52 protein-coding genes (1 of these 52 running past the window's edge) are annotated in these 57,671 nt (G+C 55.0%); 19 read left to right on the top strand and 33 right to left on the bottom strand.

The features are described from left to right. Both C5750_RS07215 and C5750_RS07210 read right to left on the bottom strand, forming a co-directional pair. On the bottom strand, positions 1-1,194 hold the 5' portion of the coding sequence (locus C5750_RS07215; RefSeq protein WP_105733210.1) for an ABC transporter substrate-binding protein. Its footprint begins 393 nt before the window's first position; only the first 1,194 of its 1,587 coding nucleotides appear in the window; its start codon is at positions 1,192-1,194; its stop codon lies beyond the left edge, outside the window. Then, complete coding sequence (locus C5750_RS07210) at positions 1,194-1,922, bottom strand: FadR/GntR family transcriptional regulator (RefSeq protein WP_105733209.1); 729 nt, start codon at positions 1,920-1,922, stop codon at positions 1,194-1,196. Before C5750_RS07210 ends, C5750_RS07215 begins: the two co-directional genes overlap by 1 nt. Positions 1,923-2,063: 141 nt before the next feature. Between C5750_RS07210 and C5750_RS07205 the strand changes: the two genes are divergently transcribed. Continuing rightward, a complete protein-coding gene (locus C5750_RS07205; RefSeq protein WP_105733208.1) occupies positions 2,064-3,146 on the top strand; it encodes a putative N-acetylmannosamine-6-phosphate 2-epimerase in 1,083 nt (360 codons plus the stop codon). Positions 3,147-3,192: 46 nt separating this feature from the next. Beyond that, entirely contained in the window at positions 3,193-4,359 is a 1,167-nt protein-coding gene (locus C5750_RS07200) for an N-acetylneuraminate epimerase (protein WP_105733207.1), read from the top strand. Between the two features lie 87 nt (positions 4,360-4,446). Here the strand turns inward: C5750_RS07200 and C5750_RS07195 are convergent, their stop codons facing one another. Then, positions 4,447-7,446, bottom strand: coding sequence for a type III effector HrpK domain-containing protein (locus C5750_RS07195; protein ID WP_105733206.1), 3,000 nt, complete (start codon positions 7,444-7,446; stop codon positions 4,447-4,449). A 493-nt stretch (positions 7,447-7,939) separates the two neighbouring features. On the opposite strand from C5750_RS07195, the gene C5750_RS07190 reads away from it, so the two are divergent. After that, positions 7,940-8,797, top strand: coding sequence for a nitroreductase family protein (locus tag C5750_RS07190; RefSeq protein WP_245421025.1), 858 nt, complete (start codon positions 7,940-7,942; stop codon positions 8,795-8,797). Between the two features lie 91 nt (positions 8,798-8,888). Here C5750_RS07190 and C5750_RS07185 read toward each other — a convergent pair whose 3' ends face one another. Then, complete coding sequence (locus C5750_RS07185) at positions 8,889-9,899, bottom strand: YeiH family protein (protein WP_105733205.1); 1,011 nt, start codon at positions 9,897-9,899, stop codon at positions 8,889-8,891. 99 nt (positions 9,900-9,998) lie between these two features. Between C5750_RS07185 and C5750_RS07180 the strand changes: the two genes are divergently transcribed. From C5750_RS07180 to C5750_RS26340, 4 genes are all read left to right on the top strand, one after another. Then, the gene (locus tag C5750_RS07180; protein WP_105733829.1) at positions 9,999-10,883 is read left to right on the top strand and encodes a LysR family transcriptional regulator; all 885 of its coding nucleotides are present in this window, start codon (positions 9,999-10,001) and stop codon (positions 10,881-10,883) included. A gap of 662 nt (positions 10,884-11,545) precedes the next feature. Beyond that, positions 11,546-13,723 carry a TonB-dependent receptor gene (locus tag C5750_RS07170; RefSeq protein WP_105733204.1) on the top strand — a complete coding sequence of 726 codons (2,178 nt, stop codon included), beginning with the start codon at positions 11,546-11,548 and terminating at the stop codon, positions 13,721-13,723. Between the two features lie 64 nt (positions 13,724-13,787). After that, on the top strand, positions 13,788-14,606 hold the full coding sequence (locus tag C5750_RS07165; RefSeq protein ID WP_105733203.1) for a DJ-1/PfpI family protein: 819 nt from the start codon (positions 13,788-13,790) through the stop codon (positions 14,604-14,606). A 210-nt stretch (positions 14,607-14,816) separates the two neighbouring features. Next, complete coding sequence (locus C5750_RS26340) at positions 14,817-15,227, top strand: hypothetical protein (RefSeq protein ID WP_110003316.1); 411 nt, start codon at positions 14,817-14,819, stop codon at positions 15,225-15,227. Here C5750_RS26340 and C5750_RS07155 read toward each other — a convergent pair. The 3 genes from C5750_RS07155 to C5750_RS07145 form a co-directional block, all read right to left on the bottom strand. Next, positions 15,148-16,137 carry a GlxA family transcriptional regulator gene (locus C5750_RS07155; RefSeq protein ID WP_199538032.1) on the bottom strand — a complete coding sequence of 330 codons (990 nt, stop codon included), beginning with the start codon at positions 16,135-16,137 and terminating at the stop codon, positions 15,148-15,150. The two genes, C5750_RS26340 and C5750_RS07155, sit on opposite strands and share 80 nt — an antisense overlap. A 62-nt stretch (positions 16,138-16,199) precedes the next feature. Continuing rightward, entirely contained in the window at positions 16,200-16,946 is a 747-nt protein-coding gene (locus C5750_RS07150; protein WP_105733201.1) for a glucose 1-dehydrogenase, read from the bottom strand. A gap of 284 nt (positions 16,947-17,230) precedes the next feature. Further along, complete coding sequence (locus C5750_RS07145) at positions 17,231-17,800, bottom strand: RidA family protein (RefSeq protein WP_199538027.1); 570 nt, start codon at positions 17,798-17,800, stop codon at positions 17,231-17,233. A 310-nt stretch (positions 17,801-18,110) separates the two neighbouring features. Here C5750_RS07145 and C5750_RS07140 point away from each other — a divergent pair, with 310 nt between their 5' ends. The 5 genes from C5750_RS07140 to C5750_RS07120 all read left to right on the top strand — a co-directional run bounded on the left by C5750_RS07140 (position 18,111) and on the right by C5750_RS07120 (position 23,982). Further along, complete coding sequence (locus tag C5750_RS07140; RefSeq protein WP_199538028.1) at positions 18,111-18,932, top strand: DJ-1/PfpI family protein; 822 nt, start codon at positions 18,111-18,113, stop codon at positions 18,930-18,932. Positions 18,933-19,053: 121 nt separating this feature from the next. Then, positions 19,054-20,100, top strand: coding sequence for an alpha/beta hydrolase (locus C5750_RS07135; RefSeq protein WP_105733200.1), 1,047 nt, complete (start codon positions 19,054-19,056; stop codon positions 20,098-20,100). Positions 20,101-20,731: 631 nt separating this feature from the next. Further along, a complete protein-coding gene (locus C5750_RS07130; RefSeq protein WP_105733199.1) occupies positions 20,732-21,472 on the top strand; it encodes a response regulator in 741 nt (246 codons plus the stop codon). Next, on the top strand, positions 21,472-22,875 hold the full coding sequence (locus C5750_RS07125) for an ATP-binding protein (RefSeq protein ID WP_105733198.1): 1,404 nt from the start codon (positions 21,472-21,474) through the stop codon (positions 22,873-22,875). Before C5750_RS07130 ends, C5750_RS07125 begins: the two co-directional genes overlap by 1 nt. 297 nt (positions 22,876-23,172) lie before the next feature. Beyond that, the gene (locus tag C5750_RS07120; protein WP_245421068.1) at positions 23,173-23,982 is read left to right on the top strand and encodes a DUF3313 domain-containing protein; all 810 of its coding nucleotides are present in this window, start codon (positions 23,173-23,175) and stop codon (positions 23,980-23,982) included. Positions 23,983-24,022: 40 nt separating this feature from the next. Here the strand turns inward: C5750_RS07120 and C5750_RS07115 are convergent, their stop codons facing one another. After that, the gene (locus tag C5750_RS07115) at positions 24,023-25,279 is read right to left on the bottom strand and encodes an FAD-dependent oxidoreductase (RefSeq protein ID WP_105733196.1); all 1,257 of its coding nucleotides are present in this window, start codon (positions 25,277-25,279) and stop codon (positions 24,023-24,025) included. A gap of 65 nt (positions 25,280-25,344) precedes the next feature. On the opposite strand from C5750_RS07115, the gene C5750_RS07110 reads away from it, so the two are divergent. Further along, positions 25,345-25,911, top strand: a complete 567-nt coding sequence (locus C5750_RS07110; RefSeq protein ID WP_105733195.1) for a TetR/AcrR family transcriptional regulator C-terminal domain-containing protein — start codon at positions 25,345-25,347, stop codon at positions 25,909-25,911. 177 nt (positions 25,912-26,088) lie between these two features. Here the strand turns inward: C5750_RS07110 and C5750_RS07105 are convergent, their stop codons facing one another. The 19 genes from C5750_RS07105 to C5750_RS07010 form a co-directional block, all read right to left on the bottom strand. Next, entirely contained in the window at positions 26,089-27,090 is a 1,002-nt protein-coding gene (locus C5750_RS07105; RefSeq protein WP_105733194.1) for an ABC transporter ATP-binding protein, read from the bottom strand. A gap of 28 nt (positions 27,091-27,118) precedes the next feature. After that, positions 27,119-27,937, bottom strand: coding sequence for a carbohydrate ABC transporter permease (locus C5750_RS07100; RefSeq protein ID WP_105733193.1), 819 nt, complete (start codon positions 27,935-27,937; stop codon positions 27,119-27,121). After that, positions 27,934-28,833, bottom strand: a complete 900-nt coding sequence (locus tag C5750_RS07095) for a carbohydrate ABC transporter permease (protein WP_245421024.1) — start codon at positions 28,831-28,833, stop codon at positions 27,934-27,936. The genes C5750_RS07100 and C5750_RS07095 overlap by 4 nt, the downstream gene beginning before the upstream one ends. Before the next feature lie 40 nt (positions 28,834-28,873). Next, positions 28,874-30,205: an extracellular solute-binding protein gene (locus tag C5750_RS07090; RefSeq protein WP_105733192.1), complete on the bottom strand. Its 1,332-nt coding sequence runs from the start codon at positions 30,203-30,205 to the stop codon at positions 28,874-28,876. A 39-nt stretch (positions 30,206-30,244) separates the two neighbouring features. Further along, positions 30,245-31,777, bottom strand: a complete 1,533-nt coding sequence (locus tag C5750_RS07085; RefSeq protein WP_105733191.1) for a putative N-acetylmannosamine-6-phosphate 2-epimerase — start codon at positions 31,775-31,777, stop codon at positions 30,245-30,247. After that, positions 31,774-31,992 (bottom strand): beta/alpha barrel domain-containing protein, encoded by a 219-nt coding sequence (locus C5750_RS07080; protein ID WP_105733190.1) that lies wholly within the window; start codon positions 31,990-31,992, stop codon positions 31,774-31,776. Before C5750_RS07080 ends, C5750_RS07085 begins: the two co-directional genes overlap by 4 nt. A 138-nt stretch (positions 31,993-32,130) precedes the next feature. Then, a complete protein-coding gene (locus C5750_RS07075) occupies positions 32,131-32,952 on the bottom strand; it encodes a MurR/RpiR family transcriptional regulator (protein WP_105733189.1) in 822 nt (273 codons plus the stop codon). A gap of 983 nt (positions 32,953-33,935) precedes the next feature. Next, a complete protein-coding gene (locus C5750_RS07065) occupies positions 33,936-34,757 on the bottom strand; it encodes a carbohydrate ABC transporter permease (RefSeq protein ID WP_105733187.1) in 822 nt (273 codons plus the stop codon). Then, positions 34,754-35,635, bottom strand: a complete 882-nt coding sequence (locus C5750_RS07060) for a carbohydrate ABC transporter permease (protein ID WP_105733186.1) — start codon at positions 35,633-35,635, stop codon at positions 34,754-34,756. Before C5750_RS07060 ends, C5750_RS07065 begins: the two co-directional genes overlap by 4 nt. Next, complete coding sequence (locus C5750_RS07055) at positions 35,636-36,883, bottom strand: ABC transporter substrate-binding protein (protein WP_105733185.1); 1,248 nt, start codon at positions 36,881-36,883, stop codon at positions 35,636-35,638. Positions 36,884-36,974: 91 nt separating this feature from the next. After that, positions 36,975-38,030, bottom strand: coding sequence for an ABC transporter ATP-binding protein (locus C5750_RS07050; RefSeq protein WP_105733184.1), 1,056 nt, complete (start codon positions 38,028-38,030; stop codon positions 36,975-36,977). A gap of 10 nt (positions 38,031-38,040) precedes the next feature. Beyond that, the gene (gene melA / locus C5750_RS07045; RefSeq protein ID WP_105733183.1) at positions 38,041-39,360 is read right to left on the bottom strand and encodes an alpha-glucosidase/alpha-galactosidase; all 1,320 of its coding nucleotides are present in this window, start codon (positions 39,358-39,360) and stop codon (positions 38,041-38,043) included. 13 nt (positions 39,361-39,373) lie between these two features. Further along, positions 39,374-40,318 (bottom strand): SIS domain-containing protein, encoded by a 945-nt coding sequence (locus C5750_RS07040; RefSeq protein ID WP_105733182.1) that lies wholly within the window; start codon positions 40,316-40,318, stop codon positions 39,374-39,376. 13 nt (positions 40,319-40,331) lie between these two features. After that, positions 40,332-41,183, bottom strand: a complete 852-nt coding sequence (locus tag C5750_RS07035) for a carbohydrate ABC transporter permease (protein WP_105733181.1) — start codon at positions 41,181-41,183, stop codon at positions 40,332-40,334. Further along, positions 41,183-42,085: a carbohydrate ABC transporter permease gene (locus tag C5750_RS07030; RefSeq protein ID WP_105733180.1), complete on the bottom strand. Its 903-nt coding sequence runs from the start codon at positions 42,083-42,085 to the stop codon at positions 41,183-41,185. The genes C5750_RS07035 and C5750_RS07030 overlap by 1 nt, the downstream gene beginning before the upstream one ends. Continuing rightward, complete coding sequence (locus C5750_RS07025) at positions 42,085-43,335, bottom strand: ABC transporter substrate-binding protein (protein ID WP_105733179.1); 1,251 nt, start codon at positions 43,333-43,335, stop codon at positions 42,085-42,087. The genes C5750_RS07030 and C5750_RS07025 overlap by 1 nt, the downstream gene beginning before the upstream one ends. Then, positions 43,332-44,279, bottom strand: coding sequence for an N-acetylglucosamine kinase (locus tag C5750_RS07020; RefSeq protein ID WP_105733178.1), 948 nt, complete (start codon positions 44,277-44,279; stop codon positions 43,332-43,334). The genes C5750_RS07025 and C5750_RS07020 overlap by 4 nt, the downstream gene beginning before the upstream one ends. Then, complete coding sequence (locus tag C5750_RS07015) at positions 44,276-45,082, bottom strand: DeoR/GlpR family DNA-binding transcription regulator (protein ID WP_105733177.1); 807 nt, start codon at positions 45,080-45,082, stop codon at positions 44,276-44,278. The genes C5750_RS07020 and C5750_RS07015 overlap by 4 nt, the downstream gene beginning before the upstream one ends. A gap of 305 nt (positions 45,083-45,387) precedes the next feature. Further along, positions 45,388-46,446 (bottom strand): porin, encoded by a 1,059-nt coding sequence (locus C5750_RS07010; RefSeq protein WP_105733176.1) that lies wholly within the window; start codon positions 46,444-46,446, stop codon positions 45,388-45,390. A 458-nt stretch (positions 46,447-46,904) separates the two neighbouring features. On the opposite strand from C5750_RS07010, the gene C5750_RS07005 reads away from it, so the two are divergent. The 3 genes from C5750_RS07005 (at position 46,905) to C5750_RS06995 (ending at position 50,185) form a co-directional block, all read left to right on the top strand. Beyond that, positions 46,905-48,164, top strand: a complete 1,260-nt coding sequence (locus tag C5750_RS07005; RefSeq protein WP_105733175.1) for a D-tagatose-bisphosphate aldolase, class II, non-catalytic subunit — start codon at positions 46,905-46,907, stop codon at positions 48,162-48,164. Positions 48,165-48,366: 202 nt separating this feature from the next. Further along, entirely contained in the window at positions 48,367-49,209 is an 843-nt protein-coding gene (locus C5750_RS07000) for an endo alpha-1,4 polygalactosaminidase (RefSeq protein WP_105733174.1), read from the top strand. Between the two features lie 67 nt (positions 49,210-49,276). Then, positions 49,277-50,185 carry an NmrA/HSCARG family protein gene (locus C5750_RS06995; RefSeq protein WP_105733173.1) on the top strand — a complete coding sequence of 303 codons (909 nt, stop codon included), beginning with the start codon at positions 49,277-49,279 and terminating at the stop codon, positions 50,183-50,185. Positions 50,186-50,495: 310 nt separating this feature from the next. Here C5750_RS06995 and arr read toward each other — a convergent pair whose 3' ends face one another. From arr to C5750_RS06980, 3 genes are all read right to left on the bottom strand, one after another. Then, positions 50,496-50,918: an NAD(+)--rifampin ADP-ribosyltransferase gene (arr, locus tag C5750_RS06990; RefSeq protein ID WP_105733172.1), complete on the bottom strand. Its 423-nt coding sequence runs from the start codon at positions 50,916-50,918 to the stop codon at positions 50,496-50,498. A gap of 217 nt (positions 50,919-51,135) precedes the next feature. Continuing rightward, positions 51,136-51,675 (bottom strand): Crp/Fnr family transcriptional regulator, encoded by a 540-nt coding sequence (locus C5750_RS06985; protein WP_199538029.1) that lies wholly within the window; start codon positions 51,673-51,675, stop codon positions 51,136-51,138. 223 nt (positions 51,676-51,898) lie between these two features. Further along, positions 51,899-52,768: a LysR family transcriptional regulator gene (locus C5750_RS06980; RefSeq protein ID WP_105733171.1), complete on the bottom strand. Its 870-nt coding sequence runs from the start codon at positions 52,766-52,768 to the stop codon at positions 51,899-51,901. Between the two features lie 89 nt (positions 52,769-52,857). Between C5750_RS06980 and C5750_RS06975 the strand changes: the two genes are divergently transcribed. Continuing rightward, positions 52,858-53,838 carry a nitrilase family protein gene (locus C5750_RS06975; protein WP_105733824.1) on the top strand — a complete coding sequence of 327 codons (981 nt, stop codon included), beginning with the start codon at positions 52,858-52,860 and terminating at the stop codon, positions 53,836-53,838. 123 nt (positions 53,839-53,961) lie between these two features. Here the strand turns inward: C5750_RS06975 and C5750_RS06970 are convergent, their stop codons facing one another. From C5750_RS06970 to C5750_RS06960, 3 genes are all read right to left on the bottom strand, one after another. Further along, complete coding sequence (locus C5750_RS06970; protein ID WP_105733170.1) at positions 53,962-54,279, bottom strand: cupredoxin domain-containing protein; 318 nt, start codon at positions 54,277-54,279, stop codon at positions 53,962-53,964. A 9-nt stretch (positions 54,280-54,288) separates the two neighbouring features. After that, the gene (locus C5750_RS06965) at positions 54,289-54,813 is read right to left on the bottom strand and encodes a DUF4142 domain-containing protein (protein WP_105733169.1); all 525 of its coding nucleotides are present in this window, start codon (positions 54,811-54,813) and stop codon (positions 54,289-54,291) included. Between the two features lie 87 nt (positions 54,814-54,900). After that, a complete protein-coding gene (locus C5750_RS06960; protein WP_162800184.1) occupies positions 54,901-55,593 on the bottom strand; it encodes an RNA polymerase sigma factor in 693 nt (230 codons plus the stop codon). Positions 55,594-56,585: 992 nt separating this feature from the next. Here C5750_RS06960 and C5750_RS06950 point away from each other — a divergent pair. Then, a complete protein-coding gene (locus tag C5750_RS06950; protein WP_105733167.1) occupies positions 56,586-57,281 on the top strand; it encodes a response regulator in 696 nt (231 codons plus the stop codon). 28 nt (positions 57,282-57,309) lie between these two features. Beyond that, positions 57,310-57,671: HAMP domain-containing protein (locus C5750_RS06945; RefSeq protein WP_146118183.1), on the top strand; the 362-nt coding region annotated here is incomplete at its 3' end.

The raw sequence follows: 57,671 nt of genomic DNA, 5'->3' as shown, positions 1-57,671 counted from the left end.
CGGCGTATCGACGGCACGTGGGATCACATTGATCCCAACTTGCGCCAACATCGCCTGCATGGCTGCCAGTACGTTGGTTGCCAGAGGCGTTGTATAATATGTCAAAAGCGTAATCGGCTTGCCACCGTTGATCTGCGCCCATCCGGCCTCGTCCAGGAGCTTTTTAGCTTTTTCCGGATCATAGGCGTAGGTTTCTACGCCCTTTGGCACCAGCTGATCGGCAACGTAGGCGCAATTGGCAGACTTCGCCGCGCCGCCATAAAGACTTTTGATGATCGCATCGCGGTTAATCGCATACATCACCGCCTTGCGGACGCGCAGGTCTTTCCAGATCGGCGATTCATGATTGAAACCCAGGTAATTCACGACAAATGAATCGCCCTCGATGACCTTGAAAGTCTCGTCGCCTTTAAAGGTCGAAACGTCATTTGAATCCACATAAGTGAACTGGATTTCGCCGGCACGCAGCGCAGCGATCGCCGCTGCCGGATTGGCAAAATAGCGATTGATGACGCGCTCAAGTGCAGGCTTGCCGCCTCGATATTCGGGGTTCGCCGCAAGCTCCACATATTGATCGGTAACGTATTTGGTGAACTTGAAGGGTCCGGTACCAATAGGAGCGGTCGACCACCAGCTGTTCTTGGAAAGCTGATCGACGGGAATAGATGCGAGAGCATGTTCGGGCAACATCAGCATCTTGGTCATGGTATCGAATGTGCTGGCGCTCGGAGCCGTCAGCTTGATGACAAGGGTATGCTCGTCGGGCGTTTCGACAGACGCAACGCCCTTCAACCGGGCGGCCAACACTGACCCTGACTTGGCATCCCTGGCGAGTTCCATTGTGAACTTCGCATCTTTCGATGTGAACGGTTTTCCATCGTGCCATTTGGCGTCAACCAGCTTGAACGTGTAGGTCAACTGGTCAGGGCTGACGTCAAATGAACTCGCAAGAACGCCGACGACTTTCTGCAACTTTTCATCGTAGGTCACGAGCGGTTCAAAATAGACGCTAAGCCACGTGAATCCTGCCGTTGCCGCCAAGGGATTGAAATTACCTTGAAACCCTCCCGGACCGACATCGAAGCCACCTGACAAGGTCGCTGCATTTGCACGCGCCGGCCATACCGATAAACCTGCACCACCGATCAACGCGGCAGATATTGCCACCGCCGAAGCAACCATTCTCAATTTCATTACACCCTCCCACCGGCTGAACTGATTTTGTTGTACTCGATGACACGGGCAATCCCCTCGTAATGCCTGTCGAGGTGGCCGCGCGCATCACCGAGATTTCCCGCCTCAACCGCATCAACGATGGCCTTATGGTCGCGCCAGGTCTGCATGGGGTCGGTGTTCTCGAGATTGACAAAATTGGAGGCTTTGTAAAAAGCCATCCAGAACACCTCTATGAGCCGCACCAGCGTTTCGTTTTTCTGGCAGCGAAACAACAGAGTGTGAAACAGCTTGTCCTCTTCGACAAAGGCCTCATTGCGCTCGGCGTGAATACGCATCCTCTCCAGCACTTCGCGAAGCTCCCGAATATCTTCCGGTCCGATCGCCTTCAGCGTCTTGTCGATCAATCCGACCTCAAGCGTTCGGCGAATGACGATGACTTCTTCTATCTGCTTGAGCGCACCGCCCAGACCGTAGGCAAGATTCTCGAGGAGAGGTTCAAAGGAAAAGGCCTTGACGAAAACACCGACGCCACGCCTTGATTCCAAAACACCCACGGACTCCAGCGCCTTGATGCCTTCACGCACTGAATTGCGGCTAACCCCCAATTGATGGGCCAGATCACCTTCGGGCGGTAGCGGCGCACCGGCCTGCAAGCCGTTCTCGTCAATATAGGCGCGCAGACTTTCCTGCACCGACACATGTAAGAGCGGAGCCCTGCTCAATGGCTTGATCGATTTGAGGCCCATTCGTCACTCCCGCACTCGCCGCCAATTTCAAAATTCAACCATCTATCAAATATCTACTTGTAGGATATCTGTCAATGGGATATTTGCTATCGGCGTTTGCAGGCCCTGACCATGGCACGTAGCGCATGAGGAAAGCTGGATATGAACCTGATAAAAACTCTCTGCGGCGGCCTCGTTGTATCCTGTCAGCCCATGCCGGGCGGGCCGTTCGACAGGATAGATGCGATATTATCGTTCGCTCGGGCGGCGCAGGCATCAGGTGCGGTTGCACTGCGTATCGAAGGCATCAGCAACGTTGCCGCTGTAACCAAAGCCTGCCAGCTGCCGGTCATTGGCATTACCAAACGGGATCTCGACACCAGCGCCGTAAGGATCACACCGTTCCTTGAGGACGTGGAAGAATTGATACGGTCCGGTGCATCCATGGTGGCAGTCGATGCGACTGACCGGCCACGGCCTGTTGCATCCAAGGATTTGATCGCTGCCATCAAAGGTCTGGGCGCAATTGCCATGGCGGACATATCGACCGAAGCTGAAGCACGAGCAGCTCTTGATGCAGGCGCTGATATCATAGGCACGACCATGTCGGGCTATACGGAGCCGGGACCGGGCCCCACCGCGCCTGATCTTGATCTCGTGCGCGACTGTGCTGCCTTGCGTGTTCCCCTGCAAGTCATCAACGACGCGCAGGCAGCGGCCTGGGGTGAGTATCGATTTGGTGCCGGGAGGGGCCGCGACATAGTGTTCGTGACCGTCTCCAGCGGCATTGGCGGCGGTGTGGTGGCGGGCGGGCGCCTGTTGCGTGGTGCCCGGGGGCTTGCCGGAAGCCTTGGTCAGACCTTGCGCGGCAACGGTGACAGCCTGTTGCGTCTGGAGGCACTTGCTTCTGGCTTTGGCATAGCCGAGGCCGCACGCATGGCTGGACATCCAGGTGACGCAAAATCAGTGATCGCAGCGGCAAACGATCACGTGCCCTGGGCGAACGATATTCTTGCCGGTGCCACCTCGGAGCTTGCGACCGCCCTGGTTGGTGTGCAGGCCATGGTTGATCCCGATTGCATTGTCATTGGCGGAGGCGTTGGGCTCGCTCATGGTTTCATCGCGCGGCTGGAACAGGCTTTCGAAACCCTTCCCGAGACCTTGGTCCCCACACTCGTACCCGCCAAACTTGGCGTTGACGCAGGGGTCATCGGAGCCGCCGACCTGCTCAATGAAGGCCATTGAAACCGATTTCATTTTCCCAAATCCGAGTTTCACAAGGAGAATATGCATGCTCAGAAAGCTCTTCGCGACAGCAACCGCTGCAAGCGCAGCAGTGCTCGTCCAGCCTGCGATGCCAGCTATGGCCGGCCAAGTCTGGCCAAATCTTCCTGTCGGCATAAAGAACGGCATAGCCGCCCGCGTGGGCGACACGGTCTATGTGGGGCTGGGTTCGGCAGGAACCGATCTCTATTCGCTCAATTTAAACAATCCGGCGTCGGGCTGGATCAAACGCGCGCCATTTGTCGGAACGGCCACGAATGGCGCGGCTGCAGCGGCATCTGGCGATACAATCTATGTCTTCAGCGGCAACGGTAAAGCCGATCCGGCGGCCGTCGCTCCAATTATATTCGACACCGTCTACGCCTACGATACCAGATCCGATGCGTGGCGAAAAATGAACACAAAAACGCCTGTAGGCCTCTCCGGCGGCAAAGCGATTGCTTTGAGCGATGGACAAATTGCTATTGTTGGCGGGTACAACAAGCACTTGTTTGATAACTACGTCTCCGGCATCGCCGGAATTGACAAAGAGAAAAACCCGGAGGTTTTCAAGAACTTTGTCAATTCGTACATGAGCATGAAGCCGGAGGATTACAGGTGGAATGCCAAGGTGCTTTCCTTTGATCCCAATACAGGTCAATGGGGCTCGTTTGGCGACAATCCGTACCTGCCCAATTGTGACTCTGCGATTGTCAGCCAGGGGGACAATGCATTCACGCTGGTAGGCGGCGAGATCAAACCCGGATTGCGCACTCCGGATGTCAAATCAGTGACGATCCGGAATCAGACAGCAACGTGGCAGAAACTTCCTCCCCTCCCCAAGCCCACGGCCGACGCGCGCCAGGAGGGTGTGGCAGGCGCATTTGCAGGTTCCTCGGGCGGCGCAATTCTGGTGGCGGGAGGGGCTAATTTCAAAGGTGCGCAATCCAACGCCGATGCTGGAAAATGGTTCACTCATGATGGCATTGCAAAAAGCTGGCGTGAGGAAGTCTACGCGTTCGATGGCAGGGATTGGAAAGAAGTTGGAAACTTGCCGCGTGGTCTTGCGTATGGCGCTTCATTCTCCGTGCCAAACGGAATACTCATCGTTGGCGGCGAAGACAAGGATGGCGCGGCGCGGAAGGAAGTATTTCTTCTCAACTGGAACGGCAGAGCGTTGTCAGTCGAAGACTAAGAAATAACGGCAAGCCCCCGTTTACCGCGGGTCATGCGATGTGCCGCAGATCCCGAAAGACCCGCGGCACATCGGCCAGTCATGTCTTTACGACGCGACGCTGGTGTCCTTCGGCCAGGCGCTGTCGGGCAGATCGCCGATATTGCCGTTCGGTACGCCGTCGATTTCGTATTTCGTCAGATAACTGCCGAGCAGATTGCCAAAATCGTTGGCCTTCTGCTGGGCTTTGCCTTCCTGGATAAGCGACGGGAGCATCGCCAGAATACCAGCGCCGGCGGAGAGAATGCCAAGGACACCACCGGTGAACCCAAGAGCGGAAAGCGCCGTTTTCGCCAAATTGGGGAAGAAGAGCCCAGCCCCCGCCTCGATGGCAGAGGCACCGCCGGCCATGATGCCCAACGCGCCGGAGGTCAGGTTCATCCCGGCGGAAACCTTGTCCCCGGAGCGCAGCGCTTTCACGCCCTCGAAGAGCGAATAGGCACTGCCGATAACATTGGCAATAGCCCCGACACCTTTGGCGGATTGCTCCAATGATTTCGCGTTTTTCCCCATCCTGTCATTCAGTTCAACTTGCATCTTGGCCGGATCAGACACAAGGAAGCGGAGCTTATCATTAAGCTTACCGAGTGACTCCTTCACATTGCTGTTCAATCCCTTCAGATAATCCTGATAGCCCTTGGCGCCGCCTTCCGCCAGCAGCGTCACCGCCTGAACGGAACCGATAGTGATATCGACCTTCTGCTTGTCACTCAACGGGCCGCCACTTCCGGCGCCTCTGGCAATCGTGATACCAGCCATCAAGAGCCCGCTGACGCCATGCAGAATGCCCTTGTCCGTCGCATTCGCCCCTGTCGAGCCCTTAATATCCATAACCTCCTTCAACGTCTTTGTGCCCTGACGCAGGGAATCCCAGTCTCCCCTCAGGCTTGCAACGATCTGCTCCGGCTTTATGAGAACCCCATCCTTGTTGAGGAAGAAATCCGGATTGGTCTTGCTGACCTCCTCGATCAGCTTTTGGACTTTTGCCACATCGAGATCACCGCTTCCTTCGAGACCAAAGACCTTTTGGATATCCTTGAACGAACCGCCGTCGGCGATGTGCTCATTTGCAAGATTCGTGAAATTTTCATTCAGCTTCTTATCCAGCTTCTCCGTGAATTCCGGCGGCAGCACCGAGCCATAGAGTGCCGTCTCCATGGAGAACGTGCTGACCGCATCCTGGAAGGAGTGATCCTTGAGCATGGCCTTCAGGCGATCACCAGAAACGAGCTGGTTTTCGTAGTAGGACTTGAACTCGCCGATATGCTTGGATTTTGAAACGGCGTCCTGGATATCCTTCGCCGCGGCCTTCGGGTCCATCTTCAGCGCACTTTGATACAGCTTCGCATTCGTCACGAATTCAGCGAGGGCCGACCGCTGATCAGTCTTGCCATCCTTGCTCGCACTGTCCCAGATTTTGTCGAGCGCCTTGCCAGACTTGATGTCGTCCTCATAGGTCTTCTGCAGTGCGTCTTTCAGGCCCTTATTGCCCTCAAGCAACTTGTCCATCTGCTTGGCGCTGTTTTCGTTGAGATATTTGACCACTTCCGGGTCGCCCTGAAGGATGTCGATCTGCTTGTCGATGTCCTTCAGGATTTCCTTCGGGTCGGGATTGGTTCTGGCAATGTTGGAAATGGCAACTTTGGAGTAGTCGTCCCCCCACATGCCCGATTGCCCGCCCTTGACTACCAGTTGCTGGGCAAGCAGCAATTCCTGCAACGCAGCCGCCTTGTCCTCGGTGGAATGCTTTTCCGGATGTTCGAAAATATCCTTGTTCAGTTTGCTGGTATCAACGCCGCTGACGACATTCTTATTGACGATGCTCGACAGGAAGGACATGGCCGACGACGAGTCCTTCGGAGCCTCGTTTTTGATCCAGCCCGTTATGTCGTCTTTGCTGAGCTTGCCATCCGGCTTGGAGGTCAACGGGTTCGCTCCGGTTTCAAGCTTTGAAAACGCTCCGGGCTGCGACCAGAAGTTCAACGCCTCCTTGAGATCATTGCCGATCTGCGGATTCTGATCCTTGAAGTTCTGCAAATCCTTGATCGTCAGTCCGTCGCCGGCGCCGGTCTTGCCCTTGATCAGGTCGTAGTTCTGGTTGATCAGCGAGGCATATTTGGCAAAAATCTTCGAGGTCTCGTCGGCGCTCTTGTTCTTGCCGATGAAATCCTTGTAGCTGCTGTCTTCCGTCTTGTTGATCTTCGGCAGCGATGAAAAGCCGTATTTGCCGAAGTCCTGCAGGCGGCCCGCCTCGGTGCCGTGCTTGGCTTCTCCGCCTTTGGTGAAACCGTCGATGCTGGTGTTGGAAACATCTGTCCGAGACAGAACTTCGCCCTTCTCGTTATACATCACGACACGGTCGATCACTTGACTGGCGCGATAGGCGGCATTGGCGTCGTTTTCGAAATCGCCGACCTGTTCCTTCAACATGTCCTTGATGTTGCTCTGGTTGCCGAGGTTTTTCAGGACAGGATTGTCGTTGATGATATCCTTGGCCGAACGCTTGTCGCTCTCCGGCAACTCCCATTTGATATCCAGATCCTCGGCCTGCTTTCGCGCGTCCGGGTTGCCGTTGGCGGTCGATGCGTGAGGCAACTTACCTTTGAGGACTGAGAAGCCTTGTTCACCGAAATCTTTCAAGCGGCCGGCCTCGGTATTATGCCGCGCTTCGCCGCCGCGGGTGAAACCGTCAACGCGTCCATTGCCGATGTCACCGCCGGCAATCCGTTTGCCGTCGCCATCCAGCTTTTCGATATGTTCGAGGATCTGCGCCGCACGGAAAGCGGCGTCGGCATCGGTTTTGATGTCACCGCCCACCCGGTCTTGCAGCAAGTCCCTCACGTGCTCCTGATTTCCGAGATCGCGCAAGATGGGCGTATCCTTGAGGATGTCATCAGCTGAGCGCTTGTCGTCCTTTGGGCGCTCCCAGAGAATGCCCGCGTCCTGGGCCTGTTTCTTTGCCTCGTCCCACGTCTTGACGGCGTCGGGATTGGTGGATGTGGGATTGTAAGCACCATTCGTGCTGGTAGCTGCGCCGACTTTAGCCATTGGAAATACCTTTCTATCTCAACGACATTTTCCACCCGTTACCGCGAAAGTCGGACGACTTTAAACGGCACACTGTGAAGGGGCTGTGACAGTACGGATGGAATCCATCGCCCTGTACGGATTGCAGCGGGTATCCAGTCCTGCCAACCGCCCCTAGGTTGTAACGGCGTGCCCTAAACGGCCACCAAATATCCCAACGCAAATTTGACGCCGCACTATCGCGGGCGGAGACGGGCGAAAGCACCGCAGGATTCTGATCATCATTTGCAGCTTAGCAAAGCAATTCTGTGCGTCCGCGCCGCATGCAATTTCTGCATTATATGTCCCGGTCTTTGAGCTTGACCCGTGTCTTCCAGCCGGTGCTTATGTGGTCACATGTATTTGCTCTTCGAGCGTGACAAATTACCGGCCTTCAGCGTTTGGATGGGAGAAATTCGCAATCGACTGCGCAAACATTAATGGCAAGGTGGCGACTGAGAGAAGGCACTATGTGATGGAAAGTTTTAAGATCGCGATGGGCATGGATGCTGGAGACGCCGCTTCGCTCGAGAAATTGCTTTCCGAGCGATATGGCAGAAAGGATGCACTTAACGTCATCGAAGATGCCGCTATTGGCAATCTATTGTCCCACCGCTCGGTTCGCGCTTATTTGGACAAGCCTCTTCCAGAATTTACGCTGGAAACAATGATAGCTGCTGCGCAATCTGCGTCCACCTCGTCCAATCTTCAGACATGGAGCGCCGTTGCCGTTACGGATGTGACGAGGAAGGCGGCTCTCTCGGCCCTCGCCGGCAATCAGCGAGCCATTATCGAGGCACCGGTGCAAATCATATGGCTGGTTGACTTGGCACGATTGCGCGCCGTTTGCGCGAAACAGGATATTCAATCCGACGGTCTCGATTATTTCGAACTGTTCCTGATGGGTTGTATTGATGCGGCATTGGCCGCACAAAACGCGGCGGTGGCAGCCGAGGCAATGGGGCTCGGCGTCGTTTTCATCGGCGGCATGCGTAATAGTCCTCTGGGGGTTGCCCGCCTGCTGGAGTTGCCAAGCGGCGTTTTTGCCGTTTTCGGCATGTGCGTTGGCTACCCCGATGAAACTCGACCAGCAGCCATCAAGCCGAGACTTTCACAGGATACAGTTCTATTTCGCGAAACCTATTCCTTGGAAAAGGCTATAAGCCGCATCGACGATTATGACGCGGTCATGGCGGAATTTTATAACAGCCAGCAGATGAAGCGCCCCCCTTGGTCCGAGCATTCGGGCAAACGGGTAAGTGGATCGAGCCATTTGTCGGGACGCGACAAGCTGAAATCCGTCGTGAAAGAGATGGGCTTTTTGCTGAAGTGAGCAGGCCGCTGCTTTCCGAAGTGACGTCCGGTTTTTGGATTATCGAAGTGTTAAAACGTCCTTTGTGCGTCCCAATCAGACGTGACGCGCTCTAATGAATGCTGAGCACGAACAAGACCGCCGCGCTGATTGCCGCGAGCACGAGAAGCGACAAAATCCCCGCCACCAGAACTCGGCCTCCTGCATGAACGACCGTGCGGATGTTGACAGTCAACCCCAGGCCCGCCATCGAGATAATGGTGAGGACTGTCGATGCTTCATTGACAGGCTTAAGCGCCACATGAGGAATGAGGTCAAGGGAGCGGCACGCCATCATGCCGAGAAAGCCGACGATGAACCATGGCACCATTCGACCGAGGGACGGTCTGCCGCGCGTTCGATCCCCCATCGTGAAACCGAGCAGAACGATCACTGGCCCGAGCATAAGAACCCGGATCAGCTTGACGAGCGTGCCGATCTGCGTTGCCAGAATGCCTCCAGAAACTGTTGCCGCGAGAACTTGTGGAACAGCATAGACCGTCATGCCGGCAACGATCCCATACTGCCTGTCGCTCATTTCGAAATATATCTGAGACAGCGGCAAAAGCAGTACGACGAAGATACCAAGGGCTGCGGTGAAGGCGATTGATGCCGCCACATCATCTGAATGCGCATCTATAACGGGGGCCGCCGCAACGATGGCAGAATTTCCGCAGATCGAATTGCCACATGCGACGAGCATGGCCAACTTGGCGGGCAGACCCAGAGCCCGACCAATGATATAGCTCGCTCCTAGCGCCAACGCCACGACCGCTGCGATGGACAAAACAAGCATCCCCCCCGCATCGCCTATCGCGGAAAGACTGATCGATGCGCCGAGCATGACGATGGCGATCTCCAGCAAGGTCTTGGACGCAAACTGGATGCCCGCATTGAATGCTGGATTGAGACCAAATATCGTGTGGATTGCCGTCCCGAGCAGGATGGCCAAGACCAGCCCCTCGATCCAGGGTTGTCCAAAATAATCGACTTCGATGATTTGTATGGCCAGCGCAACAACTGCGACGGCTATCGTTAGGGCAAGACCGGGTAGATGGGAAAATACGTACTGCTTGATGGACATGAGAGGACCTTCGTGTTTCCACCCTCTGATGCCATCTTCATTTGTGGACTTCTATCGAATAATGTTGTATGTTTCATTCGATGAAACTTGATGATAACCATGACCTTCGAACAGCTTTCCATTTTTGTCGCCGTCGCTGAGCGCGAGCATCTTACCAAGGCCGCCGCCGCCATTGGCCTTACGCCATCGGCTGTCAGCGCCTCGATCAAAGCACTTGAAGCGTTCTACGGGGTTCAGCTTTTTCACCGCGTCGGGCGCGGCATTGAATTGACGAAGGCTGGACGAATCTTCGTCGCAGAGGCACAAGCCACGCTGGCTCGGGCTCGTTCGGCAGCACTCGTGCTCAGTGAACTCGGCGCCTTGGAACGCGGAACGCTTGATGTCTATGCCAGCCAGACCATTGCAAGCTATTGGCTGCCGCAGCGTCTCATGCGCTTCCATCGGGCATTCCCGGGCATCGACATTCGATTGACCGTCGGCAATACGAAGACCGTATCGCAGGCTGTTCACGACGGGCTGGCGGAGGTCGGTTTTGTCGAGGGTACGATCAATGATCCCGCGCTTTCCAGCCGCCCCGTAGCGCAGGATGCAATGGTCGTTGTCGTTTCCCCCTCCCATCCCTTCGCAAACAGGAAGGGGGTGAAGGGAGAGGAGCTCCTGACTGAGACACAGTGGATAATGAGAGAGGCGGGTTCCGGTACACGCTCGGAGTTTGAAGCCGCATTGACCGCTGGCGGTTGCGATCTGTCATGTCTGAAAATCGCCATGACCTTACCCTCAAATGAAGCCGTCCTTTCCGCCCTGCTAGAAGGCAGTTGTGCCGCGGCCCTCTCCAGCATTGTCTCGGCATCTTTCGTGAGACAGGGCGATTTGACGATAGTGGATTTTTCTCTCCCACCTCGCGCCTTTACGGCTTTGAGGCATAAGGAGCGACATCAGAGCCAAGCCGCAGCGAAGCTGATGGAGATGTGCCTTGCCGTATAATAGTGGCCACCAGTTCGGGCAAGGCAATGGCGGGTTTGATTGATCTTATTCGTACGGATTATTTCAAACAAGAGGACGATGTCGTTTTCATTCATACCGGCGGCACGGTTGGACTATTCGCCTATCGGGATATATTCAGCCGGTGCAAAGTTTTGCATGAGGCGAATGACTCTGGTTCCGGCATTTGATCGAAGAGTGCACAACCCGATTGTCTTGGCGCTGAAGCAGGCGGAGCGTTATCACCTTGTCTGCAGCTTAACGGACGAGGGGTAATTGGGCTGTAACAAGCGCGCCGACTATCCGTTACAAGCACCGCCGCTATCCATTGCAGATCATCGCCCATGCGGTCTGGCCATAATTTTCAACGGTCTGCATCGAGCAATTCTACCCCTGCTAATGGCACCATGAAAATAAATTGGAAGCCTTTGGAATAATGTGGGACGCAGGCTGTCTCACTGGCATGGCAATCCGATCGGAGTATGAACCACATGTTTCGCCGATATCTCATTTTGATCATCCACCCGACGGTCAGTTCCCGGTACCCCGTCAGGGATTCATGACGTTCATTCATTAGCGGCGATACCGGGCACGAACAGGTACGGAATGGCGGCTTGTTTCTCCCGGCAATCCAAGCTCACCAATGTGATGAAAGATGATTTTCAATGCTTAGAAGAACGCCCGTTCGCGCGATGCTCCTCCCCTTGGTCTTTGCCGGGACTGACCTTGCCCGCGGACAGGACCAGGAAACAGATACCATCGTTCTAAAGCCGATCGTCTTGACCGGCTCACAGTCTGGAATACCCGAACCGAGGTACGGGAGCGAGTTGTTACCGCCTGCCGCCGGCGGTCAGGTGGCAACGGGAAGCCAACTTGGCTTTCTTGGAAACCGCGATGCGCTGAGTACTCCCTTTAATGTAACGGGATACACCTCAAAACTGATTGCCGATACTCAGGCACGCAGTGTCGCCGATGTTGCCGCAAACGATCCGTCCGTCCGTACAATTTTTCCAAGATCGAGCTACCGTGACGTCTATTCGATCCGCGGTTTCAATCTTTTTTCCTACAATACGGGATTTGACGGTCTCTACGGGATTGCACCCAAACAGCGCTATCCCGCTGAATTCGCTGAGCGCATTGAAATTCTCAAGGGGCCGGATACATTTATAAACGGCGTTTCACTTGGCGGCTCCGTTGGCGGTGCGATCAACATTATTCCCAAACGGGCAACGGATGAACCTGTTACCTCAATCGCAACACGTTATATCTCCGACGGAAATTACGGTTCGAACGTGGACTTTGGCCGCCGATTTGGATCAACGAAGCAATTCGGTGTTCGGTTTAATGGATTGATAAATGGTGGCGATCTTGCGATCGATGATCAATCAGAAAGGCTCGCAGCGGCAGCACTGAGTCTGGACTATCAAGGCGACGATTTCCGGCTCTACGGTGATTTCGGCGTGCAGAAACATCACATCAATGCACCGGATTGGACAGCGACAGTTGCACCCGGCATCACCGCAATCCCTGTTCCAGGTTCAACGACAAGCCTGTCCCAACCGTGGGCGGGGTTTAGAACGCAAGACGTTTATGGTGTTCTACGGGCAGAATATGATCTTTCCGATAGCTGGACGGCATTCGGAGCATTCGGCATCAGTACGACCGAAACAAATGGCATCTACGTGCAACCCGGACTGCTTAAAGCCAATGGCGATTATACCGGTCTCATTAGATCGTTTCCTTCGAGTGGTACGCATTATTCAGGGCAAATTGGCATCAGAGGTCAATTTGCCACGGGACCTCTCACACATAACGCCACAATAGCACTTGCACGTTGGAATCAGGATCTCAAGGTTACGGGAAGCACTCTTGGCAGTTTCCGCTCCAACATTTTCAGTCCAGTCAGTATTACGCGTCCCGATACGTCATCGATCGTTGACCTTGACGACATCCACGATACCGCCAGGCCTCGATACACGAGCCTTGCCTTTGCCGATACAATGGGACTTTTCGACGAGCGGCTGCTTTTCACTATTGGCGGACGGTGGCAGAACATCGCAAACGCCAGTTTCAATGCCGTGTCAGGGGAGGAAACCTCATCCTATGACCGTTGGAAGTTTTCCCCTGCCCTCGGCGCGGTGTTCAAAGCCTCCGAGCATCTAAGCTTCTACGGTAATTATGTCGAGGCACTGCAACAGGGATCATCGGCACCACAGGATGCGATCAACTATGGGGAAACATTCGCGCCGGCAGTTTCGAGACAGCTTGAAGCCGGTGTGAAAGTCGACTGGGGAACGTGGACAACGAGTCTGGGTATTTTCCAGATCACGCAACCCAATGGTCTCACCGATCCCGCAACGCATATCTACAGTGTTGCCGGAGAACAACGAAACCGCGGCATTGAACTGAATGTAGCAGGCGAACCCATTGATAGAGTGCGGTTGCTGGGTGGAATAACGTTGCTGGATGGCCGTGTTGCAAAAGCAGATGACGAAAGGGGTGATGGAAACAAGGCCATTGGAGTTCCAAATTACCAGATCAATCTTGGTCTGGAATGGGACACTCCATTTGTTGATAATCTCACCCTTTCAATGCGCATGATCAGCACTGGAGCTCAATTCGTTAATGCTTCCAACAGTCAGAAAATTGACGATTGGACCCGCCTCGACGTGGGCGCCCGTTACACGATCGAGCGATCAAATGGCAAACCAATCACTTTCCGGCTGGCTGTCGAGAATGTGTTCGACAAGGATTACTGGGCATCTGCTTCATCGGGACAGGCATCGGGAATTTCCCGCGGTGCGCCGCGTACATTGCTTGCCTCCACGACATTCCAATTCTGAAACTTTGCCGGAAAGAACTCCGGTCTCCTCACCCCATCCATTTATCGACAAGAGGACCAGACACATGACCGATACAATTGATCGCAGAGCACTGCTTACCCTCGGCGCATTGCTGGCCGCCAGCGCGGCTGTGCCCGACTTTGCCAATGCGGAGACACTGGAGGAGCACATGCGTTCGATGATGGAAATTCCCAAAGATGCCCCAAAGGTGGCAATGCTCATTTATCCCAAGATGGTTGCGCTCGATTTGATTGGGCCCATGACAGTTTTCACGCTCATGCGCTTTGATGTACAGCTCGTGTGGAAGGATAAAACACCTGTATCAACGGATGTTCGCATCCCCTTCACTGCTACCCAGACATTTGATGAATGCCCAAAAGACCTTGATGTACTTTTCGTGCCTGGTGGTATCCTGGGAACCGTCGATTGTATGAACGACCTTGATGTCTGCGCATTTCTCGCTGACCGTGGCTCACGTGCCAAATGGGTGACAAGCGTGTGTACCGGAGGATTGATTATTGCCGCCGCAGGTCTGCTCAAGGGATATGATGCAACGGCATACTGGCCCGTTGCCGATCTGCTCCCGTTGATGGGAGCCAGACATGTCGATAAACGTGTTGTCAGGGATCGAAACCGGATGACGGGAGGCGGTGTGACGGCCGGCATCGATTTTGCCCTCACCTTGGCAGCCGAAATGAGAGGGGAAGAAGCCGCACGGCGCGCGCAACTCATCATCGAGTACTCGCCTGAGCCGCCTTTTGCAAACGGAACGCCGCGGGAAGCAGGACCAGAACGTGTCGCTGCAACACTTGAAAGGCGAAAAGGGATGGACGGGCGGGCGCGTGTTGCTGCCGAGGCTGCTGGCAAAAGGCTTGGGATATAATATCCATCCAGGAATCTTCGAGCATCCGAGACACGAATGTTTCACACCTTGGCCTCAGCAATTGTCGTGCCGGTTCGCCGTCTTTTCGCGAGCGATGGCTGCAGGAAAGTGGTTCTCAACACGCACCAGCGAAATATGGAATGAGCTGGCTGCATACCGGTGTGCTGCGAGCGCATTGGCGGCTTTGCGTCAAATCCAAGGAACATGTCTATGGAAAATTGGGATCCGGCCGTTGTCAGAATTCTCAGCATCTTCATGCCGAATGCCTTCAAAAGCCGTGCGGCCATCACGCCGGAATCCCGGTTCGTCCATTACACCACGTCGAAGAATCTGCTCGACATTCTCGACAGCGGAGAGATCGAGTTCCAGAACACCCGCGATATGAACGATCACAACGACCTTGAGATCGGCGTGGAGAGACTGCAGGACTGGATCGGCCGTTCCGGTGGCACGGCGCTCGCCGAAAGCAATACGGGACGCCTGTCTTTGTGGCGGGCCTTTGAACGGGATGTCGCCCGCGCTGCCGATAATGTTGCGCCCTTTACTGGAGCGATAAATCTGCTTCGTCACGAGCGGCCATCCGACGAATGCTTTGCGGCGGATGGCCAATCACACGTATAAACGCCCTGCGCATTCTTTCAGGATCGGCAAAGCCGACCATACGAGCAATGATTTCGATCGGTTCCGCACCTTGCTCGACCCGCTGCCGAGCAACTTCCACTCGAAGCCGTTCAACAGCTTTGGCTGGTGTTTCACCTGTCTCGGCTAGAAATGCGCGTCCAAACTGACGGGGGCTGAGACATGCGACGTCAGCCAATCGTTCGGTCGATAGCGCATCCGCCAGATTCTCACGCATGTAAGTCAGCACCTCCCGGATTCTGTCCGACTCTGGCTCCATGTCCGCCAAGGCCGAAAACTGCGATTGGCCACCGGGCCGACGGTGATACACCACCAGCATCCGCGCGGTTGCATGGGACACGTCGACACCAAAATCTTCCTCGATCATCGCCAGGGACAAATCGATCCCCGCGGTAATACCCGCAGACGTCCAGATATTCCCGTCCCTTGTGAAAATGCGATCCCGTTCGACTTTGACTCTGGGAAACTGACGCTGCAAATGGGCCGTATGTTTCCAATGTGTTGTAGCGCGGCGGCCATCCAGCAGACCGGCTGCTGCAAGGATGAAAGCACCCGTGCATACGCTCGCTATCCGGCGGGTACCTTTCGCAGCTACCGCAACCATCTGTTGTGATATTGAAAGCAAGTCCGACGGATTCGCTGACGCAGCGCCACCCATCACAAGAAGGGTATCGTACGCTTCCGACCGGATTTTTTGAGTCATGATTTCCAGACCGCAGGAGCTGGAAACTGCCCCTCCTGTCTGCGAAACAACATGCCGCCGGTATGGTTGACCGGTGATTGCATTCCCGGCAATCTCGAACGCGGCCAGCGGCCCGCTCAAATCCTGAATCTGGAAGCCGGGAAAAACCATAAAAGCGATATCCCGAGAAGGCGCCCCTCCTTCAGCCATAATGCTTTTCATATTCTTGGTTTTTTGCATCATGAGCGCTACCGGTTCAGCATTACCTGTTGTCATAGTTGCGAGATTCCGCCATCGACGACCAATTCCGCGCCCAAAATGTAGCGCGATTCATCGCTTGCAAGAAACAGAACAGCCTGTGCGATCTCATCGGCTTCTCCAAGGCGGCCGAGTGGTACACGCGACGCAAGTTCGGCCTTCCTGGCTTTGACCTCCTCGGGTGTACGGCGACCCCGGTCGTGCAACGGCGTATCGACACCGCCTGGGCTGACCGCATTTACCCGGATTCTCCTGGCAAGCAGTTCGCGTGACCATGTACGCGCCAAAGAGCGCACTGCCGCTTTGGACGCCGATAACAACGACAGACCTTCCCTCCCCACCTGATTAAGAAAAGATGTAACGAGTATCACTGATGCGCCTTCCCGCAAGATCGGCGAAACCGCTTGCATGGAGAAGAAAACACCCTTCACGTTGATATCCATTAGTTCAGCATATGATGCTTCATCGGTTGACGCGAGTGGTGTCGAAAGCGCCACGCCCGCATTGGCAAAAAATATATCGAGCGCGCCAAACTCGTCTTCAATCTGTTTGCTGACGTTGCGCATGTCCGCAACAGATCGCACATCCGCAGCAATGATGGTTGCCTGCTTGCCGAGTTCAGCCTTGATCTGTTCAAAGCGGCTTGCGTCGCGACCCGTAATGGCGACGCGCGCGCCTTCACGGACGAAGAGTTTGGCAGTCGCCAAACCGATACCGCTCGTACCACCCGTAATTAGTGCGGTTTTACCTAACAGTTTCATTGCATTTGTTCCATGTTTTGAATGCAGTATGTCTATTTACGCCTGAACACCTTGAGGACGTAATGGCGGCAAACGATGGAGAGAGGAGCAAATGTACCTCGAAACGCATCGCCAATGATTTTGATCAGCGCGGCCTTAAGGCCGACGTCATCGAAGAATGCGCCTCATGGGCAAGCAAGCCATCTGCGGGCCGGCCACTTTTGAACAATTGGAGATGAGGATACGCGTGACTTGTTGAGCTGCCGGGTAGGTCATGCAGCCAGCGTGCCGATCCGAATTCACGTCTAGGTTCGAAGTACGGCAATACTGCGTATCTCAACCTTGAGCGCTGGTCTAGCCAAGGCCTCCACTCCAATTATGGTCCATGTGGGGAACGGATTTTCAAAGTATCGTTCCTTTGCGGGAATAAAATCCTTAAGATTGTTTCCGATATCCACGTGGTAGCTGACGACCTCAACGAGATCGGCCATTGTTAAACCTTCGAGTCGAAGAATCTCGGAAAGGCGGCGAAACGCCAATTCGCTTTGTTCCTCCACCGAATCCGGTACCGCACCATCAGGGCGCACGCCGACTGTGCCGGCGATAAACAATAGCCCATTGGCTTTTACTGCTGGCGAGTAGCCGTATTTCTCGAATGCGCGTGAACTGGTACCGTACACCGCATTCTCTTTGCCGATCTCAACTGTTTGTTTTCTCATATTCGGGTTCTTCCGTTTGGGGTTGCGCTCGGAGCCGGATGTTCCACCAGGGGCTGCTTGGGCAAATTCGGGGATAGCAGCAGCGGCAACACCCGCTCCAAGCGCTCCCGCCGCCAGTGCGAGGAAGGTACGGCGATGCTCGGTCGTATCGGTCATGTATCTGTTCCGAAATATGGCCGGGACTGAAGATAGCCCGGCAACAGTTGGAGATATGGCGAGGGTCAGTCGAATACAGTCTAACCCGCGTGCTTTGCGGGGAAAACGACTTAAATCCCTCGTTTTCAGCCATCTACCATTGTTGATTGTCTATCACAGAGAGGCCGTTGCGAGCGGTAGCAACACAAAAGCGCCACGTCCGGAATCGAGGGAAATACGACCTTGAGCACCGGCGGACGCCATGTACTCTTCGGCCGTCGGCAGCAATTGCCCCCCTTTACGCTCAATCAACGTCACGGAGCAACTCATCATGAGCGAAACGCTCGACCTTCAAACTGATCCATTACAAGAAGCGCCAAACAATGCCAAAGGTTCGTATACGCGCCGCCAAACGCTGATACTTGGTGGAATTGCCGCAACGGTCGGGGTGGCTGCCGGTATGTTACCGTTCAACGTCCTTGCGGCAGACAGCAAAAGCGAAGACAAGCCCTTTAAAATCCTAATGGTTCTCTATCCAACGTTCACATTGCTGGACTTTGCCGGCGCAAACGAAGTATTCGCGCGGTTGCCCAATGTAGAGGTCCATGTGGCAAGTCCCGATGGCGGGCCCCTTACATCGGATACGCACGTAGCGTTTGGCGAAACCATGAAGCTATCCAAGGTGACGAGTTGTGACCTCCTCTGCGTGCCAGGGGGAACAGATCGTTCGACAATGATGCGCGCAGACGTTCAGGATGATCTTCGCCGCCTTGCGGCAGACGCAAAATACATCACGTCGATCTGCAACGGTTCCCTCATTCTGGGAGCTGCGGGACTGCTGAAGGGCAAGCGGAGCGCGTGCCATTGGGCGCAGCGCAGTCTTCTCAAACAGTATGGAGCAATTCCGGATCCGGCACGCGTGGTCAAAGATGGCCGTTACATGAGTGGAGGGGGCGTAACTGCAGGAATCGACTTCGCACTCATGGTAGCGGATGAGTTGCGGGGACCGGTACAGGCTCAGGTTGTCCAGCTCCTGATGGAATACAACCCGGAGCCGCCTTTCCATTCTGGCAGTGTGGAAACCGCGCCTCCGGAAGTCATTGCCGCGTTCAAGAAGCGCTACGCGAGCCTGGCGGCCACCGCGGGCCTTTAGCTGACCGTACAACAGCGGTCTGTTTGCGACATGTTCGGGGCTAAGCACTTGGTTCTTCATTCGAGCGTGTGGGCAGCTTGCCGCTGCCCCATTTGACCAGTTTCATTGAGAGAAGACAGGTATGACCGACAAAAAACTCGCCTGGACAACAGCTGCGTTGTTGACTGCTTTGATTATGAACGGTGCAGCGGACGCCCAGGAGCGGGTCATCCCTCCCCGAGTTCTGCCTGCACCGGCTGACGTCAGTCCGCAGATCCAGGGGCTTGCAGGCCTGCCTGTGCCGGAAAACTATAATGTTTTGCCCAAGACTGCCGAGGAGTGGAAAGCACGCCAGAACGCCAGTCAGGCAAGCGGAACCAAGACTGCCACGGATATGGCGGCTCGTCTGCACGTCAAGGTTTCCGCCAAAACCATGGGTGGCGTGCCGGTATTCGATATTCTACCCGAGACTGTGGCGCCGGAGAACCGCGACCGGCTCCTCATCCACGTCCACCCCGGATGCTATGTTCTTGGCGGTGGCCCTGCGGCTACCGTCGAGGCCATCCTCATGGCCAGTTTCGGTCAATTTCACGTCGTTTCAGTCGACTATCGGATGCCACCGGCAGCTTATTTTCCTGCTGCTCTGGATGATGTGGTTGCAGTGTGGAAGGCAGCGTTGAAGACTCACAAACCGTCACAGATGGCAGTGTTCGGTTCATCGGCCGGTGGTGCGCTTACACTTGGGATGGTACTTCGGGCCAGAGAGCTGAAACTGCCTCTGCCTGGCGCCATAGGGCCCGGTACGCCGATGGCCGAGCTCACGGGTGTTGGCGATAGCTTTGCCACGAACGCCATGATTGACAATGTGCTGGTCGCGCGCGACGGCATCTGCGAGCCTGCCGCCCGATTTTACGCGAACGGCCACGATCTCAAAGATCCGCTCCTTTCGCCTGTATATGGCAACTTCAAAGGGTTCCCACCCGCCATCTTGACGACGGGCACACGTGATCTTCTACTTAGCAACACCGTTCGCGTGCATCGAAAGCTGCGGGAAGCGGGGGTCGATGCGCAACTCCAGGTGTTCGAGGCGATGTCTCACGCCCAGTACATCCGTGACGATACCGCTCCGGAAACCCGTGAGGTGTTCCAAGAGATTGCCGCCTTCTTCGATCGGCATCTTGCCCGCTGATATCCTCTTCAGTCTTGCGTGCGTCATGATCTCGGACTGGCTCTGGGCGGGTGCCACAGTGACCGCTGCACAACGCTTGGTAGTGCCACTGAGCAACGACACCTTGCTGCGGGTCGTGCCAAACATGCCAGTCATCGACATAAGCTCTCAATGCCACCCACGTCGATGATCGGACGTTTCGCCGCCATCGTCGCTGCGGCACGCTCGCCTGCGATCTGGAAGAATGCAGGACCGTCAAACTACTGCAGGACCGTGAAATTGCGACCGTTGCTGCTTGGCTGACAGGCCATCCTGGGATTGAAGTTGTTTCACACGATCAACACGCCTATACGGCGAAGAGAGCTGCCAGGTATCCAGCAATTCCTGCACCTAATGGGCCCGCGTCGGCGACCCCGGGTTTCTGTGTAAGTCAAAAGCTTGGGATCAACAGTGTTGCTGCCTACCGTCTGCCTCATCCTTGCCGGCCACAGGAGCAAGGGTGGAAAAGCGCACGACGATCCATGGCTTTTGAATATTCTCTGCTGTCTTAACATATCAAAACATATCGCCGCGTGACTTTTCCGGCATTTACACGACAATAGAAAACGATGACCAGCGGCTGTTTATCAGTCGCTTCTGAGCGAGGCATAGCATGGTCGCTAATTTGCATCTCATTGTACCGAATATAGTTTCCCGCATTCTGCTCGTTGAAGATGATCAAGAGATTGCTGTGATGGTGGTGGAGATGTTGAGTGACAACGGCTTTCAAGCTATCGCTGCTGGTTCTGCAACCGACATGGACGCTTTGCTGCGCAAGCAGTCTTTTGATCTCATCGTGCTTGATGCCATGTTACCGGGCGAAGACGGCTTTAGTATCTGTCGCCGGCTTCGGGCAACATCCGTCACACCGATCATCATGCTCACAGCACTCAGTGATGATATTGATCGCATCGTCGGCATCGAGATTGGAGCCGATGACTACATTACAAAGCCTTTTAATTCCCGCGAGTTGTTGGCTCGCATAAAAGGATTGCTGCGCCGCTCCTCTTATAGCGCCGAGCCACGCTCTCAACAGAGCCCCATGCAGTTCGCTGGCTGGCTGATTGATCCTGCCTTGAGGCAACTCCTTAATCCCGATGGTGTGCACGTATCCATGACCACGGCAGAATTCGACGTGCTTCTCGCGTTCTGCCGCAACCCGGGCCGTATCATGACCCGCGAGCAGCTATTGGGATTGACACATGCAGGTACAGCAGGCCCGGTGGAGCGCAGTATCGACGTTCATGTCAGTCGCGTGCGTCAAAAGATTGAACCCAGTGTACACGAGCCGACGATGATCAAGACCGTTCGATTGGGCGGTTACATGTTCACTCCAAGGGTGAAGGACTGCTAGTGTTTGAAAAGTTCAAAGCCCGCTCCATTCGTTGGCAGATCGTGGTTTCGGCGATTGGTCCCGTCCTGCTTGTTGCCTTTCTGACCATCATTACCCAGCCCTTTACACTGTATGCTCCCGAAAGCTTGTCCTATGCCCGCAACACGGCCTTGAAGATCGAGATGGTCGCGCAGCAGATCCGAGCCGCCAGTACGCCGGAGCAGGAGGCTGCGATCCTGGATGTCGTCTCGAAGACTGGTCTTCAGGTCGAGGAGGTGTCGATTGCTGAACTTGCACCCGTCGCATCGCCGCCGGTCCCTCGCCAGGACGTACGACAGATTGTCAGAGACAATCTACCCGATACGGTAATCACGAATTTTCGTTCGGATACCTCTTCCGGCCGACTGCACAATGTGCTCGTCGTTGGCATTGGCGAGGATAGAGCCTTGGCGTTCCTGCCCTCACCTCCTCCGCCAGCCTCCTGGATCACCGATAAACAGATCAACCTTATTTTGAAAGTAATCGTCGTCCTCCTGCCCGTGCTTCTTCTCTCGCTGTGTGCAGCATCCATGATTACTGCACCTCTCCTACGGTTTGCAGATGCCGCAGAAAAACTGAGGCCCGACGATGGGCCAGACAGACCCTTCGAAGAGGAGGGCGCTGCAGAAATCCGAACGCTCGCAAAATCGCTGAACGATATGCGCAGCCGTGTGAGAAGTATGGTGCATGACCGCACCCAGATGCTGCGAGCGATCAGTCACGATCTTCGGACACCGCTGACACGCTTGCGCCTGCGCGCTGAACGCTCTACGCAACCGGAGCTTAGGGCAGCGATACTTACTGACATCGCTGTTTTGAGTGACATGATCGAGGATACACTGACCTATCTGAACAAGGGAATGGTCACCGAAAAGCTTCTGAACGTCGATCTGCCCAGTCTGTTGGGCACGGTGTGTTCCGACTTTTCCGATATGAGTCACAATCTCAAATATGCGGGACCGGAACGCTTCGCGTATCGCTGCAAGCCGCGATCACTGGCGCGAGCTGTTACGAACCTTGTCGAAAACAGCACTAAGTTTGCAAAGAGAATCTCAGTGACGCTGTCCGTCATTGAGAGTGGCACAGTGCGCATAAGCGTCGTTGATGATGGTCCCGGGCTGCCGGCGAACCTGCGCACGCGGGTGCTTGAGCCCTTCTTTAAGGGTGACATCGCCAGAACCTCAGCCGATCGTAGCGGGTTTGGGCTCGGTCTATCAATTGTTGATGATATCGTGCGCGCGCATGGCGGCAAGATCGAACTCCTGAATGTCAAACCGCATGGCCTTAATGCCCAGATCGATCTTCCGGCACAAAACACCATGCCCGCCGGGCAAATGCGGACCAAATTCCTCGACCACGTCCAGCAGCACAATCAACGAGTCTGAAGCCTCTGAAGCGGCCTTCACAGTCAAGCAATCGCGCCACTTTTTTGCTCCATTTGCGTAAACAAACTTAATATTAGGAAACACAAGGCAACGCGGTTTTGTAGATAACTTGCGCACGACGACGGCACACATGTGCCTGTTGGAAAGCCCAGGAGTTTCACCCGAATGTCTTTGTTCCTTCAATCCGCGGCACCAAGGTTGCCGAAGCCGTGCATCGTTCGATTGCCGCGCGGTAAGGATATTACCCGCATAAATATCGCAACACAAAAGCATAAGTATGCTTACCTGGCACTGCCCATGGCTCTGGTGGTTGGAGCTTGCACGTCAGTGCCTCTAAAGGAAGCTGGCACTTTGACGTCCTACGATCGCCTTGGCACTGTGAAAGGAAAATTTACCCAATCCCGCACCTTCGTTGATGGAACAGGTCTCGCCGGTTTAAAGACGGTCAAGATCGTGCCCACAACATTTGCCTTCGGTTTGTCGTCGCGTGTTCACCGCGCTGAGGATCGTGCATTGGTGGCAAACGCTCTGGATCGCGCTGTCTGTGTTGCGCTGAGCGACAAATTCCAGATCGTAGGATCAAGCCAGCCAGCGGATTTGACGGTACACACGGTGGTCACAGACATCGTCCCGACAAACAAAGCAATTGCTGGATTATCAACGGCCGTCTCACTTGGCAGTAGCGCAGTCTTACCAGTCAGCATTCCCCGTCTCCCGCTTGGGCTCGGTGGACTTGCGGTGGAAGCGGAGGCCATTGATTTTAGCGGCGTGCAGCGTGCTGCGGTAGTCTGGTCCAAAGGCGCGAATTCAATTGTGAACAAAGCCCGGGTTTCTGACGTTGGCGACGCCTATGGATTGGCTTCCAATTTTGGCAATTATTTCTCCCGGATGATCGTGAAGGGCAAAGAACCCTCAGATATACAGTTTGCATTGCCTTCCGGGCAAAAAATGAAATCGATGCTCGGCGGCAAACCCAAATATGCTGCCTGCGAGACTTTTGGCCGGGCTCCCGGCCTGATGGACGTTATCGGTTCCAAATTTGGTGCTCCCCCCTCCTGGACCGACAAGTCCGGCAGAATACAGAACAATCTGTCCCCATCGAAGTGATCAAACCTTCGGCATCTGCAATACTTTAATTGCTCTCAAATCAATGATGTAGGTTCATGGCAGAACGCGCATATTCCGGCAACTGCCACGACCCTCCCCTGTCTTTGTTTGAAAGCTTTGTGATTAGCTGTGGAATTCGAAGAGAGCATGCCAAACCTACTCCAAAATGGAGCGCCTCTATTCCCAACTGGGTTTTGGGCATTGCCAAACGAAGTAACGATGATTTTACGGTTTGTATCTCGTTGACAAACGGTCTCAGCGCAGTTTCGTAATTGGCAAGCGCCAAAGGCAGGTTATTGCTGCTTCGATTGATCTCACCCGCTAAAATATAAGCCCCCACTAGCGCCCCGGATACGCCCATGCCGCTGAAGGGAGACGCACAATGTGCGGCATCGCCAGCGAGTACCACTCGGCCCTTGGACCAGCTATCCATACGCACCTGCACCACTTCCTGGGAGTAAAAGAAGCCGGAGGTCGTCATTCCATCGACAAATCGCCCGGCCTGCCAACCTGCGTCTCGGAATTTGCTGGCCCAGAACTGCTTTTGGCTCTCCACCGGCTCTTTATGAATGGCTGATGCTTCGGGCGACGTCTCCCTGAGCACGAAGTAAACCTGGGTCTGCGTCGGATTATGGCTCCTCCGCATGATCATCCTGCCCCCGGTCGCGTTGTAGGTCTCGCGGATGTTACCGTCCGATGCGATCCGGGGAATGAACCAGTAGGCCATGTGTATCCCCATAGGCAGGTATGGATCAGAATATCCTCCTGGCAGCATGGCGTTGCGAACGCGCGAGCCTTGACCATCGGCTCCAATCAGAAGGTCAAATTCGGCAGAGGAGCCATCAGAAAAATGTGCGGTGACACAATCCTGGTCTTGCTCGGCATGCTCAACCGATTTTCCGAAAACATATTCCACATTATTTTTCGTCGCGTCATAAAGAATGCGCACAAGATCTCCACGCATGATTTCGTATTCGGATGTCAAAGACTGTGCGCCTTGACCTGACGTGTTGGCCAAGAGCGTTGCCCTCGCCTTGCCTTCAGCATTGACAAGTGCCACACCGGCTTCGTCCACACGCTTGCTGTGTATGACGTCCAAAAGTCCCATGCGTTGAACTGCATCGATGCCCTGACCGCGAAGGTCAACTTGAGCACCTGCGGCCCTAAGGGCCGGGAACCGTTCAAATACGACGACCCGGTGCCCAGCGCGGGCAAGCCAGTAAGCCAGACTCGGTCCTGTTATTCCAGCTCCGCAAATGAGGATTCTTAGGCTTTTGCTCGCGATTGCACGTTCCATATCATTCCTAAATCTATCAGTGATAGGTTATTTGCAATATTCCCTATCACTGATAAACTGTCAATATGAGAAAGTTGAATCGTGAAACTGTCATCGCTGAAGCACTTGCCCTGCTCGATGAAGTCGGCTTGGACCGTATCAGCACCCGGCTGTTGGCAAAGCGGCTGGGGGTTGAGCAACCGTCGCTCTATTGGCACTTTCAAAAGAAAGACGCGTTGCTTGCCGAAATGGCACAAGCTGCAATGGCGCCCCATGCTCTCGCTCCGCTACCGATAATCGGCGACAACTGGTACGATTGGTTCCTTGAAAATACGCGCAGTTTTAGGAGAACCCTGCTAATGCGCCGTGACGGGGCGCGGCTACATGCCGGAACATATCCAGGCGAGGCAGACACTCAACGAATTATTCACAAAATTGCATTTCTGGTCTCCTGCGGCCTGTCCGAGCAACATGCTAAGATCGCGATGCTTGCAGCCAGCCACTTCACGGTCGGCAGCGTATTGGAAGAACAGGCGGCCAGTGCGATAACGAGCAGTGCGACTGCTCATCCGCAGATTGACTATGAAGCTGCTTTCGAGGAGGGGTTGGTGTTAATCCTTGATGGGCTCGCTGTGCGAGAGCGGCGCGGATAGGCTTTGGTGCACTGGTCGCGGTTTGATTAGATTTCAAACAAGCCGACGGAAGTTGCCTTTGGTTACGCCATACTCAATCGCAAGCTTAGCTGATACATGCATGTCGGCCGCGGGGAAAACCCACGCTCGGCATGATTGGACCAATTTCGCATCCAGTATATCAGTCGTGGCAATCCTTCACCGCAAGGCCATACCGTGGCGATCAAATCTGTGAACAAAGCCGTCAGCAGGAGACAGACCAATCCTATCGCCGATCTTTACGCCAGGTGAACCCGACATGCGCACGACGAGTGGCCCAGCAACATCAGACCGTGTATGCACGTGCGATTCCGCGCCAAGATTTTCGATGACTTCGACCGTAGCCTGCCACAAGCCACTTTCTTGAACAATACGAATATGTTCCGGCCTTACACCGATGGTCCCGGCACCCAGCGCAGCGGCAGCTTCGCCCTCGATACGGTTCATCCGCGGCGCACCGATGAACTCGGCAACGAAGAGGTTAGCCGGACGTTCGTAGAGTTCTTGGGGTGTTCCGACTTGTTCGATCTTACCGTGATTGAGCACGACAATGCGATCCGCCATTGTCATGGCCTCAACCTGATCGTGCGTGACGTAGATCATCGTGGCCCCAAGCTGTTGGTGCAGTTTCATGATCTCGAGGCGCGTACTACTTCGCAAGGCTGCATCGAGATTGGATAGAGGTTCATCAAAGAGAAAGGCCGTCGGATTGCGCACGATGGCTCGGCCAATCGCAACGCGCTGACGTTGGCCGCCAGAAAGTTGTGCGGGCCGACGATCCAGAAAGCGCGTGATATCGAGAACGTGCGCTGTTTCCTCGATGCTGCGGTTGATAGAAGCTTTGGCCTCGCCTGCCATTTCCAATGGAAAGGCCATATTCTGCCTGACCGTCATATGCGGATAAAGCGCGTAGGACTGGAACACCATGGCAAGGCCACGATCGCCGCACGGGGTTGTGGTGATATCCCTACCTTCGATGTAGATGCGTCCGCCACTGACTTGTTCAAGCCCGGCGATGAGCCTTAGAAGAGTCGACTTGCCACTGCCCGATGGGCCGACGAAGACAACGAACTCTCCCTTGCCGATCTCGAGGTCGAGAGGCGGTATGACGGTGATGTCGCCGAAGACCTTGCTGGTTCCGTCGAGTTTGATCTGAGCCATAGTTACTCCATTTTACTTTTGCACCAGCTTAACCCTTGACCGCGCCTGCGGTCATGGATCCGGTCAATTGTCGATAAATGAGGCACCCGAGGATAGCGGGCGGCATCGCGCCAAGGACCATCACCGCCGATGCAATCCCCCATTGGACGCCGCCGCCACTTGCAGAAAAGAAGAATGAAGAGCCTACAGTAATCGGAACCGCCTGCCGCGTCGTCAACATCAGGCCGAAAAGATACTCGTTCCATGCGGTGATGAAGCCGAAGATGAAGGCTGTAACGATAGCCGGGCGGATAACGGGACCTACGATGCGCCTCAGAATAACGAAGGCGCTGGCACGATCCATGCGCGCTGCCTCATCGATCTCACCCGGAATATCGGAGATCGCGTTCACCATCATCATCAAGCTGAGTGGCAGGTTGACTATGGTGAGTATCAGCCCGAGACCGATGCGGGTATCGAGCAAACCGACAAACTGGAACATCATGTAAAGTGGGATCGCGAACACAACCAGCGGCACTGCACGCAGGTTTGCGACTACCGGTAGCAGGTGTTTTTTTCCTACCCCGGTACGCACGATGGCGTAGGCCGCAGGCAACGTCAGCAGCAGCGCCAGAAAAGAGCCTATGAACGCGGCGACGGTGCTGTTGAAGAGATAGGCATAGATATTAAAGCGGCTCGTGTCGGTCAGGACTCTCGCATAGTTGGCAAATGTCGGTGCCTGAACAATCAGGCCCGGATTCATGGCGATCTCTTTGGCACTCTTGAACGAGGTGATTAGCGTGACGATCACAGGGAAATTCATTGCGATCGCCGCTATGCCAAAGACGAGCCAACGTAAAATGTTCATGCGGCAACCCTCCGCCGTTCCCGGTAAGATTTCAGCATCCCGCCTGCATAAAGAACGATAAGCGAGGTGAAGAACAGCAAGGCAGAAGCCGCCACGGCCTGTCCGATCTGTCCTCCCTTGAAGAAGGACTGATAGATGTAGATCGACAGGGACGTAGTCGAACCGCCCGCGCCCGCGCCCGTCAATGTGAAAACATTGTCGAACACGCGGAAGCCGTCGATGAAGCGGATGCCGAGCGCGATTGCGATCGTGGCCTTCATCATCGGTAGTTCGATACGCCAAAGGATTCGCCACGCCCCCGCTTTGTCCATTGCTGCCGCTTCCCGGATTTCAGAAGAGATCGAGATGTAGGCAACATGGAAAAGCAGAAAAGCGAATGGTGTCCATTGCAGCACCTCGACGACCACCAGTGTCCAGAAGGCATGGCCAGCGTCAAGGAACGCAGGACTCGTCCCAGACCAGAGTGTCAGATAGTAAGGCAACGGACCTGCGAATTCATGCAGCACAAGGCGATACATGAGGCCAACCATTGAGGGCGCTACCATCATCGGCAGCATCAAAATGGCGATCGTCCAGCCATAACGGCAGACAATGGGAGACAGAAAGATTGCGAGCGCGAGACCCAGAGCGCATTCGATGAAAGCCGTCAGCCCCCCGAAGCGCAGCGAGAACCAGCACGCAGACCAAAACTCCGGATCAGCAAGCACCGTTCCGAAATTGCGAAGCCCTACCAATTCCGGCGCACGCATGGTCTGAAAGGTGACGTCCGATAGCGCGTAGACGATATCGACGAGCGCCGGGAAGCTCAAGAAAACAAGCAGGAAAGTTACAAGCGGCACCAGGAGAAGCCTGCCTTCACGCTGCTGGGGAATCGTTCGCATCATGCGCTCTTCCATGAAAAGGTGCCCGGGTGAACTTGCGCCCGGGCAGTTTCATTTACTTCAGGAGGTCAGTCATGCTCTGGCTCGCAGCCGAAAGCGCCGCATCAAGGCTCTTCTGACCAGCCCAATAGGCGGTGAACTCCTTGGCCTGCACTTCGTAGATCGATAGCGCCTTGGCAGAGGTAGCACCACGCATGACGTAGCCATAGCTCCCCGCGAACTGGCCGAGCTTAACAAGATCAGGGCGATCAACGGCGATCTTTTCTACGACGGAGGGAGCAAGGGCTGGTGATCCACCCGCTTTGGCATAAGTCAGCGCTGCGTCTTCTGTTGCCAGCCACTTCAGGAAGCGGACCGCGCCCTCTTTGTGCTTGGAGTTCTTGTTGAGGCCGAGACCGAGGCCGTGGATGTGATCCTTGCGGCCTTCCGGACCAGCGGGAGGAGCCACGATTGCCGTATCCTCGGCAACAGCCGGTGCCTTTTCCGGGTTCATCAGTTCGCTGGCAGCAGCATTCCACTGCAGGGCTGTCGCAACCTGGCCGGATACCCAAGCAGCATTGGTTTCGGGATATTCGTAACTCAACGAATCCTTCGGTGTCGCACCGGCATCATAAAGCTTCTTATAGAGTTCCAGGCCAGCGCGGTAAGCGGGCGAGTCAACAGTCACCTTGCCAGATTCGTCCGCCCAGTTTGCACCGTACGCACGCGGCAACGACTGGAACACCATCATATTGAACAGCAGGTTCTTCATCTGCAGCACGGTGCCATACCGAACCGGGCTGTCGGGGTTCACAGATTTTGTGAAATAAAGTGCAGTCGCCGCCCAGTCGTCCCACGTCCATTCGTCCGGAGCCTTGGGTTCGAGGGTTTTGCCAAGATACTTCTGGGATATCTCCGCGTACTTCGCCTTGGCTCCCTGATCAGCCATCAGCGCATCAATCAGATCCTTGCGATAGTACATGAAGTGCAGCGACAGGTCAGTTGGCACGCCGTACTGCTTGCCCTCGAATTGCATGGTTTCGAGGATCGGCTTTCCGAATACCTTTTCCGCATCGGCACCAAGATCGACCGGCTCCATGAATGGCGCATAGCGTCCAATCGAGTAGGTTGCGATGACATTGATGTCGAAGGCATCGGACCCGGCTGCCAGATCTGCCTGCAGTTTGTCGTAGAAGCCGTCGCGATTAAAAAACAAAAGTCCGACTTTGTCCTCAGCGGGAGTCCCCGGAAGCGCATTGTACGACTCGACCGCGGCACGAAGAGCCGTCTCTTCGGACCCGCCCGGCCAGCCCAGCACAGTGACTTCGGCGGATGCTATTCCCGGAAGCGCAGCGAACGAGATGACCGCCGCCACACCGGCATACAACAGGTTATGCAATCTATTCATGTGACTTTCCCTTCTAGAAGCTCATCTTTTTTTGTTTTGTTAGAGTGCCAAATCTGCAATGCCGACGATCCCTGCCCTTGGTCCCAGGGTTGCCGCCCGCAACTCGGGCATGGCGGATGGACCAATGGCCAAAATTTCAGCTTTCACCTTGTCCAGGAAGCCCGGGGCGAGGCCCACACCCCCGCCAATGACAATCCGCGCGGGATCGATTGCCAGTTGAATGTCGCAGCACAGACGTGCGAAACGCCGGGCAACGCCGCCGATAATGGCGACCGCCCATGCATCGCCTGCATCCGCAGCAGAAAACACTTCCCTTGGCTCGCATTCGTGCCCCTGCCGCTTCGCCTCGGCAGCGATCCATGGTCCGCAGATCCGGCTTTCCAAAGGTACGTTGTCGCCGGATGGGCCCCACATTTGACCAAAATGGCCGGCAACACCCTGCAGCAGCCGACCACCGGAAACGATGCCACCGCCGAGACCGGTAGACACCGTCATGAAGACCAAATCGGAACCATCAGAAGTCGCTTTGAATTCCCCCCACGCAGCGGCCTGAGCGTCGTTGGCAGCCACGACAGGCACACCCAGCAATTCAGTAGCACACGCAACCAAAGGAAACTCGCCTTCGATTCCCAGCGTCGCCTTGTTCATCGCTCGCCACATGCCGTTCCGAACTGCGCCCGTCACGGCAATGCCTGCAGCGGTGTAGCGCCCATGCCAGACGGTTGTGGCGTCTGCGATGGCGGCCAGCCATCCTTCGGGTGATCCACTGCGGTCGGTAGCAAGGACAACGGTGTCGAGGACCTCTCCCCCTTGCACGAGCGAAGCCATGGTCTTGGTACCACCAAGATCGACGGCGAGTACTACAGGGGCGGGCTCATACGCCTCGTTAAGGGCATCACGGAACCAGGCGGTTATGTGCTCGGTTCGGGTGATGGCGGAGCCGACAACGACACATGAAGCGCCAGCGCGGGCTGCGGCCTGCGCCTGTTCGATCGTGCGTATGCGCCCCTCCGCAATCACATTGGGTGTCAGTTGGCGAAGCTCTGCAATAAGACTGATATCGGGATCGACAGGCTCCGGACCACCAGTGTAACCGGACATTGTCGTACCTACAAAGTCTGCTCCGGTCGCCAATGCCCGGCGGGCATCATCGATACAACTGCAATCCGCCATCGAAAGCTTGCCAGCGGCACGTATAGCCTGCGTCAGCGCTTCTACCGTCACAGGGCGCACCCGGTCGGTCGCATCGAACGCAATAACATCGGCTCCGGCCTGAGCCAAAGCTGCGACGTCGTCGAGAAATGGCGTGATCCGAACGGGGCTCTCGTCAAGATCACGCTTGATGAGGCCGATGATCGGGGCGCCGGTTGCCGCGCGAACGGCTGCAACATAGCGTGCCGATTCGATGCGAAGCGCAGCCGCGCCAGCCGAAAGTGCTGCCAACGCAAAGCCGACCACATAGGGACTATCGTCCATGGCACCGCCTGATACCGGCTGGCATGAAACGATCAAAGCATTCTTCAGTGTATTTTTCAGCTTGGTAGAGCTGTTGCCGGAATCTTTGGATTTCAAGCGTCAAGCTCCATCGTTTGCGAGTGTTCCAGATATTGCGCCGCCGTCCCATCCAGCACGATCGTGTTGTTGGAGTGCCGGATAGCCTTCGCTGCGCCCAGAACCGATGCCCGGGCAAGAGCTACAATGTGTTTGACCGGGTGCAACGGACTTCCATACGCGACTTGGCGCGAGACGATATGATCGCCGCACAGGCCTTCAAAGATATTCGACACTGTTAGTTCCCATCTTATTTCTTACACATAAACTAAGAATAATAACATTATTCGTCAATGTTTTTTTTCGTATGAAAATTTCCGCCAAAACGAATCCTGACTTAGAAGGAGTCGAAGCTGCAGCATCAAGAAATTCCGTCAGATGCTGCGGTCAGTCACACTTTGTGCAGTCTCGCGGATGGTATCAAGGCGCTCGGGAGCTGCCTTGGTAATATAGGATCCAAGGGCATCGACAATCAGCAGTTGGCTGATTTTGGAAGGAAAAGCCCCTCCCGTCAGCGGAGTCTCCGGCCAGGATGCAAGAAGGACAAAATCGCAGACTGCAGCAAGCGGGCTTTTGACACGGCTGGTAATGCCAACGACCCGCGCACCTCGCGCATGCGCCAGTTCCGCAATCTTGACCGTGTCGATCGTTGATCCTGAACTTGAAACAAGGAAATAGACGTCGGCAGGCCCCGAAGTCGCCGCCGCCATACTGGCCAGATGTGCGTCGCGGGCAATATGCGATCGAAGTCCGAGCCGCGCCAATTTATATTCAAGATATTGCGCCGTGATTGCCGATGCGGCGACACCGAAAATCTCGATATGGCGAGCACTAAGCAATTCATTTGCAACAGCTTCAATGTTACGCCGATCCAAAAGCCTTTCCGTCTCGTCAAGCGCTATTCGCGCAGTTTCGATGAGATCGAGCACGGGATCGCCTTGCAAACTATTTGCATTCGGCTGCTGCTGGGTTGCCAGCTCTTGCGCCATGGCCAGCTTGAAATTCTGGAAGCCGGTAAAGCCGAGTTCTCGACAGAATCGCATGACACTGGCTTCCGAGGAATGCGCATCTTCGGCAAGTTCGGTGATGCTCTTGTAGAGAACAGCTTGAGGATCTTCCAGCGTGTAGTGTGCAACGCGTTGCAACGCCCGTGTCATATTGGGGGCCCGCGAGCGGATACTAGCGATAAGCGCCATGTGTAGAGCTGGATCCAAGGCCGTTTCCTCATAAATGCTCCCCAACCCAAAAGCGCTGAGCCAGAGAAAATATTGTGACATTGCTTTATCGCCGCGGAATCACCGGTAATTCATCCTGCCTTTTCTAGAAAATACGCTGAACCAACCCAAGAAAAAAGTGTCGTACACTGCGCCAGGCCAAGAGTGACTTCAGCTTTCCCTGAAACAGGTCGTCGCATATCGCGATTCCGTTCTCTACAGGAAGTAGAAGAAAGTGTCTCTGTTGATTTCAGGCAATGTCGAGCCTGACGTTCACTTCATCGCAGTCGTAGGCAGGCGCGATCAGCGCCTACTTTGGCTCGATGTTCCGCATTAGAAATTCGTCTTGATGATCGAGCCGCTATCCCTTGTTAGTTAGGCATTGCAAAGATCAATGGATCCTGCGGCGCCCAAGCCAGCCGACGCGCGGATAGGCAGTCGAAAAGCGCCAATGAATTTCAGGATATTCCGGCTTGCTTACCCCGATAGGGCTGCCCAGTCGCTCAGGATAAGATATTCCGGATTGCCCGTAACGAGCACGACATACTCGATACCCCCTCCCTCTTTAGCAGTGTGACTTTAACTTGTTGGTCGACGCAGTTCGCTCTTTGAGTGATTTTTCAAACCGCTACCAGGACCGCTACCAGGTATGCGATTACCAAATCTCGCAAAGTAAGATCTGAAGGTTTGGTGCTCATCCTGCAACATACGGATTATTCACGCAGCTGTTACAATGATGCGTTGCGCAAAACTGCAGGGCAACGATCTTCTACTTGGCTTCCCGTTTGTGGAGGAGTGCAGGCCTAGGAAGATCATTCTGCCTGCAATCACGACAATCGAGCGTTTGTGCGCGAATGCACTTGTCGAGGCCGAGCGCCTTTATGCCACAACAATTGCCGCTGATAAGGCCGCGTAATTTGCGGCCTTTACCGCATGCCTACACATAAAACAGTGCAAAGGCGCCATTACTTCATTCCAGTCATCGCCATGCCTGAGATGAAATGTTTCTGCGCCAGGAAAAAGGCAATCACTATCGGGGCGACGGAAATCACGGAAGCCGCCATCATGAGGGTCCAGTGACCAGAATACTGAGTCTGGAAAAGCGCAAGACCAACGGTCAGTGTCGTTTTTTCCACATCGGACGGCAGGTAGATAAGCGCTGTAAAAAGATCGTTCCAGGAGAACATGAAGGCGATAATGGCAAATGCAGCCAGCGCCGGTTTTGCCAGCGGCAGGTAGATTGTAAAGAATATCCGTGAGAGCGATGCACCATCCATCCGCGCGGCCTCCGCCAGTTCAAGCGGTATCGTCTGGAAATACTGCCGCATCAGGAACGTTCCAAAAGCGCCTCCCAGAAACGAAGGTACATAGAGTGGCGCCTGCGTTCCGTAGAGTCCGAGAAACTTGAATATTATGAATTGCGGAATGGCGGTGATCTGCGCCGGGACCATGAGCGTGAGGAGCAGCAAGGCAAAAAGAACATTGCGTCCTGGAAACCGCACAACCGCAAAGATGAAAGCCGCCATTGAGCAGGTCAGTAATTGCCCCAGCGTCGAGATCGCCGATATTTTCAAGCTGTTCCAGATTAGCAGATGGAACGGCATGATGTGAAAGAGTTCGATATAGTTTGCAAGGGTCGGATGACGCGGCACGAGCGTCATGTCGAACTGTTCCGCCATTGGCTTCAAGCTTGTCGAAATCAACCATATGAACGGCCCGACCATGGCTATGGCACCTGCCGAAAGGGCAAGGAACGCTGCCCAGTCAGCTTTGTTCTTTCGGATCATGCTTCACCCCATTTCTTTTGAAGCCGGAAATAGACAAGCGTGAGCGCGAAAATCATTGCCGTCAGCACAACAGCCTGCGCTGCTGCATCCCCCATGCGGAAAAACCGAAACCCGCTGCGATAGATCGAGAATACAAGCGTTGGCATGGTCGAATTGCCATTTCCGCTACTTGTCAGCACGTAGATGTAATCGAATGCCTGGAAGGCATTGATTGTGGTCAGCACCGTCTGGAAAAACAGACTGGGTGCCAAGGCTGGCAAGGTCACGAAACGCAGCCTTTGCCAGGCAGTTGCTCCGTCCAGCCGCGTTACCTCGAAGTACTCCTTTGGAATCGCCTGCAATCCGGCCAAAAAAATGATCATTCCGCCACCGATGGCACCCCAGACGTTGACGACAACGATTGAATAAAGCGCCATGCGCGGCCCAAGCCAACTGACTGGTGATACTCCGACAGCAGTAACAGCCGCGTTGAGAACACCGTTGTCCGGGGCATAGATCCAGTTCCATAGAAGGCCCGTCGCCGTTGGCGAGCAAACCGCCGGCAGGAAATACATCACCCGAAACCAGCCGATACCCTTTATCCGCCGGTTGAGGCCGATCGCCACAACCAACGACAGCACAACCGTGAGCGGGACATAGAGGCCCGAAAATGCCAGCGTGTTCCAGAACGCTTTGGTAAACATCCTGCCCGCAGGAAGATCGGCGTAATTATCAACCCCTGCCCATTGCGGTGGCGTCAGCAAATCCCAATTGGTGAAACTCAGGCCAATAGTCGCGAAGATCGACCCGAAAGTGCCCAACGCCAAGCCAAGAAGCGTGGGTAAAAGGAAAAGCCAAACCCACCAGCGTTCGGATCCCATTGGCCTTAGGGCACTCATTCACTTGCTCCGGGCCAGAACTTCGTCACCGTTGGCAACAGCTTCGGCAAGTGCATCTGTGATTTTCATCTCGCCGGTCCATGCCATGTGAAGCGCATCGCCGACTGCACCAGACCATTCCTCATAGCCTTTGAAGACAGGTTTCAAATGCGCATAGTCCAGCGCCTTGATGTAGAGTGAATGATCTATTTTCGTCGACTGGTCGAGATAGGCCGGGCGCTCGGCAATGGATTTGCGAACCGGAATGGCCAGACCGATCTTGGCAAGCTCCGTCTGCCCTTTCTCGCCAAAGGCATATTTCACGAATTCCCAAGCCTCATTTGGATGCTTGCTGTCCTTCGCGATGACGAAGCCGGCGGAATTGGCTGAGGTTACGCGGCCGGCGGGACCTTTTGGCAAGGGTGCAATATCCCATTTGAAGGCAACCTGGCTATATTCGGGAACTGACCAATGCCCGGAAACACCCATCGCGGAAATGCCGGCAAAAAATCCATCAGCACCATATTGGCGAAGCTGCTGTTCCGAGGGCATGGATTTATCTTTCAGCCACATATCGGACATGAACTGGAAAGCTGCCATCGCTTGCGGTGACGAAATCAGCGTCTTGTGCGTCTCTGGATTGACGACTTCGCCACCAAAAGACCAGACCAGAGCCCCCCAGAACGGCTCCATATCATAGCCGGCTTCCCAGAAGCCCCATTGATCGGTCTTGCCGTCGCCATCCTTGTCTTTGGTCAGTTTCTTTGCAGCTATGCGAAAGTCTTCCCAGGTCCAGCCATCATTCGGATAGGCGACACCGGCGGCATCAAACATGTCTTTGTTGTAATATAGAACGATGGTCTGGAAGTCGCGCGGCAAACCATAGAAACCATCCGGCGTTTCGTAAGCCTTCAACGTCAATGGATAGACGCCGTCCAGAATGCCGGGTTCCTTGTCCAGATAGGGTTTCAGGTTCAACAATACGCCACGAGACTGCCAATCCTTATAGAGCGGGGCATCCATGGCAAAGACATCAGGCGGCGTCCCGCCAGCAACTTTCACCTTGAGTTTCTCCCAATAGCTGTCCCAGTCTGATGCTTCGATTTTGACTTTGATACCGGGATGTTCGGTCTCGAACGCACGGGCAACGCTGTTCCAGACCCCAACTTCCTGGGGACTACCCCAGAATTGATAGGTGATTTCCGTATCGGCAAAGGCGCAGGATGTGGTCAGCAACAGCGCAAGGGTGGTGGCTTTCAGCAGTTTCATGGCTTAGTTCTCCTCGTATTGTTCTTTGAAGTGTTGCTGCCGTCCCTCGGGCCAGTGCACACTTATTTATGCTCGCTCCAGCTAGCGCAGGTCAGTTGATGCGCACCTCTGTGGTCGTATCAAAAAGATGCTGTTTTTCGGGGCTGGCCTTGAGATAAATCTGATCGCCCTTGCTGAGTGGCGGGCGGTCAGTAAACAGGGCCGTGATCATAATGCCATCCATGTCGCCCATTACGAACGTGGCATGGCCAGTGCTTTCGACCGCTGTCACCCGGACGCGCAGAGCACCCTCACTCCCTGCAGGCACGAGACTTAAGTGTTCCGGGCGAATGCCCCATATCACCGGGCCGTCAGCAGCAGCCGGAAGCGGAACAGACAGCTTCGGTGTCAGCTTGATCATGCCATCGACGGCTTGCCCCCTCAGAAGGTTCATGGCGGGAGACCCGATAAACCCGGCCACAAACGCGTTGGCCGGTCGGTCGTAAAGTTCGAGTGGTGCACCCGCCTGCTCCAGGCGTCCCGATCGCAGAACGATGATCCGGTCCGCCATTGTCATGGCTTCAACCTGATCATGGGTAACGAAGATCGATGTTGATTGGAGCCGGTCGTGGAGGGCGCGGATTTCAGCGCGCATCTGCACACGCAGCGCCGCGTCAAGATTCGAAAGTGGCTCATCGAAGAGGAACACAGCTGGCTGGCGGACAATGGCGCGCCCCATGGCTACACGCTGTCGTTGCCCGCCAGACAGTTGTTTGGGCAATCGGTCGAGATAATCCTTCAGGCCCAATATTCCTGCAGCTTCCGCCACCCGTGTTTCAATTTCGGTCTTCGGTGCGTTTCTGAGTTTAAGCGAAAATCCCATATTCTGGCGAACCGTCATATGGGGATAAAGCGCGTAGTTCTGGAATACCATCGCCAGATCACGCTCCTTCGGCTCGACATCGTTGACGATCCGGTTGGCAATGGAAATCGTCCCGCCGCTGATGTCCTCCAGGCCGGCGACCATCCGCAAAAGTGTGGATTTTCCGCATCCGGAAGGACCGACGAGTGCGACGAATTCACCATCCGCCACATCGAATGTCACACCATGCATAACCTGCGAACTGCCGTAAGATTTGATGATGTTGTTGAGTGATACCTGAGCCATGGCCTGCCCCTCAATGATAGGCAGGCAAGTAATTGCCATGAGCAGCAATCAGCTTGTCGCAAAGGTCGCGGATTTCATCGAGGGATAGCTCTGCGCCGGTATGCGGATCAAGAGCAGCAGCATGGTAGATGTGTTCTCGCTTGCCTGTAAGGGCTGCCTGAACCGTCAGCTCCTGCACGTTGAGCGACATCCGCATGATGCCGGCAAGCTGTACTGGTACAGAGCCCACCCGGATCGGCTGTACGCCATTGCGGTCCACATGGCATGGCACCTCGACGGCTGCATTGCGCGGCAGGTTGTCGATAAGGCCATCGTTGCGCACATTTCCATAAATGAGATAATTGGTGCCTGTCACCATGCCATGGATGATGGCCGAAGCGTATTCGTTCGACCGGCAAACCTCGAGCGGTTTTCCGGCATCCTCCAGTTCCTTGCGAAGCACGTGCCAATGGGCAATCTGATCTTCACAACGGGTGATATATTCATCCAGCGGTAGTTGATACTGTTTCAGAAGATCCTCACGGCCACGCTTGATGAACCAAGGCGTGTATTCACTGAAATGGACTGAGCTCTCGGTGACGAAATGACCAAAATGCTTCAAGATCTCCCAGCGAACAGCCTCTTCCTTGTCATAATTGCCACTCGCCGCAATAGCGCGAAGCTTCGGATAGAGATCCTCGCGACGTCCATCTGGGTGGCGCTTCTCGAATTTGGTGAAGAAGGCAACGTGATTGAGCCCCGCACAGCGGTAATCAATGGTGGAAATGTCCTCGCCAAGCGAGCGGGCGAGATATCCGGAGGTTTCCTGCACCGAATGACAAAGGCCCACATATCGAATATCGGGAAAAGCCTCCGCCATTGCCCATGAATTCATCGCCATCGGATTGACGTAGTTCATCATCAGCGCGCCGGGACAGACATCGCGCATGTCCCTGGCGATATCGAGTATGACTGGTATCGTACGCAGCGCCCGGAAAATCCCACCAATACCAAGTGTGTCGGCAATGGTCTGGCGCAAGCCAAATTGCTTTGGGATCTCGAAATCAACCACCGTTGCCGGTTTGTAACCACCGACCTGCATCATCAGAATGACGAAATCGGCATCCTTCATTGCGAGGCGGCGATCAGTATAGGACGTGATGCGAAGGCTCTTCAAACCGAGTGTATCGGCAATTCGCCTGGACATGATTTCCGAAGTCGAAAGTCGTTCGGTATCAATATCCATGAGCGCAATTTCGCTATCGGCGAGATCGGGGTTCGACAAAACGTCGGACAGGATATTCTGGGCAAAAACGGTGCTGCCCGCACCAATCAGGCAAATTTTGGCCATGATCGAATTTTCCTTACTGCAATACGACCACTTTGGTCAGGTTACGAGGCTGTGTGGTATCGATCCGCTTCTGATTGGCGACCCGCTCGCCGAGAACCTGCAGGGCCGGGAGGAGCTCGAGCGCACGGGCCGCACCGCTCTGGGTGAGCGGTATGCTGAAGTCACCCGGCCCACCAAGGCCGATCACCTTAGCTCCGAGCGACTGGACATCGCGGGCGACCTTGGCTTCCTCATCCACCGTCTCGGCGGAGTAGAGGAGGACAACCAGCGACTGATCGTCGATAAGACTGATCGGGCCGTGGCGGTATTCAAGAGGGTGAAAGGCCTGGCTGAAAGTGATCGACATCTCCTGGAGTTTCAGACAGCCTTCAGTTGCCATCCCATACAGTGCCCCTGCCCCGAGATAGACAAAATGGCTCCTGCCATTGAGAAGTGGCGTTGCACCTTCGACCGCATCAAGCGCATCTCTAGCGTGGGCAACGGAACCCAACTGGACCCCGGCCATCCGAAGGCCGGCAAGAAGCATCAGCGACGCGGAAGCAGTCATAACGATCCCTTCCTGGCTGTGGGTCGGCAGATAGATCGCGACGTCAGCAGCTTTGAGAAGGCTCGTTTCCGGTTCACATGAGATGGCAATCGTCGGGATGCCTACCTGCCGGGAGCTCTCGATTGCCTGCACGGTTTCTGTCGTTGTTCCCGAACGCGACAAGCCGATAACGCAGATATCGGAGCAGTCCGCCAGATAGTCCTTCATGCGGCGTGCCCATTCGGCGCCGGGAACGGCAATGGCACTTCGTCCATTCGCGTTGAAGGCAACGGCAATAGACTGCGCGAGATAGTAGGACGTACCGCAACCGGTGATCACCACCGTTTTTCCCGGCACGTCAGGCAGTTCCTGTTTCATCGCCTGTTCCCAGAAAGGGAACTGTTCCTTGATAACTTTCTCGGTCAAATTCATTCTGTCATGTCCTTTATTTGCTCGCACCGGCCATGAGGCCCTGCACGAGGAAGCGGTTGAGGAAGATCACCAGCAGTACCGGTGGAACGATGGCTACGATTCCGGCCGCGTTCATCAGCCCGTAGTCGACGTAGTTGCGGGTGACGAACTCTGGGATGAGAACGGTCAGGGGCTTGGTATCGAGCGTTGGTGAAAAGACCAGCGGCACCATGAATTGCCCCCAGGCCGAAAGAAACGTGAGGATGGCTGTTGCAACCAGGCCTGGACCGGCAAGAGGCAGAACAATACGCACGAGCGTGTAGAGCTTCGATGCTCCATCAAGCCAAGCGGCTTCCTCAAGCGAAAGTGGCATCGCCTGATACACGCTGCGCATGAGCCACAGCGCGAGCGGCAGGAAGGCAGAGACATAAATGAGGACAACGCCGGTATAGGTATCAACAAGCCCCGCGCTGATCATGATGCGGTAAAGCGGGATCATCACTGTATAGGCTGGAACCCCAAGCGTCCCGACGATCACGACGAATATCAGATCACGGCCAGGGAAGCGCAAACGGACAAAGGCCCATCCGCCGAAGGCAGCGATAAGGACCGTCAAAACCGTTGCCGCAAATGCAGTCAGCAAGCTGTTGAAGAACGCCTGCGAGAATTGCGGCCATACCGATTGTACCTCGTTGCCCTGGCTTGTCGATGTCGCGCCAAAGAGTTTGGCGTAATGTTCGAATGTCATCTGCTCCGGCCAGAGCCGAAGAATATCGCTGACGAGCGCATTGGGCGGCGTGACTGACGTGACCAATGCCCAGTAGACCGGGCCGATCGACCAGAGAATGAGGATCCCAAGTGCTGCATAAAAACCGAGGCGGCGCATCAATCGAACCTCGTTTCTTTGTAGACCCTCAGGACATAGATCGCCGAGACGATCAGTGAAGCAATCATCGCCATAATAGACAGGGCCATGCCGAGGGAGAATTTCATGTTCTGGAAGGCCGACATATAGACCTGGACCATCAGGCTGCGCGTGCCGATGGAACTGCCATTCAGGATCCACGCCTCATCGAACAGGTTAAAGGCGAAGACCGTCGATTGGCTGAGTGATATTGCAAGACCACCTGAGATCAATGGCAGCGTGATGAGCCAAAACTGCCGCCATGCACTGGCCCCATCAAGACGTGCTGCTTCATAGAGGTTTGCCGGGATCGACTGGAGCGCGGCAAGCAGGATGATCGCGGTCAAGGGCAGCATGCGCCAGGCATGGACAACCGCAACCAGAAGGAGACCCGTGAACCGGTCATTGAACCAGACGTGGCTCTCGGAAATCAGCCCGACAGAACGCAACAGGGCATTCAGCAGCCCGTAACTTGGATTGTATATCCACAGCCAGATAATGGCGTTGACGACAGGCGGAAGGCACCAGGGAAGCACGACCACTGCCAGAAGCCACCTGCGACCGATCTTTACCTTGTTCAGCACCAGCGCTGCACCGAGTCCGCCCAAGGTCTCGATTGCAACGGCAATGACCACATAGATAAATGTATTATTCCAGCTTTTCAGCACATCCTTGTCGAGCATGAGGTTGGCGTAGTTTTTGAAGCCGATGAAGGGAATGCCCTGCTTCATTTGTTCAACCCTGTAGAAGCTCTCAACGACAGTGAGGATCAGCGGCAGAATAACGAGCACGCCCATGATCAAGATGACTGGAGCGGTGAGATAAAGCCCGAGCCGTGCCTCCTGTCCGAACAATGGTCGCTTCGGAATGAAGCGGCTGGTCATCACTGTTGCGCCTCTTCGGCCGCAGCGGCGATCGCGGTCAAAGCCTCTTCTACGGAAACCTGCCCTTTGGCGGCGGCATTGAGATTGTTTGCGACAGCCGCTGAAAACTCAGGATACCAGCCGGGTGTTCCCTCTGGAAAAAGCGGTTCAACCATTGCAGCCTGCGCAACCAGCACATCACCCTGCGTCAGCTTGCCGTCCCGGTTGAGCTTTTCCAGAACCGAAATCCTGGTTGGCAGGTTGCCAAGTTTTACATAGTTGTCGATCATCGTATCGGGATCGAGCATCCAGTCGATAAAGGCGCGGGCTGTGTCCTTGTGCCCGGCGGAAACAGGAACCGCCAATGCACCGGGCAAGCCGATCGTACGGGATTTTCCGTTAATACTCGGAACCAGGGCAGCAGCCGCATCGGCCGCAACCTGCGACTTTGCTGGATCGGTATACACGGCAAGATTACCCGCCCAGCCGGCGATATCGAATGTGACCTTACCGGACTTGAACAATTCCTGGATCTCCACATCCTTCAGCGATGTCGAAGCGGGATCAATCAATCCGTCCTTCAATGCCTGTATTTCAAAGGACATCGCCCGGTAGCCAGCACTTTCCGGATTGGTAAAAAGTGGCTTGTGATTGGCATCAAAAAGATCGCCGCCGAATGCTTTGGTCAGCAGGTACCAGACTGTCGCCGAACCCTCTGTCGCCGAAAGTGGCAGGCCTATTGGATATGCCACGCCGGCCTTTTCCTTCACGGCCATTGCGTCTGCCAGCAATTCATCGGGCGTCTTCGGCGCTTGAACGATACCAGCCTTCGCCAGATGCGCCTTGTTGTAGATGAGGACGCGGAAATCATTGTTGTAAGGGATACCGATCAGCTTGCCATTATAGGTAAAGATCGATGTCGTCGGCAGATCTGCTTTAAGTTCCGTGGACAAAGCGCCGGAAAGATCATCGTACCAGCCCGCGCTCCCGAACTGTCCAACCCAGGACCAATCCATCTCAGTCACTGACGCAGGCGCAGTCTTTGCCATCATTGAAGTGACGATCTTGGTTCGGATCTCGTCCCAACCGAGCGTCTGGATATCAAGTTTGCCACCTGATTTCGCGGTGTATTTATCCGTCATTTCCTTGGGAAGGGTCACCCACGGCGGAAGCAGTACCGAGAGCGGTTCGGAAGCTGTGGCGGTAAAGGGCAGACCGGCTGAGCTCAAACAAAGAGCAACAGCGCCCGACAACACTATACGACGGTTCATTGTATTTCAGCTCCTGTTACAAGGGAAAGCTTTTCCAACGATGCGCCAAGCGAACGGATGAAATCGTCACCGGGTTCGCTGCCTGCAAGCGCGGCAGCACGCCAAAGTGCGCCTCCAACAGGCGGCAATTTCGGCAGCAAAGGCTCGCCAAGCAAAAGGCGTGCCTCCTTAAGAATATACGATGACTGGAACAGGCCGCCCGCATAGGACCACGCAAGTTCAGGCCGCTCAAGCAGGCGGCGTACCGCGATGATATGATCGCCCAGATATCGCACTGCCCGACTGAGAAGATCGCGGGCAGTGCCATTGTTTGCTTCCGCAAGCATGCTCACTTGAACAGCAAGCGCTGCATAGCTTGCACGTGGGTTCTCTTGTCCATAGGCCCATGCGAGCAGACCCGAACGGTCAGTCCCGCACGTCTCAAGCATTGCCGCGGCGAATTCCGGCGCCTGAATCCGCCCATCAAGCGTCTGCGAAGCAAGCGACAGCGCTTCACGGCCAATCCAATAGGCCGAACCCTCGTCGCCAAATGCCTCTCCCCAGCCACCGGTACGAAGGCTCTGCATCCCAACTTTTGCCCAGGCCATGCTGCCGGTTCCAGCAAGCAGAAGGACACCATCCTCGCCGGCAAATGCACCGTCACACGCGACTTCTACATCGTTGAGAACAAGGTGGGGGCAGGCGAACACTGAGCGCGCCGCGGCAATCTGCCGATCAGACGCATCCGCAATTTCGCCATGGAAAGGCAAACCCAGAACAGCGGCAACCGGGTTTTCGTCGGCACAAAGATAGGAAACAGCATCCGATAGGTCACTGATCCAGCGATCGCCCGTCATCGGGTCGAACCCGGGACCGATCCAATGCCTAAGGATGTTTCCACTCCCGTCAGCAACAACCGCCAAGGTCTTCGTGCCGCCGGAATCCAGCCCCAGAACAGTTGTCATCCTGCGGCGGCTCCGTTCGCCGGCTTGGCCAGACGCAGGTCGACACGCATCGTCTGGATACGCTCCACCCATTCCTTGGGAAGCGCGGCATCCGTTACAACACTTTGCACGTCGGTCAGAAGCGCTACTTGGTAAGTAAGTCGCGAGCCAAATTTTCCTGAATCGGCGAGAAGAATGCGATTTTCAGCCCGCGACACCATAACTGAATTCAGCCGCGCTTCGTTTTCATCGATGGAACTCATCGCTCCATCATCAGCGATTGCACCCGCACCAAGGAAAAGCTGATTGAACCAAAGCCGCCCGAGCATGTCCTCCGCCAAAGGTCCAACAACAGACGAATTTTCCTTGCGAAGCTGGCCACCCAGAAGCGTGACCTTTACCTCGGGGACATCAATCAGCATCTGCGCGGCCGGTAGACAATTGGTGAAGACGTTGAGAGGCATCGGATTAACGCGAATACGCCGCGCTAGCTGCAATACCGTTGTGCCGGAATCAAGAAACACCGATGAACCCGGGCGCAGCATATCATGCGCCAGATCACCGATGGCCCGCTTCGCGGTCAACGCCTGCGCTTCGCGCTGTTCGAAAGCAACCTCAACCTCGAACTGATCGGCAAGCCGTGCGCCACCATGCGTTCGCACCACGACACCCTGCTCTTCGAGCTCAATAAGATCGCGACGAAGCGTAGGGATCGAGGTACCTACAGCAAGCGCGATCGCACCAATTGACGATGATCCATTGGAAAACAGGAATTGGCGTATTGCTTGGGCACGGTCGATTTTCATGGGAATAAGCATCTCAATTGTTCACTCTCATGCGAATATTCTGCATAAATAAATCAATGTCAATCATATTCATGATTTTTATTGATTGTTTTACTGATATGAAGTTGAAGCTTTCCGAACCAGGCTTCGCAACTGCACATTGCCTCTGACCTGCTAGCCACGTACAAGTAAGAGGATCAAACGTTCTCATTTCGCCAACCGGTGGAAGGACCCTGTCCAGGTGCGATAGTCAGAGACGTCGCTCCGTTGCAAATGGATGATCGAACTGGCGGCGCTGTTTCCAACCAATCAGCCCCAGCACCGCCCAGTTACCCTATTCCAAATTAAAAATTGCGCTGGAAACGAATGATCCCTCCGAACGCATCATCGTTGCCACCTTTCGCGAGGGAAGCATTCTTACGGGCACCGTCGAACTTGGTGTAGTTGAACTCGGGCGTGACCGTGAAGCCGGGAACGATTTCATATGCAACATTAAGAGCACCAGCGAGCGTGCCTTCGGACTCATAGGCAAGCTGTGCATTGATGGTAGTCTTGTCCGAAACCTTAGCGGCCAGGCCACCCCAGATGGCATAGTCACCCTCCCAAGTGCCAAACCAGTTGCGGCGGGCCAGCGGTGCGTCATCATAATTCGTTTGATACCCGCCCATGACCCATGCGGACACCTTGTCGGTGAGCTTTACATCCAGACGTGCTTTGAAGCCCCATTCCTCAGCCTTGGAATCGTAACCGGCAATACCTGATATGCCTCCCCAGGACTGCTCATACTTCGCACCCGCGAGAAGGTGCGGCGTGTAATCATCGATGACATAGACACCATCTCCCTGCTCCGCTGCGATGATAGCCGAAAAACCATTGCTGCCGGTGAAAGTGTAGCTGACCTGATTGGTCTCATCCGAGTTATAATTGATGACATCGTCATTGATGATGTCCCCTGCATATCCGACAAATGAACCAAAGATCTCGTCGGTTGCACCGATGCGGAAGCCGCCAAGCTCGATGTAGGCATGTGGAAGTTTGATGCCGTCAGCAGTTGAGCCATTCTCATAATTGAATTCTGTTTCGATATACGAGCGTAAAGTGCCGAGTTCGGTCTCGGAACGGGCATCGAACCGGAGAGTGGCACGGGTTTTTTTCTGCCACGTTCCATATTTGCCACCCTTATAGACATCATCGCCGCCCATGGCGTCATAGCGTACATAGCCGCTGATCTTCAGACATGTCTCCGTACCAGGAATATAGAAAAAGCCTTTGCCATAGGCGTCGCAAACGCGAACATATTCAACGGCTTCTGGTTCGGCTACGGTAATTGCATCGGCAGCACGTGCTCCAGTTACCGCAAGCAGAGCCGCGGCCGAGCCAAGAAGAAAGCACTCAATTTTCATATGTGATCCCCTATTGTTTTTGTTCAGAAGCTTGTTTTTTGCATTTCACCGACGCGGATCTTCGTGGAAAAATCCGCGTCGCCTCCCGGTAGAGAACCGGGTTGTTTTCCCTCTTGTCGTCGACTCCGAGACTGCAGGGCTGAATTCCGAGCCACATCGCCTTTATTGATTAAAGGCGACATCGCCCCTGACTATTTGGCAAGCGGTTCAACACGCCGCGATCTTCATACTAGGCCAGTTGGCACGGACGCCGGAACTGAAGCGCCCGCCGCTCTGCGCAACCGCACCCACTGAGGACGCGCCATTAAAGGATTCCCCAGTTGCGTAGCTGCAGCCTGTTTCTGGTGCAGAACTACCTCCAAATAAATCAACATAGCGCACTGATTCCGCATAAAAGAATCATTGTCAATCATTTTTTTGATTGATATTGATTCAATTCACTCATTCAGGAGATTGAAATGTCTACAGACCTGCTTCGCTCACTGTCTCTTCTTCACCGTTCAGGTAAGCCTAAAGGTGTAACTTCGGTTTGCTCCGCCCACCCCGGCGTCATCCGCGCAACTCTCTCGCATGGACGGAGAACGGGCAAACCTGCGCTGATTGAAGCAACATGTAACCAGGTCAATCAGGATGGCGGCTATACAGGGATGACGCCAGCCGCCTTTCGCCAATTTGTTGAAAACATTGCGAAAGAGGAAAATTTCGACATCTCCAAACTAATTCTTGGTGGCGATCATCTCGGTCCGAATCCCTGGAAGCATCTGCCGGTTGATGAGGCTTTTGACAAGACCCGTACCATGGTTGCTGCCTACGCCGCGGCGGGATTTGAGAAGATTCACCTGGACTGTTCAATGGGTTGCGCAGGGGAGCCAATAGCCCTTGGCGACGAGGCAACGGCGAGCCGGGCCGCCGAACTCGCATTCGTTGCAGAGCGTCATGCATCCGCGTCACCGGTTTATGTAATCGGTACAGAAGTTCCAGTTCCAGGCGGAGCGCTCGAGGAGGTCGAACAACTCGAAATCACCTCAGCAAATGCAGCGCGTGAAACTGTTGAAATCCATCGGTCGTTCTTTGCTGCGCGCGGACTGGAGGGCGCGTTCGAACGGGTGGTGGGACTGGTCGTGCAGCCGGGCGTTGAGTTTGGAAATCAAAACGTGGTGGCCTACAATCCCGTTGCAGCCAGATCTTTGTCGGCGAGCCTTCACTCGCTTCCCAACATCATCTTTGAAGCGCATTCCACAGATTACCAAACGCCAGCGGCTTTGCGGGCTTTGGTTCGCGACGGATATGCCATTCTCAAGGTGGGGCCGGGTTTGACGTTTGCGCTTCGCGAAGCGCTCTACGGTCTTGATCTCATCGCCGCCGAACTCAACGGGACACCTCCCAGCTTGAAGGCAACAATGGAAAACCTGATGATCAAGGAACCACAACACTGGGCAAAGTACTATCCGGGAGCTGCCAACGAACAACGGATCCAACGACATTTCAGCTATTCGGATCGCATCCGTTATTACTGGACGCACCCGTCCGCGCTGAAGGCAGTGGCCGAATTGATGGTTCGACTTGGTGATGATCTTTTGCCGGAAACTTTAGTCAGCCAGCATCTTGCCATGGCGTGGCCGGAAGTCATGAATGGATTGACCCCTCCTACCGCAGCAGCCCTTACTCAAGCAGCAATAACGCGGGTGCTCACGACCTACGCTGACGCCTGCGGATAAGAGGAGCAGAAGATGTGCCTCATATCAAACCGCCAAAGGAAAGCACGCTCTTGCATTCAATGTTGTAATCCCCCTTGACGACAATTTACGGACTAGTCACAAATGTTCCAGCTGTTCCCAGCCGGTATCCAATCCGTCACTTGCCACGCCAGAGCGACCTGCTCGAGGCGGGGAAAACAGCCAGACAAGGTCATCACCCCAAATGAGAGTACTATGGTTTCGAAAGGCGGTTCTCGCCATCGTCGCAACGAGCAATATTGTTTTCTCGGTCAATGCTCAAGCTGTGACACTGCCACCAGCTCATGGCCAATTCGATTATCAGCTTGGAGGCGAATATACCCCTCTAAACCAGGTAGCAGTCGTTGTTCGCGACCGGCGAGTTACACCTGTCCCTGGTAAATACAACATCTGCTACGTGAATACTTTTCAAACCCAGCCGGCCGATGCTGATTGGTGGAAATCAAATCATCCGGAGTTATTGGTTAAGAAAAACGGTGAGTATGTTACCGATCCAAAATGGGAGGACGAATATCTGATGGATACGTCTACGGAGACGAAGCGTTCGGCGCTCATAGCGATAGTTGGTCCCTGGATTGATAAGTGCGCTGCGGATGGTTTCAATGCGGTCGAACCGGACAATCTTGACTCCTTTGCACGCTCCAAAGGCGTTTTAACAGAAGCCAGCAATAAGGAATTTGCGAAATTGCTGGTCAATCGTGCGCATTCTGCCAAACTCGCAATTGCGCAAAAAAATACATCCAGTCTGGTATCCATTGGCGCGTCGCAGATCGGTTTCGATTTCGCAATCGTGGAAGAGTGCCAAGTTTTTTCGGAATGCGATGCCTACTCCGGCGGATATGGAAATTTAGTTTACGAAATCGAGTATAACGACAACGATAAGGATGCGAACGGTGCGCCTGTTGATCCAATAAGCTTTTTCAATGCCGCTTGCGCGGCGCGCGGCAAGACAAGTTCGATAATTTACCGCGACCGAAAAGTAGTTCCGTCCAGTTCGCCACAATACGAATATAAGTGGTGCAAATAAGCCAAATTGGCAGGAAGCAGATTGGCTGTATCATACACCACGCTGCCTGCTTGCACGAGGATATCCCATGACAAATGATCGACGTCCAATTTTAGTTTTCGGAGCCACTGGTCGGCAGGGAGGATCGGTTGCCAGGGCGTTGCTAGAGGCCCGATGGCCTGTTCGTGCCCTCGTACTCGATCCTTCAAAACCCGCGTCTATTGCATTGCGGGACGCCGGTGCAGAAATCGTGCAGGGATCGTTCGAACACACCGACGTAATTGCTGCTGCAATGAAGGATGTACATGGCGTCTTCAGCGTGCTGCCAGCCAACCTGTCGGCGGAGGATGAGGTCAGGTACGGTACGTCCATCGCAGATCTGGCCACAAAGAGCTGCGTCGATCACTTTATCTATTCCTCGGGCGCTAGCGTTGGCAACACATTGACGGGCGTTCCGCGCTTTGATGCCAAGCCTCGTATCGAGGCACATATCCGCGAACTGTCGCTCACAGCAACCATTATCCGACCCATGATCTTTATGGAGATGCTCGTGCGACCTGGCTTTGGCCTGGACGAAGGCCGGCTGATTTCCCTGATCCGCCCCGAACACTCGATACAGCTCACTGCTGTGGAAGACATCGGAAAAATTGTTGCGGCGATGTTCGCCGACAAAGCTCGGTTTGGCGGCGTTACATTAAAAATCGCCAGCGACAGAGTTACAGGTCACGAGTTGGAGGCTGCCTTCACCGAAATCGCTGGCAAACCTATCACCTATTCCCGATTTTCAGATGAGGTACTGGCAGCTAATGTGGATCTCGCGCACATGGCGTTCAGCCTGGAGGACGGCCCACTGGCAGAACTCGTTGATCTGAACGTCATGCGTGAACTCAATCCGGAACTACTCTCGTTCAAATCGTGGCTTTCTGGCAGAGGCCGCAAGGCTTTGGATGCCGCTTTCAGAACGGGTAGCGAGATGGTTCAGGCTAATCGATCTTAGTCATTGATCGCGTGGAACTTTCAAGTCTGTTGGATCACAGTGATGCGAATTCCCACGCAAGCCGTACGGAGGCTGGCCGGCCGCAGGTCAGGCTGGGTTCATCGTCGACTGCGTGAACCGCCGCGCGATGCGCCGACCATGAAGATAGTAACCACGTTTAGGCCACAGCCCTCCAACCAGGCGACGGCATTTCTTCAAAGCTGCCATTCTGCGTACGGGGCGGCCTGGTTGTTCAATTCGGGGTGGAAATCTAATCGTCTCCTTTTAACGGTTCAGTCGCTTAATGAGCACAGGAGCGTGTTGCCTCGCATCAGTTGATGATTTCGCCTCGCTCGTCAGAGCGCAGCGCGGTCAATCGTTCCCTCCATATCTGCAGCGCTTCGGGCGTCAATCTGGTCCAATGCGTGATTTCGCCAATGACCTTGAGCGGCGCGCTACTGCGATACGACCGCGTGGGGTTGCCGGGAAATTTCTTGTCGGTCACGTTCGGGTCGTTCTCGAATGTCCCGGTCGGCTCTACGACGTAAACACGCGGGATTGCGCCACCTTTGGTGAGTTCAGCCGCGATTTCAGCGGCAAGCCCGGCACCGTCCACAATGGCAGTGAAGTAGATATGGTTCATCACCACTTCGGGACGATAGTTCGATCGGTATCCTGCAGTGAGGAAATCACCCGCGCGCAAATCCGCGACTGTGCCGTGAAAGAAGGGTCCCTCATCCAGCGCTTCGGTCATCGTGATCCTCCTTATCTTATAAGTTCGCTTGTAGTCAGTGAGCCAAGCGATGCCAACGTCCGCGATGGAGTCGAGTGCCCGCCAATCCGTGATTCGATGATAATCAGGCTAATCCCTCCGCCGTTCGGCGTCTCACCGTGACCGTCACGGTGGTTCCTTGCCCACAGAAATGGAGCAATCCGGTCGCGAAAGAATTGATGTTTGGTAAGAAATCGCGTCAGCATCTGTCAGGCCTTGTGATGGCGATTGTTCTTCGCAGCCGGCTGAGGCTTTCCGGGGGGATACCCAAGCAAGCGGCGATGTTATACTGCTTCAAACGCTTATGCAGTTCCGGCTCCCTGCGGCTGAAATCGATATAGCGCTGCATCGCGTCGTCATGCAGAAACGCAATCTCGTCCGGTTCTTTCTCGATAATCCAATGGCGCTCCATATAGCTGATGTAAAACGCTGCAATGTCTGGGAAGTCACTGACGAGCGACTTGAAAGCTGCGAAGTCATATTCGAGGACGATGCCGTGCTCAATGGCCGTTATCGTGAATAGGCTAGGTTCGCCGAGCAAGGTCGCGCTGACTGAAGCGGCAATGCGGTTTTCGGGGAAGAAGCTTTTAATGATCAGGTCGCCGTCGCGGCCGACATAGTGCTGGCACAATAGACCTTCGACAACGAAGGCGTAGGCCGTCGGTACGTCGCCCGCCCGAATGAAGGGCTCCTCCCTGCTATACTGCCTCGAGCTAAGGGGTGATGACCAGGCGCGCATGGCCTTCTCTGACAGATGGGTCTAGGTTTCGATTTTGGTGAAGAATGCTTCTGTGTTCATGAGCCCAATCCTCAAGTCGGTGAGACGATCGTTCCACACCGTCGGGCGGCTGGACCGTGGCATCTAAGTACCCGAAAGCGGATTGTGAAATCGCCGCGTGCCGGTAGCGGATCAGATCATCGAGCGTCGGGCTCGCGGGGTTGAGAGTGAGCATTCGGCCGCCTCACCGGTGCTTCGAAATATGGTCGACGAACCGCAACAACAAGGGATTGCTGTTTGCGCTGTGCCAGCACAACCCAACCGGCCAGCCTGATTCCGGGCCGGACATCTGCCATTGGCGCGTACGTCCGCCCAAGGCTTCCACGCCATGCCAGGGGAGGAGCGCCGCCCCCAGCCCTGCGGCAACGACGGCGTGAACCGTCAGGATGTCGTCGGCATACTGAATGATACGCGGCTTGAAGTGCGAGGCTGAGCACCAGCGCGCGATCTGTGCATCCAATCCCGATCCACGGCTTGGCAAAAGCGCAACGAAACCCAGACTGTTTAACGTCGATAGCTGACTTGAGGACGGTTCAGTCATGGCAAGCGGAAGCACAAGCGCCAGCCGCTCCTCAAGCAACGGCATGAAGGATAACCCTTCTCCTTCCATCGGCGCTCGGCAAAAGCCGGCATCGAGCCGTCCGTCGAGCAGACGCTGATGCTGTTCATTGGAGGGCATATCGTCGAGCGTGATCTGGCAATCAGATATCGCCGCTCTGAAGTCGGCAATCAGCCGGGGAGCGAGAATAAGTGTCGAAATTCCGAACGCGATATCCAGATGACCGGCAAGACCGGCATTGGCACGGCGCATCCTCACATCGAGCTCATCGCTCAATCGCAAGAGCTTATGTGCTTCCTTTTCGAGCAGCTTTCCAAGCACCGTCAGCCTCGCGCCGTGTCGCCCGCGCTCGAACAGTTCACCGCCGACCATTGCCTCCAGTGCCTGGATTTGTTTGGTCAAGGTCGATTGCGTGACGAACAGCCTGTCTGCCGCTTTGCCGTAATGACCGGTATCAGCGAGGAGGACAAAGGAGCGGAGTAGTTTGATATCCATTCGATTTACGACTTAAATTCATCAAAGTTATCATTTTACGGAATGAAAAGCATATGGTCAAATTGCGCCAGATATAAGGAGCAATGGCAATCATGTTGAAAGTATCCTCTGTCCAGTTTCAGCATCGAGCGAATGACAAGACCTATAATCTCGGGCGGGTTACTGCCCTTGCGCAACAAGCCGTAGGCGACGGCAGCCAGCTGGTGATATTCCCGGAAATGTGCATCTGCGGCTATTGGCACGTTCCAAAGCTCGATGCAGAAGCGATCCGCACACTTGCAGAGCCGCTGTCGGGGCCATCGATATCGTATGTGGCCGGCTTGGCGCGAGAACATGGCATCGGGATCGGCGTGGGTTTTCTGGAGCTCGGCGATGATAGCGCCATATACAATTCCTACGCCGTGTGTCTGCCGGATGGTCAGATCCACTGTCACCGCAAACTGCATGCCTGGGAGCATCGCGCGATATCGAGCGGCGATCGGTTCACCGTCTTCGACACTCCATGGGACATACGCGCAGGCATTCTGATCTGCTGGGACAACAATCTCGTCGAAAACGCCCGAGCAACTGCTTTGCTCGGCGCAGAACTCTTGATCGCGCCCCATCAGGCCGGAGGCGGCCAGTCGGTGAGCCCGCACGGAATGAAACGGATACCTGTCGAAAAATGGGTACGCCGTTATGAAGATCCGGAGGCCATCGAGGCGGAAATTCGGGGACCGAACGGCCGCGAATGGTTCATGCGCTGGCTACCATCACGCGCGCACGATAATGGTATGTTCCTCATCTTCAGCAATGGCGTAGGCCAGGACGAGGATGAAGTGCGAACCGGAAATGCCATGATTCTCGATCCTTACGGCCGGATTTTGGCGGAGACATGGTTGGCTGACGATGCGATCGTCACTGCTGATCTCGATCTGCCACTGCTCGACAAATGCACGGGGCAACGCTGGATCCGTGGGCGGCGCCCCGAACTCTACGGCATCTTCACGCAGCCCAATCCAGATGGCCTTTCGCCCATGGAAGCTCGGTATTCTGAAGTCTCAACACGGGCGTCCTCGCGCACAGAGTAGACGAAGTGAGTGCGTGTGGTGACACAAAATCGCCGGCTACAATGACCGATTTGAAGATGGAAGGGAGTGGTAGACGAACCCCGGTGATCCTGGCCGGAGATGTCGGTGGGACAAAGGTGCATCCTAGGGGGTCACCGTGACGCGCCCCTTCATGTTGGGATGAAAGCGGCAATAGAAATCAACCGACTCTGCTCGCTCAAGCTGGAGCGTTACCGCTTTGCCGGAGGAGATCACGACATCCCATCTGCCTTTCACTGTTGCCGTATGATCCACGATATCCTTGTTGATCCATTCGATCCGGTCGCCAACTTTTGCGGTGATGACGGCTGGGGTGAATACCATTTTCTCGATTGTGACCCGTATGGTTTCCGCTCTGGCAGCAATGGACCCCAGACCCATTATCAGGACAACTGAGATCCACGCCTTGAGTTGTAATACCATGTGTCTGCTCTACTTGAGACCAGCTGCTACATGTTCGGCGTGCTGCTCATGCCCCTGGAATATCTTCAGTCCAGTTTCCAAAAGGCTTTTAAGCTCAGCATTTTTTGCGGAAGGAATGAGCAAGGTTTCAAGCGCGCCATTGACCTGCTTGTGATAGGCAACCTCGTTGGTAACATAGGCCTTGTCAAAGGCTGCTCCGTCGAACTTGTCCAGCTTGGCGCGTTCGACGGTAGCGGCCTTGACGAGCGAACGGCTGGTGTCGTTATCCTCGGGCGTGACCTTCAGCTTTTTGACCAGTGCGAGCGCTTGCGTATTGACCGCATCATGATCGCGCACCATGTCCCTGGCGAATGCAACAACATCCTTGTTTTTTGATTTGGCAATCGCCAGTTTTGCAGCCTCGACGTCAATGATGCCTGCCGTATAGGCAATGTGTGCAATTTGCGGGTCGGTTGGCTTGTCCGCTGCATGAGCGAGATGAGTGCTGCCCAATAGGGAAAGAACGGCCAGGGCCGTCATTGTTCGACAGAACATAATACCTCCTTCACCCGGAAGGGTATCCGGGTCGCTTTTTCCACTGACAGCCATTTGATGTTGAATAGCGAAAAAGGTTCCCGGAGTTCACTCGATGAAGCCGAGCTGCTTCATGACTGCTGTTGTCAAACGGGCGCAGCGCTGTCCAGCGAATGGAAAGGCATCCATCAAGACCGGGCCGATTTGATCGTCCAACTGTTTGCGCACAAGCGCACGAGCGCGATGCAGGCGTGTCTTCACCGTTTCAGTTTTGATACCAAGCAGGTCCGCAGTCTCCTCTTGGCTGAGCCCCTCGATCACGCGCGCGATAAAGACTGTCCTGTACACGTCGGGAAGAGCATCGGTTGCCCGTTCAACCATTTGCAAAATCTGCCGCTGTGCCATTAACCGCTCCGGGTCTTCACCTGTTTTGATGGGAAACTGGATGATCCGCTTGTCTGCATTCTGGCTTATCGCAGTCACAAAATCCGGTGCACGCCGCTTTTTGCGCAAACGTCCCAATGCTTCATTGATGACAATGCGGGAAAGCCAGGTTGCGAGTGAGGATTCACCTCGAAACTGGTCGAGATGAGAGAAGGCAGAGCAATAGGCTTCCTGAACGATATCCTCGGCTTCGGCGTCATCCCGAATGACGCCGCGGGCAATGCGGTAAAGCCGGCGATTGTGCGTCCGCATTATTATGCGGAAAGCATCGGCGTCCCTGATGAGGGCGCGTCGAACAAGTTCAACATCGTCCCCATGACCGGATGGGAAACCTGACTTTGCTCGCAATGCCATCATCCTGAGCTCCTCTAGCCATCATAGATGATAATTGCAGCAAAAGGTTCCCGGTGTTGTTCGAACTCAGGTCAACCTAGCTTGGGACAGGATTGTCGCGAAACGCGGCTCGGCATGGCCAACCACCCGGACCACTCCCGGATACTGCCTTCTGAACCGGCGTTCAAGCAGGTCGACGTTCTTGTGCATGGTGGCTACGTCAAGCGCGTCATCGAAAGTCACAGCCGAACGGTATGCCGCAAGCGCGCCTGCTTCGCTCCGGGTTTCGGCGATCGTTTGAACTGATCTTCCGTCACACTGTAATTGTTTGAAGTCCTGGCCCATGGCCCGGTCTTGCCGCACCATCTTCCAAACACATAGGCGAGGGCCAAAACGATCAAAGATAGGAAGGAAACCACAAGCGTAATTTCAACCTCACTCAGGCTTTTGATGAAATGGGCAAAGGATGACACTTTCAACTCGGCCTTTTCGCTTTCGACGGCTGCTCAAGGGATCTCGATGATCGAACGACCATGTTTCATGAGGCAACTGGCCGCGAATGAATCGTTGTGATCTCTGCGCCATCTCCATTGAGACTGCGTGACTGTTGAATGGAGATTTGGTGGAAGAATCGGCAAGAGGCGGGGTCGCAATCAAGAGCGATTGGCTGGGATATTCGGGCGGAATACTCAATGACGATAGAGCTTGGAGACGGCGCCGGCTGAATTCTGTATGCACGGCGTCATATTATCTCTCAACGGCTGCTTCGATCGCGGATTCATCACGACCGCCAGGAGCAAAAGGACCGAAGCTGCAAACGCTCACCGCCTGCATCGCGATCACCGTGAACGAACCAAAGTCCGGCACTATCCGCATGCCAATGTCCTGCCGACATCGCCCGCCTTCAGGACATGTGAAGGTTGTGTGCAGTTTGCATGGAGATGCCTGTTCCATTCTTGACGTTCACGGTACAAGCGCCTCTTGTGGCAATCATGATTGGCAGCGGGAGAAAGGCTATGGAAAATGCATTGATCCTCATTATCGAGGACGAGCCGGAAATAGTGGAGATACTCGAAGTCTATTTCAGCCGCGAAGGTTTCAGAACCATCAGTGCCAGCGATGGAACGATCGGTCTGGCGCATCACCAGCGCCTCAAGCCGGACCTCATCATTCTGGATGTCAAGCTGCCCGGCCAGGATGGCTATGAAGTTCTTGCCGCAATCCGCCGGCGCGGCGATACGCCGGTGATCATGGCGACCGCATTGGCCGAGGACCTCGACAAGCTTCAGGCGCTGCGGATCGGGGCGGATGACTATGTGGTCAAACCCTATAATCCGCTCGAGGTGGTTGCGCGCGCCAAGGCTGTGTTACGCAGGGCCACTGGCCGCGACGTCCAGCAGCCGATGCGCGTGGGGCCGTTGACGGTCGATCCGGGTGCCTATCTGGCATCGGTCGAGCACCCGACCGGCCCGGCGGTGCTGGAACTGACACGCACGGAATTCCGGCTATTGAGTTACATGGCGCGTTCACCCAATCGCGTGTTCGAACGCTCCGAGCTTGTCGATGCCTGTTTGCCGGAAGGCGAGGCGCTTGAGCGCACCGTCGACAGCCATATGAGCAATCTCAGACGTAAGCTTGCCGCCGCCGGAGCTGACCGGCTCCTGTCGGGCGTTCGCGGCGTCGGCTACAGGCTGGCGGATCATTTTGGCTAAGAGCCTGAACACAAAATTGGTCATTGCCATGAGCGTTCTGACGCTGTCGGCGTTTGCCGTGATGTTCTTTGGCGTCATGACCTATTGGCAGCTTTATGATTGGCTTTTTCCAGACGCTCCATACTCGGACAAGTGGACCGCCGGTGACTTTGTTACACTTGGCCTGATCCTGTCGATTGGTCTGACGACAGCTGTCCTTGCCGGCTGGCGGCTTGCACAAAGCGTCATCCGGCCGCTCAAATCCATCGCCAAGGCCGTCCGTGCCATTGCCGGCGGCGACTTTTCGGCGCGCGCCGAGACGATTCATTCGCCATTTGGCGAGGCCGAGAGCCTGATTGCCGACTTCAATGCCATGGCTGCACGGCTGGAGAATGCCGAGATTGAACTTCG

This window comes from Phyllobacterium myrsinacearum, from assembly GCF_002980555.1.
Lineage (GTDB): Bacteria > Pseudomonadota > Alphaproteobacteria > Rhizobiales > Rhizobiaceae > Phyllobacterium > Phyllobacterium myrsinacearum.
The sequence above is the reverse complement of the archived record's forward strand: the minus strand, read 5'-3'. Positions and strand labels throughout refer to the sequence as shown.

What these genes read in the sequence shown, in the direction of transcription:
- C5750_RS07210 (WP_105733209.1), bottom strand. Translation starts at nt 1,922, where the DNA reads ATGGGCCTCAAATCGATCAAGCCATTGAGCAGGGCTCCGCTCTTACAT.
- C5750_RS07205 (WP_105733208.1), top strand. Translation starts at nt 2,064, where the DNA reads ATGAACCTGATAAAAACTCTCTGCGGCGGCCTCGTTGTATCCTGTCAG.
- C5750_RS07200 (WP_105733207.1), top strand. Translation starts at nt 3,193, where the DNA reads ATGCTCAGAAAGCTCTTCGCGACAGCAACCGCTGCAAGCGCAGCAGTG.
- C5750_RS07195 (WP_105733206.1), bottom strand. Translation starts at nt 7,446, where the DNA reads ATGGCTAAAGTCGGCGCAGCTACCAGCACGAATGGTGCTTACAATCCC.
- C5750_RS07190 (WP_245421025.1), top strand. Translation starts at nt 7,940, where the DNA reads ATGGAAAGTTTTAAGATCGCGATGGGCATGGATGCTGGAGACGCCGCT.
- C5750_RS07185 (WP_105733205.1), bottom strand. Translation starts at nt 9,899, where the DNA reads ATGTCCATCAAGCAGTACGTATTTTCCCATCTACCCGGTCTTGCCCTA.
- C5750_RS07180 (WP_105733829.1), top strand. Translation starts at nt 9,999, where the DNA reads ATGACCTTCGAACAGCTTTCCATTTTTGTCGCCGTCGCTGAGCGCGAG.
- C5750_RS07170 (WP_105733204.1), top strand. Translation starts at nt 11,546, where the DNA reads ATGCTTAGAAGAACGCCCGTTCGCGCGATGCTCCTCCCCTTGGTCTTT.
- C5750_RS07165 (WP_105733203.1), top strand. Translation starts at nt 13,788, where the DNA reads ATGACCGATACAATTGATCGCAGAGCACTGCTTACCCTCGGCGCATTG.
- C5750_RS26340 (WP_110003316.1), top strand. Translation starts at nt 14,817, where the DNA reads ATGGAAAATTGGGATCCGGCCGTTGTCAGAATTCTCAGCATCTTCATG.
- C5750_RS07155 (WP_199538032.1), bottom strand. Translation starts at nt 16,137, where the DNA reads ATGGCTGAAGGAGGGGCGCCTTCTCGGGATATCGCTTTTATGGTTTTT.
- C5750_RS07150 (WP_105733201.1), bottom strand. Translation starts at nt 16,946, where the DNA reads ATGAAACTGTTAGGTAAAACCGCACTAATTACGGGTGGTACGAGCGGT.
- C5750_RS07145 (WP_199538027.1), bottom strand. Translation starts at nt 17,800, where the DNA reads ATGACCGATACGACCGAGCATCGCCGTACCTTCCTCGCACTGGCGGCG.
- C5750_RS07140 (WP_199538028.1), top strand. Translation starts at nt 18,111, where the DNA reads ATGAGCGAAACGCTCGACCTTCAAACTGATCCATTACAAGAAGCGCCA.
- C5750_RS07135 (WP_105733200.1), top strand. Translation starts at nt 19,054, where the DNA reads ATGACCGACAAAAAACTCGCCTGGACAACAGCTGCGTTGTTGACTGCT.
- C5750_RS07130 (WP_105733199.1), top strand. Translation starts at nt 20,732, where the DNA reads ATGGTCGCTAATTTGCATCTCATTGTACCGAATATAGTTTCCCGCATT.
- C5750_RS07120 (WP_245421068.1), top strand. Translation starts at nt 23,173, where the DNA reads ATGGCTCTGGTGGTTGGAGCTTGCACGTCAGTGCCTCTAAAGGAAGCT.
- C5750_RS07115 (WP_105733196.1), bottom strand. Translation starts at nt 25,279, where the DNA reads ATGGAACGTGCAATCGCGAGCAAAAGCCTAAGAATCCTCATTTGCGGA.
- C5750_RS07110 (WP_105733195.1), top strand. Translation starts at nt 25,345, where the DNA reads ATGAGAAAGTTGAATCGTGAAACTGTCATCGCTGAAGCACTTGCCCTG.
- C5750_RS07105 (WP_105733194.1), bottom strand. Translation starts at nt 27,090, where the DNA reads ATGGCTCAGATCAAACTCGACGGAACCAGCAAGGTCTTCGGCGACATC.
- C5750_RS07100 (WP_105733193.1), bottom strand. Translation starts at nt 27,937, where the DNA reads ATGAACATTTTACGTTGGCTCGTCTTTGGCATAGCGGCGATCGCAATG.
- C5750_RS07095 (WP_245421024.1), bottom strand. Translation starts at nt 28,833, where the DNA reads ATGGAAGAGCGCATGATGCGAACGATTCCCCAGCAGCGTGAAGGCAGG.
- C5750_RS07090 (WP_105733192.1), bottom strand. Translation starts at nt 30,205, where the DNA reads ATGAATAGATTGCATAACCTGTTGTATGCCGGTGTGGCGGCGGTCATC.
- C5750_RS07075 (WP_105733189.1), bottom strand. Translation starts at nt 32,952, where the DNA reads ATGGCGCTTATCGCTAGTATCCGCTCGCGGGCCCCCAATATGACACGG.
- C5750_RS07065 (WP_105733187.1), bottom strand. Translation starts at nt 34,757, where the DNA reads ATGATCCGAAAGAACAAAGCTGACTGGGCAGCGTTCCTTGCCCTTTCG.
- C5750_RS07060 (WP_105733186.1), bottom strand. Translation starts at nt 35,635, where the DNA reads ATGAGTGCCCTAAGGCCAATGGGATCCGAACGCTGGTGGGTTTGGCTT.
- C5750_RS07055 (WP_105733185.1), bottom strand. Translation starts at nt 36,883, where the DNA reads ATGAAACTGCTGAAAGCCACCACCCTTGCGCTGTTGCTGACCACATCC.
- C5750_RS07050 (WP_105733184.1), bottom strand. Translation starts at nt 38,030, where the DNA reads ATGGCTCAGGTATCACTCAACAACATCATCAAATCTTACGGCAGTTCG.
- melA (WP_105733183.1), bottom strand. Translation starts at nt 39,360, where the DNA reads ATGGCCAAAATTTGCCTGATTGGTGCGGGCAGCACCGTTTTTGCCCAG.
- C5750_RS07040 (WP_105733182.1), bottom strand. Translation starts at nt 40,318, where the DNA reads ATGAATTTGACCGAGAAAGTTATCAAGGAACAGTTCCCTTTCTGGGAA.
- C5750_RS07035 (WP_105733181.1), bottom strand. Translation starts at nt 41,183, where the DNA reads ATGCGCCGCCTCGGTTTTTATGCAGCACTTGGGATCCTCATTCTCTGG.
- C5750_RS07030 (WP_105733180.1), bottom strand. Translation starts at nt 42,085, where the DNA reads ATGACCAGCCGCTTCATTCCGAAGCGACCATTGTTCGGACAGGAGGCA.
- C5750_RS07025 (WP_105733179.1), bottom strand. Translation starts at nt 43,335, where the DNA reads ATGAACCGTCGTATAGTGTTGTCGGGCGCTGTTGCTCTTTGTTTGAGC.
- C5750_RS07020 (WP_105733178.1), bottom strand. Translation starts at nt 44,279, where the DNA reads ATGACAACTGTTCTGGGGCTGGATTCCGGCGGCACGAAGACCTTGGCG.
- C5750_RS07010 (WP_105733176.1), bottom strand. Translation starts at nt 46,446, where the DNA reads ATGAAAATTGAGTGCTTTCTTCTTGGCTCGGCCGCGGCTCTGCTTGCG.
- C5750_RS07005 (WP_105733175.1), top strand. Translation starts at nt 46,905, where the DNA reads ATGTCTACAGACCTGCTTCGCTCACTGTCTCTTCTTCACCGTTCAGGT.
- C5750_RS07000 (WP_105733174.1), top strand. Translation starts at nt 48,367, where the DNA reads ATGAGAGTACTATGGTTTCGAAAGGCGGTTCTCGCCATCGTCGCAACG.
- C5750_RS06995 (WP_105733173.1), top strand. Translation starts at nt 49,277, where the DNA reads ATGACAAATGATCGACGTCCAATTTTAGTTTTCGGAGCCACTGGTCGG.
- arr (WP_105733172.1), bottom strand. Translation starts at nt 50,918, where the DNA reads ATGACCGAAGCGCTGGATGAGGGACCCTTCTTTCACGGCACAGTCGCG.
- C5750_RS06985 (WP_199538029.1), bottom strand. Translation starts at nt 51,675, where the DNA reads ATGCGCGCCTGGTCATCACCCCTTAGCTCGAGGCAGTATAGCAGGGAG.
- C5750_RS06980 (WP_105733171.1), bottom strand. Translation starts at nt 52,768, where the DNA reads ATGGATATCAAACTACTCCGCTCCTTTGTCCTCCTCGCTGATACCGGT.
- C5750_RS06970 (WP_105733170.1), bottom strand. Translation starts at nt 54,279, where the DNA reads ATGGTATTACAACTCAAGGCGTGGATCTCAGTTGTCCTGATAATGGGT.
- C5750_RS06965 (WP_105733169.1), bottom strand. Translation starts at nt 54,813, where the DNA reads ATGTTCTGTCGAACAATGACGGCCCTGGCCGTTCTTTCCCTATTGGGC.
- C5750_RS06960 (WP_162800184.1), bottom strand. Translation starts at nt 55,593, where the DNA reads ATGATGGCATTGCGAGCAAAGTCAGGTTTCCCATCCGGTCATGGGGAC.
- C5750_RS06950 (WP_105733167.1), top strand. Translation starts at nt 56,586, where the DNA reads ATGGAAAATGCATTGATCCTCATTATCGAGGACGAGCCGGAAATAGTG.